At 57.3% G+C, this 51,741-nt stretch carries 38 protein-coding genes and 2 pseudogenes (1 of these 40 running past the window's edge); 23 read left to right on the forward strand and 17 right to left on the reverse strand.

Features of this window, described 5'->3' with window-relative positions:
* The 11 genes from QRN50_RS10490 to QRN50_RS10540 form a co-directional block, all read left to right on the forward strand.
* A protein-coding gene (locus QRN50_RS10490; protein WP_011267317.1) for an alpha/beta fold hydrolase crosses the window boundary here: on the forward strand, positions 1 to 1,068 show its 3' portion. 42 nt of this gene lie to the left of the window's left edge; only the last 1,068 of its 1,110 coding nucleotides appear in the window; the start codon falls outside the window, past its left edge; it ends in the stop codon at positions 1,066 to 1,068.
* 15 nt (positions 1,069 to 1,083) lie between these two features.
* Positions 1,084 to 2,013 (forward strand): ThiF family adenylyltransferase, encoded by a 930-nt coding sequence (locus tag QRN50_RS10495; RefSeq protein ID WP_024640595.1) that lies wholly within the window; start codon positions 1,084 to 1,086, stop codon positions 2,011 to 2,013.
* 43 nt (positions 2,014 to 2,056) lie between these two features.
* On the forward strand, positions 2,057 to 3,280 hold the full coding sequence (locus tag QRN50_RS10500) for an MFS transporter (RefSeq protein ID WP_011267319.1): 1,224 nt from the start codon (positions 2,057 to 2,059) through the stop codon (positions 3,278 to 3,280).
* Complete coding sequence (locus tag QRN50_RS10505) at positions 3,255 to 3,914, forward strand: N-acyl amino acid synthase FeeM domain-containing protein (RefSeq protein ID WP_003406999.1); 660 nt, start codon at positions 3,255 to 3,257, stop codon at positions 3,912 to 3,914. The genes QRN50_RS10500 and QRN50_RS10505 overlap by 26 nt, the downstream gene beginning before the upstream one ends.
* 41 nt (positions 3,915 to 3,955) lie before the next feature.
* A complete protein-coding gene (ectB, locus tag QRN50_RS10510) occupies positions 3,956 to 5,224 on the forward strand; it encodes a diaminobutyrate--2-oxoglutarate transaminase (RefSeq protein ID WP_069704343.1) in 1,269 nt (422 codons plus the stop codon).
* Entirely contained in the window at positions 5,224 to 5,934 is a 711-nt protein-coding gene (locus QRN50_RS10515; protein WP_003406996.1) for an iron-containing redox enzyme family protein, read from the forward strand. Before ectB ends, QRN50_RS10515 begins: the two co-directional genes overlap by 1 nt.
* A 7-nt stretch (positions 5,935 to 5,941) precedes the next feature.
* Complete coding sequence (locus tag QRN50_RS10520) at positions 5,942 to 6,388, forward strand: cupin domain-containing protein (protein ID WP_011267323.1); 447 nt, start codon at positions 5,942 to 5,944, stop codon at positions 6,386 to 6,388.
* Between the two features lie 283 nt (positions 6,389 to 6,671).
* Positions 6,672 to 7,595 (forward strand): LysR family transcriptional regulator, encoded by a 924-nt coding sequence (locus QRN50_RS10525; RefSeq protein WP_060400632.1) that lies wholly within the window; start codon positions 6,672 to 6,674, stop codon positions 7,593 to 7,595.
* A gap of 664 nt (positions 7,596 to 8,259) precedes the next feature.
* The gene (locus tag QRN50_RS10530) at positions 8,260 to 9,579 is read left to right on the forward strand and encodes an AAA family ATPase (protein ID WP_158227020.1); all 1,320 of its coding nucleotides are present in this window, start codon (positions 8,260 to 8,262) and stop codon (positions 9,577 to 9,579) included.
* A gap of 23 nt (positions 9,580 to 9,602) precedes the next feature.
* Positions 9,603 to 10,442 carry a DUF4435 domain-containing protein gene (locus QRN50_RS10535; RefSeq protein ID WP_158227019.1) on the forward strand — a complete coding sequence of 280 codons (840 nt, stop codon included), beginning with the start codon at positions 9,603 to 9,605 and terminating at the stop codon, positions 10,440 to 10,442.
* Between the two features lie 98 nt (positions 10,443 to 10,540).
* Positions 10,541 to 11,347 carry a hypothetical protein gene (locus QRN50_RS10540; RefSeq protein ID WP_096127141.1) on the forward strand — a complete coding sequence of 269 codons (807 nt, stop codon included), beginning with the start codon at positions 10,541 to 10,543 and terminating at the stop codon, positions 11,345 to 11,347.
* A gap of 95 nt (positions 11,348 to 11,442) precedes the next feature.
* Here the strand turns inward: QRN50_RS10540 and QRN50_RS10545 are convergent.
* A pseudogene (locus QRN50_RS10545) lies at positions 11,443 to 11,586 on the reverse strand (pyocin activator PrtN family protein); the annotation flags it as partial.
* 84 nt (positions 11,587 to 11,670) lie between these two features.
* Here QRN50_RS10545 and tnpB point away from each other — a divergent pair.
* The 3 genes from tnpB (at position 11,671) to QRN50_RS10560 (ending at position 15,589) form a co-directional block, all read left to right on the forward strand.
* Positions 11,671 to 12,030: an IS66 family insertion sequence element accessory protein TnpB gene (gene tnpB, locus QRN50_RS10550; RefSeq protein ID WP_239986846.1), complete on the forward strand. Its 360-nt coding sequence runs from the start codon at positions 11,671 to 11,673 to the stop codon at positions 12,028 to 12,030.
* An 18-nt stretch (positions 12,031 to 12,048) separates the two neighbouring features.
* Positions 12,049 to 13,560 carry an IS66 family transposase gene (tnpC, locus tag QRN50_RS10555; protein ID WP_096127140.1) on the forward strand — a complete coding sequence of 504 codons (1,512 nt, stop codon included), beginning with the start codon at positions 12,049 to 12,051 and terminating at the stop codon, positions 13,558 to 13,560.
* Positions 13,561 to 13,777: 217 nt separating this feature from the next.
* The gene (locus QRN50_RS10560) at positions 13,778 to 15,589 is read left to right on the forward strand and encodes an NACHT domain-containing protein (protein WP_096127139.1); all 1,812 of its coding nucleotides are present in this window, start codon (positions 13,778 to 13,780) and stop codon (positions 15,587 to 15,589) included.
* 114 nt (positions 15,590 to 15,703) lie between these two features.
* Here QRN50_RS10560 and QRN50_RS10565 read toward each other — a convergent pair.
* Both QRN50_RS10565 and folC read right to left on the reverse strand, forming a co-directional pair.
* Positions 15,704 to 16,102 (reverse strand): annotated as a pseudogene (locus QRN50_RS10565) (DNA adenine methylase); the annotation flags it as partial.
* Between the two features lie 140 nt (positions 16,103 to 16,242).
* Complete coding sequence (folC, locus tag QRN50_RS10570; protein ID WP_096127138.1) at positions 16,243 to 17,502, reverse strand: bifunctional tetrahydrofolate synthase/dihydrofolate synthase; 1,260 nt, start codon at positions 17,500 to 17,502, stop codon at positions 16,243 to 16,245.
* Positions 17,503 to 17,892: 390 nt separating this feature from the next.
* Here folC and QRN50_RS10575 point away from each other — a divergent pair, with 390 nt between their 5' ends.
* Positions 17,893 to 18,426, forward strand: coding sequence for a DUF2165 family protein (locus tag QRN50_RS10575; RefSeq protein WP_096127137.1), 534 nt, complete (start codon positions 17,893 to 17,895; stop codon positions 18,424 to 18,426).
* 596 nt (positions 18,427 to 19,022) lie between these two features.
* On the opposite strand, the gene QRN50_RS10580 is transcribed toward QRN50_RS10575, so the two are convergent.
* The gene (locus QRN50_RS10580; protein ID WP_096127154.1) at positions 19,023 to 20,150 is read right to left on the reverse strand and encodes a site-specific integrase; all 1,128 of its coding nucleotides are present in this window, start codon (positions 20,148 to 20,150) and stop codon (positions 19,023 to 19,025) included.
* A gap of 102 nt (positions 20,151 to 20,252) precedes the next feature.
* Here QRN50_RS10580 and dusA point away from each other — a divergent pair, with 102 nt between their 5' ends.
* Together dusA and QRN50_RS10590 are read left to right on the forward strand one after the other, a co-directional pair.
* Positions 20,253 to 21,272 carry a tRNA dihydrouridine(20/20a) synthase DusA gene (gene dusA / locus QRN50_RS10585; protein ID WP_024642137.1) on the forward strand — a complete coding sequence of 340 codons (1,020 nt, stop codon included), beginning with the start codon at positions 20,253 to 20,255 and terminating at the stop codon, positions 21,270 to 21,272.
* 113 nt (positions 21,273 to 21,385) lie between these two features.
* Positions 21,386 to 21,817, forward strand: coding sequence for a universal stress protein (locus tag QRN50_RS10590; RefSeq protein WP_011267332.1), 432 nt, complete (start codon positions 21,386 to 21,388; stop codon positions 21,815 to 21,817).
* Here the strand turns inward: QRN50_RS10590 and QRN50_RS10595 are convergent, their stop codons facing one another.
* Genes QRN50_RS10595 through QRN50_RS10610 form a run of 4 tightly spaced genes read right to left on the reverse strand, consistent with a single transcriptional unit; the run spans position 21,818 to position 26,464 of the window.
* Positions 21,818 to 22,282 (reverse strand): response regulator, encoded by a 465-nt coding sequence (locus tag QRN50_RS10595; protein WP_003346434.1) that lies wholly within the window; start codon positions 22,280 to 22,282, stop codon positions 21,818 to 21,820. It lies immediately after the preceding gene.
* Positions 22,279 to 24,618: an ATP-binding protein gene (locus QRN50_RS10600; RefSeq protein WP_096127136.1), complete on the reverse strand. Its 2,340-nt coding sequence runs from the start codon at positions 24,616 to 24,618 to the stop codon at positions 22,279 to 22,281. Before QRN50_RS10600 ends, QRN50_RS10595 begins: the two co-directional genes overlap by 4 nt.
* Positions 24,615 to 25,283, reverse strand: a complete 669-nt coding sequence (locus QRN50_RS10605; protein ID WP_011267334.1) for a response regulator — start codon at positions 25,281 to 25,283, stop codon at positions 24,615 to 24,617. The genes QRN50_RS10600 and QRN50_RS10605 overlap by 4 nt, the downstream gene beginning before the upstream one ends.
* Complete coding sequence (locus QRN50_RS10610; protein WP_024650977.1) at positions 25,280 to 26,464, reverse strand: sensor histidine kinase; 1,185 nt, start codon at positions 26,462 to 26,464, stop codon at positions 25,280 to 25,282. The genes QRN50_RS10605 and QRN50_RS10610 overlap by 4 nt, the downstream gene beginning before the upstream one ends.
* 192 nt (positions 26,465 to 26,656) lie before the next feature.
* Between QRN50_RS10610 and QRN50_RS10615 the strand changes: the two genes are divergently transcribed.
* Entirely contained in the window at positions 26,657 to 27,181 is a 525-nt protein-coding gene (locus QRN50_RS10615) for an SgcJ/EcaC family oxidoreductase (protein WP_003406965.1), read from the forward strand.
* A gap of 78 nt (positions 27,182 to 27,259) precedes the next feature.
* Here the strand turns inward: QRN50_RS10615 and QRN50_RS10620 are convergent, their stop codons facing one another.
* Positions 27,260 to 27,796: an RNA polymerase factor sigma-70 gene (locus QRN50_RS10620; protein WP_003319375.1), complete on the reverse strand. Its 537-nt coding sequence runs from the start codon at positions 27,794 to 27,796 to the stop codon at positions 27,260 to 27,262.
* 316 nt (positions 27,797 to 28,112) lie between these two features.
* On the opposite strand from QRN50_RS10620, the gene QRN50_RS10625 reads away from it, so the two are divergent.
* The 4 genes from QRN50_RS10625 (at position 28,113) to QRN50_RS10640 (ending at position 43,854) form a co-directional block, all read left to right on the forward strand.
* On the forward strand, positions 28,113 to 28,871 hold the full coding sequence (locus QRN50_RS10625; RefSeq protein WP_011267336.1) for a thioesterase II family protein: 759 nt from the start codon (positions 28,113 to 28,115) through the stop codon (positions 28,869 to 28,871).
* Positions 28,872 to 28,966: 95 nt separating this feature from the next.
* The gene (locus QRN50_RS10630; protein WP_096127135.1) at positions 28,967 to 41,977 is read left to right on the forward strand and encodes a non-ribosomal peptide synthetase; all 13,011 of its coding nucleotides are present in this window, start codon (positions 28,967 to 28,969) and stop codon (positions 41,975 to 41,977) included.
* A 164-nt stretch (positions 41,978 to 42,141) separates the two neighbouring features.
* Entirely contained in the window at positions 42,142 to 43,554 is a 1,413-nt protein-coding gene (locus QRN50_RS10635) for an aspartate aminotransferase family protein (RefSeq protein WP_024640585.1), read from the forward strand.
* Positions 43,555 to 43,635: 81 nt separating this feature from the next.
* The gene (locus tag QRN50_RS10640; RefSeq protein WP_003304661.1) at positions 43,636 to 43,854 is read left to right on the forward strand and encodes an MbtH family protein; all 219 of its coding nucleotides are present in this window, start codon (positions 43,636 to 43,638) and stop codon (positions 43,852 to 43,854) included.
* Between the two features lie 327 nt (positions 43,855 to 44,181).
* Here QRN50_RS10640 and QRN50_RS10645 read toward each other — a convergent pair whose 3' ends face one another.
* From QRN50_RS10645 to QRN50_RS10680, 8 genes are read right to left on the reverse strand one after another with little or no spacing between them, the layout of a single operon-like run.
* Complete coding sequence (locus tag QRN50_RS10645) at positions 44,182 to 45,099, reverse strand: metal ABC transporter substrate-binding protein (RefSeq protein WP_060405868.1); 918 nt, start codon at positions 45,097 to 45,099, stop codon at positions 44,182 to 44,184.
* Positions 45,100 to 45,999 carry a metal ABC transporter permease gene (locus tag QRN50_RS10650; RefSeq protein ID WP_003406943.1) on the reverse strand — a complete coding sequence of 300 codons (900 nt, stop codon included), beginning with the start codon at positions 45,997 to 45,999 and terminating at the stop codon, positions 45,100 to 45,102.
* Positions 45,999 to 46,763, reverse strand: coding sequence for a metal ABC transporter ATP-binding protein (locus tag QRN50_RS10655; protein WP_096127133.1), 765 nt, complete (start codon positions 46,761 to 46,763; stop codon positions 45,999 to 46,001). The genes QRN50_RS10650 and QRN50_RS10655 overlap by 1 nt, the downstream gene beginning before the upstream one ends.
* Complete coding sequence (locus QRN50_RS10660; RefSeq protein ID WP_096127132.1) at positions 46,760 to 47,692, reverse strand: metal ABC transporter substrate-binding protein; 933 nt, start codon at positions 47,690 to 47,692, stop codon at positions 46,760 to 46,762. Before QRN50_RS10660 ends, QRN50_RS10655 begins: the two co-directional genes overlap by 4 nt.
* Positions 47,693 to 47,727: 35 nt before the next feature.
* Positions 47,728 to 48,294, reverse strand: a complete 567-nt coding sequence (locus QRN50_RS10665) for a DUF6162 family protein (protein WP_054092877.1) — start codon at positions 48,292 to 48,294, stop codon at positions 47,728 to 47,730.
* The gene (locus tag QRN50_RS10670; protein ID WP_003406932.1) at positions 48,291 to 48,623 is read right to left on the reverse strand and encodes a hypothetical protein; all 333 of its coding nucleotides are present in this window, start codon (positions 48,621 to 48,623) and stop codon (positions 48,291 to 48,293) included. The genes QRN50_RS10665 and QRN50_RS10670 overlap by 4 nt, the downstream gene beginning before the upstream one ends.
* A complete protein-coding gene (locus QRN50_RS10675) occupies positions 48,620 to 49,165 on the reverse strand; it encodes a PA2404 family protein (RefSeq protein WP_003348822.1) in 546 nt (181 codons plus the stop codon). Before QRN50_RS10675 ends, QRN50_RS10670 begins: the two co-directional genes overlap by 4 nt.
* On the reverse strand, positions 49,162 to 50,385 hold the full coding sequence (locus QRN50_RS10680; RefSeq protein ID WP_003406927.1) for a PepSY-associated TM helix domain-containing protein: 1,224 nt from the start codon (positions 50,383 to 50,385) through the stop codon (positions 49,162 to 49,164). The genes QRN50_RS10675 and QRN50_RS10680 overlap by 4 nt, the downstream gene beginning before the upstream one ends.
* Before the next feature lie 296 nt (positions 50,386 to 50,681).
* Here QRN50_RS10680 and QRN50_RS10685 point away from each other — a divergent pair, with 296 nt between their 5' ends.
* On the forward strand, positions 50,682 to 51,659 hold the full coding sequence (locus QRN50_RS10685) for a TauD/TfdA family dioxygenase (protein ID WP_024650819.1): 978 nt from the start codon (positions 50,682 to 50,684) through the stop codon (positions 51,657 to 51,659).
* The last annotated feature ends 82 nt before the right edge of the window (positions 51,660 to 51,741 follow it).

Below are 51,741 nucleotides of genomic sequence, written 5' to 3' on the forward strand. Positions count from 1 at the left end.
ACCACCGCTTTAATGGTGAGCGCGGCGCCACTGCCTGCCAGTTCAGCCGCAAATATAGACGGTGTGGAAATTCATACCGTCACGCTAAAAACTGACGCGATGAAAATGGCCCTCTGGCGTGATTCGCCGAAAGGGACCCACACTCAAACAATGAAAGAGTCACAAGTTGTTCTGTTTATTCATGGCGCAACCATTTCAGGTAATCTCTCGGCCGGGTACGCCATTGACGGTTATTCCTGGGCCCAAGACGTCGCCAATTCAGGACGCGAGGCCTGGGTGGTGGACCTGCCGGGGTATGGTCGTTCTGATGATTATTCGGAAATGCGCGAGGCCAGTCCACACGCCAACGGTGAATCGGTGGGCAATGCCAAAAGCCTGGTGCCCGTGATTGATGCCGCCGTCGACTATGTATTGAAGTTTACCGGTGCTAAAAAGCTGACGATTATCGCCACGTCCAGGGGCGCGATACCGGTGGGGTATTACCTGAGCGCGCACGGCGAAAAAGTAGACAAGGTCGTGTTCAACTCGCCCATCGTCCGGCGTGATACCACAAGCCCGGAGATTGTCCGAGGCTTGTTCGGCAGTGCCGAAAGACCCGACAAGAGCTTTTATGAGATTCCGGTCGACAAGCGATTGTCCATGATAGAAGAAGACCGTCCGGCGGGCACCGAGACGCAGCTTGAACAAGGGTTTATAAAAAACTGGCCCGGTGATGCAGCGCTGGAAAGAGCGCATCAAAAGAACATGATTAAAGTACCCGGAGGCTTTGCCCAGGATATCTACGATGCCTGGCATGGCGTGTATTGGGACCCTGCCACAATCACGGTGCCTGTGTTAATCACACGCGGTGATTATGATCATGTGCTGACCACCGCGGCGGATATCGACTGGCTGTACACACACCTGAGCAATGCTTCCAGTAAACGGTACGTGCTGATCGATAAAGGCACCCACGCCATGTTATTTGAAAAAAAGCGTTTCGAACTCTATCGCGAAGTACGGGTTTTTCTGGAAGGCTCATATAACCGATTGTCACTGGCCTGTAGTTTTTGCGGTGGCCGCAACTAAAGCAAGGAGCAGATCATGTTGAAGAAAGCACGCATTGTTAAATTTCCAGGCGTTTTCGACGAGCGGGTATACAACGAGCGGGTTTCACGCAGCGGTTGTTTTCTCGGCAACTCGAAACTGGAGCAGATGGCCAATCAGGGTAAGCTTTCCAATGCTGTTGTCGGCGTCGCAGGCGCAGGGGGTATTGGCGGTGCCGTGGCCCTCGGGCTGGCACGGTTGGGTGTAAGGCATATCAAAATTGCCGATCCCGATTCTTTCGAAATCAGCAATATCAACCGACAGTTTGGTGCTTCAGTGGAAACCGTCGGTCGTAACAAGGCGTTGGTGGTTGCCGAGCTGGTTCACCGTTTGGCGGGGGACGTGAGCGTTGATGTGTTTCCGGAGGGTATACAGAAGCACACCGCTGAAGCGTTTGTGGAGGACTGTGATCTGGTGCTGGATCAAATGGACTTCTACAGCATTGGCGAGCGCTATGCACTGCACAGGGCGTACCGTAACTCAGCCAGGTGCAAAGGCTTGCTGGCATCCTCGGTGGTCGGTTGGGGCGCCAACATCTACAAGTTCGACAAGGCAGGCCTGACGCTGGAGGATTTTTACGATATTCCGGAAGAGGCGCAGATGACACCTGAACTGGTCGAAAGGCTGGTCATGCTCCAGGCCTCTTATCAGCCTCGTTTTCCGAGCATTCCCGATATTTTCAGCTGGATGAAAGACACAGGAAACGTGCCTATTCTTTCCGTGGCACCGACGGCCTCGCATTACCTGATTCTCTGTCGCTCAGCGCTGATGCTTTGCGACCTGGAGGGCGCACCGTACAGCACCGAACTTCCCCCCATGCCCAAGTATTACTGGTTCGACGGCTCTACGTTCGACAACGGTATTTATGAGTTCGACGGCACGTGGGCAAACCCCGAGGAGCATCGCAAGCACTTCAATGTCAATTGAACCAGCTGGCCCCGATCGGGGCCAGCCCTTTGAGGAAGGCGCCGTGAACGAAGTGCTCGATACTCAGGAACGGCACAATATTTCCAGGTTCCTCCTGGCCTCCAGTCTGTGGTTCATTTGTGTGGGAATACAAAGCGTATTTCTGCCCTGGGTACTGATCAGCGTCGTTCATGCATCGGCCTTTCAATTTGGCATCGCCCAGATGTGCCTGATGTTGCCGGTGCTGCTGCTGGTGATCTATGGCGGTTATGTTGCCGATCGCAAGCCGGTGCGCAGGTTATTGGTCTGCGTGTACCTGGGTGGCGCGCTGACGGCATTGGTCTTCGCCGTCTGGAGCTACCAGTCCGCAATAACCTACGCCAACGTGCTGGTGTATGCGTTGGCCTTTGGCGTGCTGTCGGCCTTTTGTGCGCCTGCCAGAGAACTTTACTTGAATGTACTGGGCAAGAAACAGTTGCAAAAGATCGTCACTATAAACATCGGGATTGAGTTCGGGATTCAGACGGTGGGTTTCGCCATTGGAGGTTTTGCACCGCAGGTGGGCGTCGGTCTGATGTTCTTGTTGTTGTCGCTTCTGTTCGGGATGTCGTCCCTGGCCGCCTCTTATATTTCGGTGACCACGCCCAGCAAGCCTCATTCCGGCCTGATCGCTGAAACCAGTACCGCGCTGCGGTTTTCCATTCAGCACCCGGTCATCTTCCCGGTACTGTTATTGAACGGCCTGATCGGTGTGTTCTTTCTGGGCTCGTTTTTCGTCATGCTGCCCCTACATATTTCCCGGTTGCCGGGGTACGACGCCTCGTTGTTGGCGCTGTTCAATATCGTGTTTATGGTCGGGTTGATCGCTTCCGTCATTGTCTTGACCGTCAAGGGCGGGATAGAAAATAAATTACGGGCACTGATCAGTTCCTGCCTGCTCGCGTCGTTACTGCTGGCGGTTATCCCGTCCGTGCTCACAGAGTGGATTCTGTTTTTAGGGGTATTGAGTTGGGGGTTTCTGGGCGGTATTGCCCTCAGCATGGGGCAGACGCTGATTCAGGAAAATGCCCCTTCAGGCAATAAAGCTCAGGTGTTAGCGTTACTGATGTTGTTTTTCATGGGGGGCAGTCCGATAGGTTCTTTCCTGCTGGGAACACTTCTCGAGTTCGTTGAAGCGCCCGTCGTAGGTGTCATCAGTGCAGTCGCAATGATTGTTTCAATAATGGCAGTTTCCTATACCTACACGCTATGGAATGCACAACATGAACGGATCGACACTGTCCTTTGACGAAGCCACGTCGAAGGATTTCAAAGGTAACGTGTTACTTGCAAACTCTGATATCGAACTCGCCCTGGTCAAGGCTGTTTGGCAGGAAGTGTACAGCGAGGAGTTAGGTTGGCTGGACGGGGATGACACCGATCCTCGCAATGATCGCTACCATGCCAACTCGGTCTACCTGCTCGCCACTGACGACGAGGGAGCCGCCGTGGGGGTCATGCGCATGATTATCGACGGGGACCAAGGTCTGCCCATCGACAATTTTGCCGACATTTCCGGGATACGGGCAACTGCGCAAGGCGCGCTGATCGAATGTGCGCGACTCATGGTTCCGGCCAGGCACCGTGATCAGATATTTTCGGCTTACCCCTACGGTATTTTTGCTGCCTTGGTAAAAGCGGCTTTGCAGTATTGCCTGAAAGAAAAAAACTACGACGTCCTTGCCAATTGTTTTATCGATACACCTCACACACCGATAAAAGCACTGGCCCACATGGGGTTCCGTGACTTGAACATTCGCTTTCGAGACGAGTTGCATGAAACGTCAGAGTGTACGGTTCTGCATTTGGACATCAAGGACATGCTGTCGATATTTTACGGGCCCGAGAAAAGCCTGGGGCATTACATCATGGCGCGAGCGTAGTTTAATTTTTCCGGGCAAGGGAAGCAGGCATGAACCCATCAATGGCTATCTACGAGCGTGAGTCGAATGTGCGTTCTTATTGTCGCGACTGTGACGTTGTGTTTGCGACGGCGCAAGGGGCAGTGATCGAAGACGTCGAGGGGCGGCAGTTCATCGATTTTTTTGCGGGGGCCGGATCACTGAACTATGGCCACAATAACCCGCGTTTGAAAAAAGAGCTGTTGGACTATATTCAGCAGGACGGCATCACGACCACCCTGGACTTTCACAGCGCTGCGAAGTCTCGGTTTATCGAACAGTTCGAGCGGATTATCCTCACGCCGCGGGGGATGAACTACAAACTGCAGTTCACCGGGCCCACGGGGACCAATGCAATCGAGGCCGCCTTGAAGCTGGCCCGCAAGATCACCGGACGCACTTGCATCGCTGCGTTTACCCATGCATTTCACGGCGTCACGCTGGGCTCGCTGGCGCTGACCGCCAACGCCGATAAAAGAGCCGTCTCTGGCGTAGAGCTGTCAAACGTCGTTCGGCTACCTTATGACGGATTTCTGGGGCGTGACATTGACAGCGCGCATATCATTGAAACGATGTTCTCCTCAGCAGGCGCAGGTTTCGAGCCGCCGGCGGCCATTATTCTGGAAGTTGTGCAGGGCGAGGGCGGTTTGAATTGCGCGCGGCCGCAATGGTTACAGAGAATTCAACAGCTGTGCCGGGCCTCAGGTGCGCTACTGATCATTGACGATATTCAAGCAGGTTGCGGTCGTACGGGCACGTTTTTCAGCTTCGAATCTGCCGATATATCCCCCGACATCATTTGCCTTTCAAAGTCCATCAGCGGTTATGGTCTGCCGATGTCACTGGTGCTGATAAAACCGGAGCACGATCAGTGGGCGCCCGGTGAACACAATGGCACCTTCCGTGGAAACAACACTGCATTCGTGACGGCTGCGGCGGCACTGAGCTATTGGCAAGACAATGCGTTCGAGCGCTCGATAGCGCAACGTTCCGCCGTCCTGCGCCTTGCACTGGAAAAAATAATTGCTCATTCACCCCCCGAGGCTGTCCGCATTGTCGGGAGAGGGCTGTTCATGGGATTGAGATTTGGCGACTCACGGCGCGCGAGCAGACTGTCTGCAGAATGCCTGTCCCAAGGTCTGCTTGTGGAAACCTGTGGCCCCTTGAATGAAGTGCTCAAGCTGATGCCGCCGCTGACCATCGATCTGCCTGTACTAGAGCGCGGACTGGACATCTTGAAACGTGCCTACCTATCGACCTTACACAACGAATCATCGCGAGGGATTGCCTGATGGATTTAATGGTTGGAGATACCCGTACATTGTCTGCCCGTGCGTTGGGCAATGAGTTCATCCTGCAAGAGCTTGCACAATTAAGAGACGAACTGATCCAGCAGGTTTTCGATCATCCTTTTCTGGTTCAGTGCCGTGCGGCAAGCATGCCGATAGACCGGCTGAAGAACTTTCTCGTGCAACAAGGGAAATACAGCCGTTATTTCACGCGGTACATCTGCCAGTTAATGAGTCATCTTGAGGGTGATGAAGATATTCTGGCAGTGTTCGAAAATCTTTTCGAAGAACTGGGTTTTGGTGAAGTCGCCGAACCCACTCATTCGGCTATCTACCGTGAGATGTTGTGCTCCTTCGACCTGAACCTGGAGGCGCACGCCACGCTTCCTTCCACGCAGCACCTCATCGATACAATGATGAACTTTTGCAAACAGCCCAATGGTATTTATGGACTCTCGGCGTTGTGCCTGGGGGCCGAGGCCATTGTTCCTCATCTGTACAGTGACATTGTCACTGGCTTCTCGGGTCAGGGCGTTGCTGCAGAGAGGCTCAGGTTTTTCACGTTGCATATCGAATGTGACGATGGTCACGCGGACACCCTGTTGGCGATTCTGTCGCGTCTGGTGATGGAAAAACCGACTCGTTTTGAAATAGTCCGGCACGCCGCCGTCATGATGATCAAGGCGCGACTTGAGTTTCTCGATAAACTTTGAGGTGAGCATGAATAACCATACTTTTTCTTCCGGTGATTTCGTGCATGTTCCCGCCAGTCTGGCCGTTGGCGAGGACGTGGGCACGCTGTTACATGAAGGGGTCAGAACAACCACGCTGGACGCGTTCAGCAAAACAAGAAAGCACGAAGTTCATGTTGTCGACCTGCCGTCCAGGTCGATAAGTATGACCTTCGGTGCGCTGCAGCCGCTGCAAGGGTCGGGCCTGCATCGGCATAACTATGAAACCATCATCTATATCATTTCAGGCACCGGTTTTTCGATGGTAGGAGAGACGCTCGTTGCCTGGACAGCTGGAGACGCCGTTTATATTCCCGTCTGGCGTTGGCACAAACACGTCAATACATCAGAGGACGCAGAGGTCACGTACATCGCCTGTGAAAATACACCTCTGCTGCAGGCGCTTGGCGTCGCGTTGCGGGAGGAAGCTTCCTGAACGAAGCTCGGTATCCGTGCCGCGGAGGGGAGTCTGGACGTACCGAAGTTTTCATCTGTAAATGAACGGTCAGAAAGATGATCGGGGCGCAGAAAATCGATTCAGCCCGCCGTTTTTTAACCCTATGTCCTCTGATGCTCAGGAATACTTTGCGAATACCCGCCAAATGGCCTAACTATAGAGGGAAGGAAAGCCGGGGTGCAGTGGGAAAACCCCGGAGCGGGAAAACACCCGGTCAGCAAAGTCGACCATCCGCTTTGCACCGGGTAAACAGGGAAAACGGATGTCTCGAATCTTTGATGTTGATACGCACCTTTGGCGCACGTTCAAATCGGTGAGCGAAACTCGAAGTATCACGCGGTCTGCGGTTGCGCTGTGCAAAACTCCACCAGCCATCAGCATGCAGATAAAAAAGCTGGAAGCACTTCTGGAACTGAAGTTGTTCGTCAGAGGCGACGACGGATTTCGGCTGACGGTCATTGGCGAAGAAGTATTGGCGGCCGCTGAAAAGATTCTCGCCATGCATGACAATCTGTTCCGCCTGAAGAACAAGAACCCTGATAGCGAATTGCGTCTGGGCATGCCGGATGATTACGCACTCTTTTTCCTGCAAGGGATTGTAAAAGCCCTGGCTCGATCAAACCCCGATCTCAAGATAAAGCTGGTCTGCAAGACGTCGTCGTTCTTGATAGACGACGTCGACCAGGGTCGACTGGACATGGCCGTTGTCGCAGTGCCGGAATCTCGGGTCATGGAGCATTCTGAATACATCAGGCGTGAAGAACTGCACTGGATCGGCGATGCCAGGCTGATCAGGGCAGGGCATCCGATACCGTTGGTGCATTTTCCCGATGGTTGCATATGCCGAGAGGTCTCTGTCCAATCCTTGCAGTTTGCCGGGATGGCGTCCGAGATACGATTCACCTCAGAGTCCAATTTTGCCGTTTTCAATGCCATCAGTGCCGGTGTAGGTATCGGCGTGGGCGAGTTATCACTCATTCCGGGCGATACGCCTATTATCACAAGCTCGCTGCTTCCCGCATTGCCCGCGATACGGATGTCTGTACTCTCTAACGACGATCGCATTTCCAGAGCTGTCCTTTCCAGAATAAGCACCAGCGTTGTGAGGAGCATCAATGCTGTATGCGAGCAGAATATCCTCGGAAAAAAACGCCCGGAAAATGCCTTTGCCGTTGGCGCTTTTTGACACGTTCAGCTCCCGTGCCTGAAATCCGGCTGCGAATCAGCACGTCATCAGGGCTATCGCTTTCCTGATAAACTATCGGCCTTTCCCGATTGATCGCGTCTCTGCGTGCGGGCCACTGTGTGGTCCCACGTATCGCTCGATTCAATTGAGCCATTTTCTCGCTGACCGCCTCTCAATGATGCATGTTGTTGAGGCCAGCCAAGGGATGGCGATAACTCGCCGCGTAAAAGACCAATCCACATGAACATCGAAAACAACGAAGCCTCAGCAAACATTGGCGATCCGCTTGCAACAGTGTCCCGCCGCTTCTCCGTCGCCCCGATGATGGATTGGATAGACTGAGCACGGGAGCCCCGTTTCTACGGAGTTGGGAAAGCGCAAGAGAATGAAATGTAGCAAATTTTTAGCAGCGGCTCCGCTTGTAGATCGCTCAATCCCTAATGGGCCATCTCATAGGATGGCACGCTTGCGTTTGATTTGAGCTTTCGAGCTTGCGCCGGAGGTTGAATCGTCATGCATAGACTGTGCCGTATAACTGTGACTGCTAAGTCGCAAAAGCACCCAGCTTAGAGCGCCTGGAAATTAATGATTTAAAGGGCTGGCGCCTATGTGTGATGCTAATATACCATCACACATAGTATTGTATTTTAGGGAGGGATCTCGAGTGCACATCGTCAAGTCATTCACAATTGAAAAGCTCTGGGGCTCTGCCCCTGCAATCCAAATAGATCTAGATGATCAATTTAACTTTCTCATCGGCCAAAACGGCTCCGGGAAAACTACAGTAATTAACCTTCTCGCTGCTGTGCTTACCGCTGACTTCGAACGTTTAGATCGCATTGATTTTCAGCGAGTTGTCGTAGTGTTCAAAGAGTTGTCAGGCCGTAAAAAAAACCCTTCTATTGAAGTGACTAAAACTAGAAAAGAAGGCCTTCCGTACTTTGATATAAACTATATTTTTCGTGACTCTGTACGGGGTAAGCCTCAGCTATTTGATTTGGATGCTTTAGAGCAAGAGCGTTTCTATCGAGGCTCGCCTTCAAGATTGTACCGCGATCGTATGCTAAAAGAAAAGTTTGCTGATCTTAAAGAAAGTCTGCAGTCTCTTGTGCAAATATCATGGTTGTCCGTGCATCGGAATATAGAGGACGTTAGAGGTGCTGAGGAACGTAAATTTGTTCCGGCTATCGATCAGAAACTCAAAGATTTGAATAACAGCCTAGTGCGCTACTTCTCAAGCTTGGCTAAGGAGTACGACAATCAGACCATCGAATTTCAAAGGAAAATATTTTTGTCGGTGTTGACTCCAGAAAAAGAAGAGTCGATCTTTAGTTTTGCTAAAGATGTAGATTTGGAGGATGAAAAAAATACTCTCGCTGAAATATTTCAAGTTCTAGGCGTTGATCCTAAACATTATAATCATAAGTTTAAAAATCATTTCGATAAACTTAATAGTGCGATTGAAAATACTCGAGCTAATGACAAAACTGTTCGGGCTGAAGACTATACTACGTTGTACGGTGCATGGAAGGTTCATGCTCTAGTGGCAGAGTACGAAAAGTTGCAGTTGGAAAGAATGAGGATATTTAAGCTTAGGGATTCGTTCCTGAGAATTCTTAACAACCTGTTTGAAGGCAAGAAAACAATATCTATTTCTGAAAAAAATGAGATAACTTTTTTGCAGGAGTACCGATATTCTGTATCTGAGGAGTTTAAAAGAAGAGTTATTCTTCCTGAGGAGCTCTCTTCTGGTGAAAAACAGTTGCTCATTATACTTGGTGAAGCGCTTCTTCAGCAGTCGGCTCCTTATGTATATATAGCAGATGAGCCTGAGCTTTCTTTACATGTTTCTTGGCAAGAGCAGCTAACCGGTGCTATATCTCAGCTCAACCGTAATGCTCAAATTATTTTTGCTACGCATTCTCCAGATATCGTTGGAGTGCACTCAGAGAGCATCATTGACATGGAACGTCTTTTATCATGAGCTTTACAAGGACTCGAAGCGGATTGAAGAACTTCAGACGTTTCTTCAATGCTGACTTGACCGTCTACGTAGAAGGGCGGGTTGAAACAAATGTTGCGCTTGAGGATCTGAGCAGGCCTGATAGCAAGTTTTATTCTTCTTTATGCTCATTGTACCTTGATGGTATGACGATCAAAATCAAACTCACCGGAAGTAAAAAGAATGCCTTGGATTATCATTCCAAGATTATCGAGCAAGAGATACCAAATTCCCTAGTGATAGTTGATAGGGACTATGATGGTCTTTTATACCACAGGTTTGCAGTTCCACGTTTGATCCTGACGCGAGGGTATAGTTGGGAGAACGATTTTTGGACTTATAACCTAATAGTGGAGACTTTAGAAACTGCAACTGCTACTACAAACGTAGCTGGTGTAGCACAGATCATGCGAAGACTAAGTAGAGGTCTTGCAAGAATCAGTTGTGTCAATGCTGCAGCACACTGCAATGGGAAGTCTTTTTTTGACTCTAAAGGGAACTCGAAAGGCATACGCATTGATCCCTATTCCAAATTTCCGGTATCAAGGTCTGAGTTTTCAAGATTAGTGGAAAAGTTTATGGCCCATGAGTTTTGTGAGTCGATGGCGAATGTTTATAAGTCTGCCAAAATGCTGCCTGCAATGAATGTCACTCAAGGCCATCTGTGGGAGTACGCGGCTCTTTTGGTGATTTCAAAGCTATATAACTCTATAACATCTACTGCACTAAAAAATAATCAGATTTTAATGAATATTGCATTAACCGCTTTTGCGCGTAATCCGCGTGATTTTCTGGATGAAGCTACGATTAGCTACTATCGTGATGAGTTTCGTCGCGCCGTCTAGTAGTTTGAAGTAATCTGATAAGGGTTGTTGTTGCGGATTCTGCGCTTTCGACTAATCTACGTACTCCTTATCCCATCCATATCTTAAGGTATTTACTAATGGTCATAAGTAATTTGAAAAAATATTCTACAGATTTGGATGAGCTTTTAGCTAAGTCTGGGATGGTGAATATATCTTTAAACTATGAGGCTTTTGGGCATGCAAAATTCCACAAAGCCTATGCAGATAAATTTTCTGCGGAAAAAGCAGATGATTTGATCAAAGAGATCAAACCATTTCGCGAGGTTTATCAGCACTGGTACTCTGAGGCGTTGCCATTAGTTAGACAATTATTACCTGATCGATTCAGTGATTTTGTTAGGCTATACGAAAAGCCTAAGTCGCGTAAGCAAATCGATTTTGAAAGTTATCGTTTGGAGGATGCTTGTCAAGGTCTTCGCACATCTCAAGGTGGGACCGTCAAGGCGGATGCGTCATCGGCGATCCCTCTTCTAGCTCAGCAGATAGCAATCGTTGAAGCAATAAAACGTAGGTTTGTCAGCTCTTTATTTGACATTAAACAGCTGGTGCAGGCAGATTTATTCGATTCTGAGCTGGCCGGTGCTAAGGAGCTTCTGAAGAATAAATTCTCCCGTGCGGCTGGGGCGATAGCAGGAGTAGTACTTGAAGGGCATTTAAAAGTAGTTTGCGATAACCACCAGTTGCCCAAGAAATCAGGAACTATATCTGTACTTAATGACGCGCTCAAAGCTGCAGGTGTCATTGAGTTGGTGCAGTATCGGCATATACAGTTTTTGGGAGATGTCAGAAACAAATGTAGTCATAAAAATCTAGATGAGCCAAGTTTTGGTGATGTTGAAGATCTAATCCAAGGTGTTGACAAAGTCATCAAGACAATTTTTTAATGATTGTGTATTGCCGTTTCCACTGTTTACTGGAAAGCTGAAGAATTGCTCTTTAGAGGGTTGAGTGCCTGCCATAAAATCGGCGGGCACTCATTTTAAGCCGCTCTTCCCATCAACTGGTCTTGTTCTCTAGTTGCTTTATCGCGTTGACGATCAATGTAATCCGCTAGTTCTTTAAGATGCACGCCAAGTGCGGCTTTTTGGCTATTCGCTCCAAGACGCACAACGGGAATATCGATTGTAAGCGCTCCATGAACCCCACATTCCAAGTGCTTACATGATGCTCGATGCTGTGCTCCCGATTTCTCAGGAGCCCGTTCGCCATGATGCGACCCGATGCAAAAGTCGAAAAAGTCTATCTCTACCCCAAGCCCGTCGACTTCCGAAAATCCATCGACGGCCTCGCTGCCCTGGTCGAGTTGGACATCAAGGTCGCCGTCTTCGACCCCGTGCTTTTTGTTTTCCTCAACAAGCCGCGCAACCGCGTGAAGATCCTGTACTGGGAGCGCAACGGCTTCTGCCTTTGGCTCAAGCGCCTGGAGTCTGAGCGTTTCAAAACATTGCCCGATGTGACCGACGAAGCGATTGTCCTGACTGTCCAGGAACTCAACTGGTTGCTCGACGGTTTTGACCTCTGGCGTAACCGTCCCCATCAAGTTTTGACGCCGCGATTCGTGGCTTGATTCGGTATAATCCAGGGCATAAATTCCGTGCCCGAAAACCTTCCCGACGATCTTCAACTTCTCAAGCAAATGCTTGCGAAGGTGCAGTCGCGGGTCGGTTTTCTTGAAGAGGAAAACGCGCTGCTGCGTCAGCGCTTGTTCGGACGCAAGTCCGAGCAGACGGCTGATCCTGCCACGCCTCAGCTAGCCCTTTTCAATGAAGCAGAAAGCATCGCCGACGTTGCCGACGAATACACGGAAGAAGAGGTCGCCGCACCCGCCAAGCGCCGTGGCAAACGCAAGCCGCTACCTGCTGATCTGCCGCGTATCGAGGTCATCCACGAACTGCCAGAGCACGAACTGACCTGTGTCTGCGGTTGCCGCAAGCATGTTATCAGCGAAGAAACCAGCGAGCAGCTTGAAATCGTGCCGATGCAGATCCGCGTGATCAAACACATCCGCAAAGTCTACGGTTGCCGCGACTGTGAGACCGCACCGGTCACTGCGGACAAACCCGCTCAGCTGACTGAAAAAAGCATGGCCAGTCCGAGCGTTCTGGCGATGCTGCTGACCACCAAATATGTAGACGGTTTGCCGCTTCACCGCTTTGAAAAAGTACTGAGCCGCCACGGTATCGATATCCCTCACCAGACCTTGGCACGCTGGGTTATCCAGTGCGGCGAGCACTTCCAGCCGCTGCTGAATTTAATGCGCGACAGCCTGCTATCCAGTCGCGTCATCCACTGCGATGAAACGCGGGTGCAGGTGCTAAAAGAACCTGACCGCCAGCCAAGTAGCCAGTCGTGGATGTGGGTGCAAACCGGCGGCCCGCCGGACAGACCAGTAATCCTTTTTGACTACTCCACCAGCCGAGTGCAGGAAGTGCCTACACGCCTGCTCGATGGCTATCGTGGCTACGTCATGACCGATGATTATGCCGGTTACAATGCACTGGGCGCCCAAGCTGGAGTTGAGCGTTTAGGGTGCTGGGCCCATGCGCGTCGCAAGTTCGTTGAAGCACAGAAAGTGCAGCCCAAAGGTAAAACGGGGCGCGCGGATATCGCGCTGAATCTGATCAACAAGCTTTACGGCATCGAACGCGACCTAAAGGCTTGCGGCGACGCTGAACGTAAGATCGGTCGTCACGAACAAAGCCTGCCAATACTGGCTCAGTTGAAAAGTTGGATCGAAAAGACGCTGCCACAGGTCACGGCTCAGAACGCCTTGGGCAAAGCCATCAGTTACCTCGCCAGTAACTGGAGCAAGCTGGAGCGATACGTCGAGGAAGGCTACCTGCCAATAGACAACAATGCCGCTGAACGCGCGATCCGCCCCTTCGTGATCGGGAGAAAAAACTGGCTGTTTAGCGACACGCCCAAGGGCGCGAAGGCCAGTGCACAACTTTACAGCCTGGTCGAAACTGCCAAAGCCAACGGCCAAGAGCCCTATGCGTGGCTGCGCCACGCACTGGAAGGCCTGCCAACGGCGACATCGGTTGAAGATTACGAAGCCTTGCTGCCGTGGAACTGCTTCCCCGTATCGCCTAGCTGAGCGCGCCAGCCATATTAAGACCGGTGGGGTTTATGGAGCGCTTACGATAAATTTGAGTGGTACAAGGTTGAAAGAGCAGTGGGCAATAGTCGGAATCAAGGTCCCGACCTCCTACTGCCTATGGGATCCAAGCTAGACTGATCAGTAAAAACGTCTAGAATCATTAAACACTAAAGATAAAAATCGATCTTTACATATCAATCAAAAGGAGCCAAAAATGGCAAGCGCAGCATTTACCGCACTGCCGCTAAGCAAGCTATTGACACCAGTTATAAGTGATCTTTATAAAGAAGCCAAAGGAAAGGTTAAAGAAGAGCTATCCAAATGGAACACCAGCAAAAACATAAAAGATATAGCGACAACACTAATAAAAATTGACAACGTTAAAACCATATGGGCACCAGAAGCAGACACACCTCTTGAAAAATTCTACTACCCTTCAAAAATAACCTTACCCAACAAAACGCTAACCATCAACAGTTACGAGGATTTACCAAGCGGAAACATAGTTATTGAAGGAATAGTCGGCCAAGGCAAATCAATATTTATGCGACATCTAGCCGCATCTTTTATAAAACCGAACCTGCCAACCATAATCCCTATATTTATAGAATTAAGACATATCACCTCAAAAAGAACACTCACCGAACTAATAAATATATTTTTAAACTCAATCAATGTAAAGTACTCTCCTGAAACACTTTACTATTTAACTTCATCGGGAAAAGTCTCACTAATTTTGGATGGGTTCGATGAAATACCCAGTGAATGTATCTCTGACACTATCCTAGAGCTACAAACCCTGCAAACATGCCACCCCAACATGAAGATAATAGTATCGAGCAGACCCAAAAGCCACATCCAGAACGCAATAGGCTTTAAAGTAATTCCACTGGCACCGCTCACTTCCGCAGACTACCACCCTTTTATTTCCAAGTTAATTTCACACGAAATTAGACGTCAAGAAATCCTGACAGCCATTCGGGAGTGTCCGACCAATATAAAAGGACTTATAACAACTCCACTTATGCTAACACTAGTACTCATAGTATATGAAACAGAACAAGTAATACCTTCTACGCTTTCGGATTTTTTCGACCGGCTTTTTGGAATCGTATTTGCTAGACATGACAGGTTGAAAGCTGGATTTAATCGCCAACATCATAGTGGCCTGCCGGAGTCAAAGCTAAAGAAATTGTTTGACACATTCTGCTTTATGGTTATTCAAAGCGGGCAAGGTAGAACGATAAGTCAGTCGGCGTTCAATCGAGCCTTTGAAGACGCTGTGGAATACGACCCGCAATACAAATGCGAAAGTGAAGACTTCAAAAAAGATATAATTAATGTCGCTTGCCTTATGATAGAAGAAGGCTTCAACAAGATAACATTCCTACACAAAAGCATTCTAGATTATCACGCAGCAGCATTCATTAGAGACCAGCCCGACAACTTAGCCCAAAAATTCTATGAGGCAGCTTATACACATGCAAATCGATGGGAGCATGTGATAGATTTCTTGAAATCCATAGACTCGTATCGCCACGCAAAAGATTACGTTCTGGGAAACTTTCCAGAAGATCTTCGTGAACTACAATACATAATTGAAAGCGATGAAGAAAAACCGTTACTAGCATATCTAGATAAAATAGCACCTAACGCAGTAATGCGAATCTTAACCGATAGCAGGACAGAGTTCACGAGCACAGGAACAATATTGTCAGGAGCAATTGCAGCTAGCGCAGAGCATCTCCCAAGTGCTTTCTTCAGGCTGATAAGAAGTGCATCGCCCGATGAGATAAAAAGAATAGTTATCCTTAGCGGCTCAGATGACACAGATGAACCACCTCTACTAACAACAAAAGCAGTCATAAGCGTTTTAGGAAGTGACGCAATAAAACAGTACCTTAAAGAGAGAGAGTTTTCGTTGAAAACCGAGTACGAACGTTCACAAGCTCATGTAGAGCAAGATAAAGTAAGGAGCGACCGATTTATCGGAATACTATCCAGGAACCGCAACGCCCTAGACTAACGAATATCAAGACGAAAAACGGCCTGTAGCTTAACTATGCTATAGCACACGCAACAGGCCAAAATCACAAAAAACAAGAGCGCTCAAGTTGCGGCACGTCTAGAATCACAGCACTTAAAACATTCTATTAAGATCTTGCGGCTCCCAGTTCATTACGACCATCTCACTAGAGACAGTACCTTTGCCTTGCTTTTTGTTAGAAATACTGTAGCAAACATTTAGCACCTCGAAGTAAAAACCATTGAAAACTTGCCGAATGTCTGGATGGTCATTAATACTGACCATTACCTTTCCTTTGCACCGCCGCATGAAGTCGGCCATCCGTTCATAATTCTCAAACGGAAAATCCACCCCGTACCCAGCCGTCTGCCAATAAGGCGGGTCCATGTAGTGGAAGGTGTGGGGCCGGTCGTAGCGCTCGGCACAATCCAGCCACGGCAGGTTCTCCACATACGTACCGGACAAACGCTGCCAGGCCGCAGAAAGATTTTTTGATTTTCGGCCGCAGTTTAGTCAAATAATAGAACGCATGTTTAACTGGCTGAATGAGAATCGTCGCATCGTCATGCTTCGACAAGCTCGCAACATATTACGACGATGGTCTCATTGGCCTGCGTTATGCGGTACTTGCGACACTACTTTTTGTATAGAGCCTAGCTTTCCAAATGAAGGGTCAGCTCTTTCAATATAGGTGCAACAGACATAAATGAACCGCAAATAACAATAACATCCTCCTCCTCTGCATCTTCGCGAGCAGCATTCCATCCAGCCGTGATATTTGAGTATACGCCAGCGACATCAAGATATTTTGAAATGTCGTTAGCTGAGGAGCTTCTTGGGCCGGCAGAAGTACCACAGCAAAACCATTTGCTGGCTACCGATTTTAATTCGCGAATAATACCGGCGATGTCTTTGTCAATAAGCACGCCAATCACAATAAGAAATCTTCCTTTGACTTTAAGGCCTTTTAGACGTTGGGCCAAGTACGCAGCTGCATGAGGATTATGCGCTGCATCAAGAATTACAACGGGCTTACCTTGAATAATCTGAAACCTTCCTGGCAGATTATCCGTCGCTAGCATTTTTTTCACAGCATCCGGATCAAAATGTAATCCGGATGCGCGCAGCGCTGACAGTGCTGTAGCCATATTTGAAATAGGCATTAGCGGCAATGGGAGCTCGTTTATTACGCCCTGTTCGTCTTGGTAAGACCATGTGTTTTCAAATGCCTGCCAATCCCAGTCCACACCTAGCTTTAGTGGGATCGAGCCGATCTGGGTAGCCCATTTTTTTAAGGTTTCAGGTGGGTAAAGCTCTCCAATGATGGCAGGTTTGTCGGATCGGAATATACCCGCCTTAATCAATCCGATACTTTCCTTATCTTTTCCAAGCCACATCTCGTGATCGAGCGCCACATTTGTTACAACGGAAATGTCAGCATCGACGATGTTAGTAGCGTCATCCCGTCCTCCCATGCCAACTTCGATTATCGCTACGTCGACTTTTTCGCATTTCATTATATGAAGCGCGGCAAGCGTATTGAATTCAAAAGGCGTTAAAGTTGTCTCCAGTCTGGCTTTATTTATCGTATGGAAGGCACTGGCGAAGCTACTTTCAGGAACGCTATTTCCTTGTATTCTGACCGTTTCCTTGTAGTCATGCAGATGAGGTGAGCTGAATGTGCCAACTGTGTAGCCGGAGTAAATAAGGATTTTTTCAATGGCATGACACGTCGTGCCTTTGCCGTTGGTCCCACCTATCAAAAACGTGAATTTGGCCGGCTTTTTAATATGCATTTTATCGGCTACTGATTCAACTCTACTGAGGCTCATATCAATAACTTGTGAGTGTAGACTGTCTATATAAGAAAGCCAGTCAGCCAAACTAGACGATTCAGTGCAGATTTGGGTCATGATAGGTCCTGTGATGTCAAGATCGCATGAGTACATGGTGCATGTGGCGAAGAGATAACAAAGCTTCGCACCGCTGGCAAATATCGGGATTTTTAAATTATAGTATTTAAAGTGACATCCAATAGTGCGGGCAGGAAGTGCACTGGTGGCATAATGGTACCTAGCCGTTGTCTAGGTTTTTCCTAGCCTTGGGGCGCATTAGGTGCTAGACAACAACGACCTGTCTGGTGAATACTAAATCACACATGAACGCTCGGCGTGACTGGAGCTGGGGGAGGGCGCAGAAAATGAATATCATAAGGTATAGTGCCTACACTCTAGAGGCTAGCATCGCTGCGATCTTGGCTAAAGGTCGCTTGATTGAATTTTATTTATACTCTGGATGATGCAATGACTGCTTTACGATTCTCGCAGGCTACTCTCGTGGTGTTTATATTTTTTTACTTGCTATTGGTTGGCTATAATAACATGGTTGACTATGGGTCGAATTTTGCTTTCGTACAGCATGTCTTGTTGATGGACATCATTTTCCCCAGCAACCCACTTGCCTCTCGATCAATAACGAATTCAACTCTCCATCATGTAGTCTACTGGATTATTATATCTGGAGAGATAGCATCGGGCGTATTGTGTTTTTTGGGTGGGTTGAGACTTTTTCGAAATATTCGCAGCGAAAACTCAATTTTTACAAAGAAGAAAAACTTGGCTATAGCTGGTTTAACTATAGGTATTGTTCTTTGGTTTTTTGGGTTCATGACAATTGCTGGAGAATGGTTTCTAATGTGGCAGTCTCAAAAATGGAATGGGCAGCAGGCTGCGTTTAGGCTTATTGTTTGCATGGGTGTTGTTTTGATTTACCTGATACAAAATGAACCCGGCTCCGTCAATTCATGTGGTTCAGAACCAAAAGAACCACGTTCGTGAGAAATCGACACGCGCCGACTCCTCATCTGGCGTATTCAACCAACAGAGATCCTTTAAGTAGCGAGCTGTGAACTTCGGATTTGATTTAGAACCGACATCAGTTTATGTCATGGATGAAGCCCGTAAAACCTAGCTTCGCATTAAGGTGAGTGCATGAGTGACTGATCTGCTATGTCTATAGGCTAGTCTATCAGACACTGGCTGCATACAACAAAATCTACTATGAGTCACCATCGCCCATCCCAACCAATTTGTTGCTCATTCAGAAGGCTACTCCTGTTCACTGTTATGCGGCGTTCACTCGTTCTCTGGTTCATAAACTATCCTTATCAAACAGTGGCGGCGTCAATGCGCCAGATATCAGGGTAGTCGAGAGACGTGCGCGCTATGCGAAAATGGGAGCAAAACGTACCGAGAGAGATGTTTTTGTTGTGGCATCCACCCTTGATAGCAGGCCCTATACCGCATTCGTCTGAGTTCCATGCTTTTCTCGGTTATGCAAAAAATATGCTAGGCGAAAAAAGACTATTAGATTCGGGGGCTTTCTTAGAGTCTGTGTCGCTCCGGATAAGCACAGTGTGAAGTTAATTGTTGCATCATCGTTGGGTCGTGCGTGCGCCAAGGTCAACCTTCGCGTCCAAAATTCGCTTGAGCCATCCCCAGCCCTGATATGGGTCACCACGCCCTCGCAGGTGTGTGTAACGTCGCAAAGAATTCCAGTCACGGTGCCCCGACACGCTCGATACCCTGGGGATGTCCCTGTCCATCTCGAAAAGTCTGCTTATGCCGTCGTGTCGCATGTCATGAAAGCGCAGATCTTTCAGCTCTAGATACTTACAAGCTCGTGTGAATGCGGCAGAGATCGAATCTGAGTTATAGGGAAAAATCTCTGCGCATCCTTTAGGCATGCTCTGCAGGATCGCCCAAGCTTCGTCAGGAAGGTGGCACCAGACGTCATTCCCGATCTTCTGTCCGGGATTTTTCATGTCTCTCACCAAGACTGCCTGGCGTTTTTCATCCAGATCGTCCCAGCGAATGCGGGTGATTTCTTCCTGCCTACGCGTGGAAAATATTGCGAACCCCAGCACTTTGGGCATATTGGTCGAAGTCGGCTTACGTATTTGCATCTCAAAAAAGTGGGCAAAAAGGGCATCGAGCTCATCGTTAGTGGGTCTCCGAGTTCGCTCCTTGCTTTTGCTGACCATGCCTAACTTACGCAGGACGATCCGCGCATCCGACGTTGCGTGAGGGGCGACGTCATATCCCCATGCTGGCTTTGCTACGGACAGCACCGCTCCGAGATGCGACAGATCATTGCCTACGGTTTGCGCCTGGACTCCGCCGCCTTCCTTGCCCATTCGCCATTGCGCGTACTCAACCAGTTTCTGACTGGTCAATGCTGAATCTGCCACCTCTCCCAGCCAGCTTTCACTGATTGCATTGAGGGTTGCCCGCTTTGTCTTGCCCAGAGGGCGAACCTTCTCGTACTCATCAAGGTATCGATCAATCATCTGTTTGACGCTGACAGTCTTGCGGTTCATGCGCTCAATCGCACCTGGTACGGCCAGCTCGGCCTCACGTCGTTTCATCCACGCGTGAGCCACCCACTTGCGGTCGAAGGTTCGGGTTTCCTGATAAACTGGCTGGCCGTTTCGATTGATCCGTATCTGCGCGTAGTCAGCAGTCATGTCGTCTTCGCGCTTGAAGGGTCTGATCGTTCCTATTTTGAGTGGGTACATTTTTGATTTGGGTTGGTACACATTACCAACGCGTTACAAAATCCAAGCAAAGATGCCCATAAACCGCTGTATAAAAGATCAGTATCGATGAGCATCGAAGAAGTAAAACAACCCGTAAACGCTGGTGAATCGGCCCCAGTACTATCCCGCCGCTTCTCCGTCGCCCCGATGATGGACTGGACCGACCACCACTGCCGCTACTTCATGCGCAAGCTCTCAAAGCATGCCTTGCTCTACACCGAGATGGTCACTACCGGTGCCTTGTTGCATGGCGACCGTGAGCGGTTCCTGCGCCATGATGAAACCGAGCATCCGCTGGCATTGCAGTTGGGTGGCAGTACGGCGGCGGATCTGGCTGCGTGTTCGCGTCTGGCGCAAGAGGCGGGGTATGACGAGGTCAATCTGAACGTCGGTTGCCCGAGTGACCGGGTGCAGAACAACATGATCGGTGCGTGCCTGATGGCGCATCCTGAGTTGGTGGCCGATTGCGTGAAGGCGATGCGCGATGCGGTCGGTATTCCGGTCACGGTCAAGCACCGCATCGGTATCAACGGCCGTGACAGCTACGCCGAGTTGTGTGATTTCGTCGGCAAGGTTCAGGAGGCGGGTTGCCAGAGTTTCACAGTTCATGCGCGTATCGCGATTCTCGAAGGGCTGTCTCCCAAGGAAAATCGCGATATTCCGCCACTGCGTTATGACGTGGTCGCGCAGTTGAAGTCTGACTTTCCCGGCCTGGAGATTGTGCTCAATGGCGGCATCAAGACGCTGGAGCAGTGCAGTGAGCATTTGCAGACGTTCGATGGCGTGATGTTGGGGCGTGAGGCTTATCACAACCCGTATCTGTTAGCGCATGTCGATCAGCAGTTGTTCGGCAGCACGGCGCCGGTCATCAGCCGTTATGAAGCGTTGGAGTCGATGCGGCCGTACATCGCGGCGCACATTGCCAGCGGCGGCAACATGCACCACGTCACCCGGCATATGCTCGGTCTGGGCCTGGGTTTTCCTGGCGCGCGGCGTTTCCGGCAGTTGCTGTCGGTCGACATACACAAGGCCGAAAACCCCATGCTGTTGCTGGATCAGGCCGCGGCGTTTCTTGAAGGGCATTGATCGCGTGTGCGGTGCGTTAATCTGAGCTGAATCAAAGGAACCGCTTATTCCAGTAGCGGCGGTATCGGGCTGCGGTTATGTTGAGCGCACAACCCAACAAGGAAAAAACGCCCATGCACAAAGTCCTGGTTCCTTTCGACGGCTCCAAGCACGCCATGCGTGCCCTGGGCTATGTCATCGAGCTGTCTGGCGAGCTCAACAAGCCGCTTGAAGTGCATGTGCTCAACGTGCAGGCCAGCCCCATCGACTACAGCCTTTATCTGGCGCCCGACATGATTGATGGCGTCAAGGCCGGCCTGACCAATGAAGGCAAGCGGGTGCTGGCTGATGCGGTTGCGTTGTTGACTGCTGCTGGTGTGCCGTTTCTGGCCCACGTCGATCTGGGTAATGTGGCCGAACAGGTCGAGGCCGCAGTTCAGCGACTCGACTGCGACGCCGTGGTCATGGGCACCCGCGGGCTGGGCAACATTGGTGGCCTGCTGCTGGGCTCGGTGGCCACGGGGGTGATCCACGAAGCATCGGTGCCGGTGACGCTGATCAAATAATCACTGCTGCGCCAGCGTGCGCGGCTGGCGCAGCAGTTCGATATTTTCCGCAGGCACCAGCTCGCGCAGCGATTTATACAGTGCGCGGGTTTCCAGCAGGTTCCAGATGCGCAGCATGGTTTCCAGGGCATCCAGCGGCTTGCTGATGAAATCCCGTGCGCCCAGTGCCAGCGCGCGCAGGCGGGTATCGCGCGTCGCGTCGGCGGTCAGCACCATGATCGGCAGGTAGTCATTGGTCGGGATGCGCCGGTTGAGCTGCTCCAGCACTGCAAAGCCATCGAATTCGGGCATGTGCAGATCGAGCACCACAAGGTCGGGCTCGAAGCTGTTGAACAGGTCCAGCGTGCGCAACGGCTCGGTGCTGCTCAGGACATTGGTCAGCCCCTCGCGGGCAAGCAGTTGCTCCATCAGATCAAGGTTGGGCCGCTGGTCGTCGATGATCAGAATGCGAAAGTCGCCGGTCATGTGGGCTCCGGTAAATACTGGTCCAGGAGGGCAAGAAACACCGGCACCTGGATGGGTTTGATCACAATGGCCGTAGCTCCGGCCTGTTTCAGTTCGCGATGGGCTTTATCACTGGTATCGGCAGTGATCATCAGCACGGGCGTCTGAGCGGTAGCCGGCAGTTGGCGCAGACGTTGCAGCACTTCAAGCCCCTTGATGTCCGGCAGGTTGAGGTCGAGAAGAATCAGCTGTGGCGCATGCTGGCGCGCCAGGTCGAGCCCCAGTTGGCCCTGCATGCTCGACAGCAACTGGATACCCGGTCTGCGTTGCAGCAGCGTTTCAATCAAGGCCATGCTCGACAGGTTGTCTTCGATGCACAGCAGCTTGCCGTGATAGGCCGGTCGGGCAGGCGAGCGGGCATCAGGCGTTATCTCGAGGCGAGTGTCAGCTTGACGCGGCAGAGTGGCGGCAGGCGGCTGCACCCGCACAAGCGGCAGCGCCAGTATGAACCGGCAGCCTTCGTCTGGCGTGTTCTGTACGGACAGTGTGCCGTGCATCATCTCCAGCATGCTTTTGCTCAGCGCCAGTCCCAGCCCGGTCCCTTCGACGCTCGGGTTGGCATCCAGGCGTTCGAACGGCTTGAACAGCTGTCCGATACGCTCCGGCGCAATCCCGTAGCCGGTGTCCACTACGCTGATCGTCACCTGCTCGGCGGTCTGCTCGATTTCAATCCGTACCTGACCAGCGGGCCGGTTGTATTTGATGGCGTTGGACAGCAGGTTCAGCAACACCTGAATCAAGCGCTGGCGATCAGCGACCACACCGATATCGTCAGGCAGGCTCGGCAAGGGCTTCAATTCGATATTGGCGTCGGCGGCCATTGGCGAGACCAGCACCAGGGCTTCTTCAAGCACGTTCGACAGGGATACCGGCTCGAGGATCAGGGAAACATGCCCGGCTTCGATTCTGGCGATGTCGAGCACTTCATTGATCAGCTTCAGCAGATGCTGGCCCGCCCGCAGAATATGACCGATTTGCGGGCGCTGGCTGGCGGGGGAGTCCATGTCCAGCAACTGGGCAAAGCCCAGAATCGAGTTCAGCGGCGTGCGCAGTTCATGGCTCATGCGCGACAGGAATTCACTTTTGGCCCGGCTGGCGCGTTCGGCTTCCTCGCGCGCAGTGCCCAGGGCAATTTCGGCAACGCGACGATCACTGATGTCACGGGTGATCTTGGAGAAACCGCGCAGTTCGTCATTGCTGTCGTACTGTGCGGTGATCACCACACTGGCCCAGAAACGGCTGCCATCCTTGCGTTGGCGCCAGCCTTCCTCGGTATACCGGCCGTTGACGGTGGCCTCATGCAGCGCCATGTCGGGGTGTTGCGGACACTCCTGTTGCAGATAGAACACCGAAAAGTGCTGGCCGATGATCTCCTGCTCCGTGTACCCCTTGATACGTTCGGCCCCTGCGTTCCAGGTGGTGATGTAGCCGTTGCGGTCCAGCGCGAAGATGCCGTAGTCCTTGACGCCTTCGATGATCAGCCGCAAACGCTCTTCGTTGTCGCGCAGTGCGCGTTCGCGTTCGGCCAGCAACTGGCCGGCTTCGACCAGCCGGGTGCCGAGCTGGCCGATTTCGTCCTTTTCAGGCGGCTGGGGCAGCAGCGGATGCCCGAGCGCCAGACGCTGGGCGTTGCGTTGCACCTGATGCACCCTGGCGACGATGCCTTTGGACAGCATCAGCACGGCAAGAATGGCCCCGAAGATTCCGCAGGCCGCTGCCAGCAGGGTCGACAGCAGCAGGCGCTCGCGGGTGGCTGCGGCAGCCTCGGTGCGTTCGGCAAGCAGCGCGTCTTCACGTTCGCGCATGATGCCGATGCGTTCGCGCAACTGGTCGAGTACGTACTTGTTTTCGATCAGGATACGGGCGACGGTTTCCCGGTCCTCCCGATTCATCGAGCGCAGTTTTTGCAGGCCTTCGACCTTGGTGCTGATCAGCGGCTCGATGGCTTTCAGGTGTTCGCGCATCTGCTCGTCACGCACATTGGTGTTGAGCCGGGCCAGCGCCGCCTCGATCAGCGGTTGCGCGTTGAGGTAGCCGGGCAGGAAGTCTTCCTGGTGGGTCAGCAGGTAGCCACGCACGCTGGCCGCACCTTCTGCGATCTGGGTGTGAAGGGTCTGGATATCGCCTTGCACAAGCAGCACACGCCGTACGTCTTCCTCTGCCCGAGCGGTCTGGCGCTCGGCGATATAAATCAGCACCAGCGAGAACATCAGAATCGCCAGTGGCAGCGAAATGGCCACCAGTGCCTTGCCGCGTAGCGGAAGGTCTTCCCAGCGACTGCTGGCGTGTGCCGTCATTGCCAGTCGCTCGTCGATTGGCTCACCAGCCCCAGTGCCACACCGCGTACCGCCGCCTGAGTGCGGTCCGAGGCGCCGAGTTTGCCGATGACCTTTTCCACATGGGCCTTGGCCGTGCCGGTGGTGATGCCGAGTTTTTCGCCGATTTCCCGGTTGCTGAAGCCGCCCGCCACCAGCCCGAGTACCTGGCGTTCGCGCGGGGTGAGGGTTTCCGGCAGGGCTGCACCACTGGTGTTGCGTTCGGTCATGCGCCGCAGCAGGCGCGCGCTGACGGCGCTGTTCAGTGCTTCTTCACCACGCGCCACGCGTTGCAGGCCGTCGATCACTTCGTCGCGGCTGGCATCCTTGAGCAGGTAGCCCACCGCACCGGCGCTCATGGCGGCCTCCAGGTGATCGGTGCTGTCGTCCATGGTGAAAATCACCACTTTCAGCCCCGGCATGCGCTGTTGGAGAATTCGTGCAGCGCCCAGCCCGTTGAGCACCGGCATGCGAATGTCGAGGATGGCGATGTCCGGTTGCAGTTCCTGGCACAGATCGATGGCTTGCTGGCCGTCGGCTGCCTGACCGACCACTTCGAACTCCGGATGCCCCGCCAATAGCGAGACGAACCCGGTACGCGTCACTTCATGATCGTCCGCCAAAACCAGTCGCACAGTGTCAGTCATGTCATTGCCTTGTCTGCGGTAAAAGGAACGATGGCGCGCAGTCGGGTGCCGTGCCCGGGCCGACTGACGCAGGTCAGGCGGCCGCCGAGCAGGCTGGCGCGCTCTTGCATGGCCACCAGGCCCAGTTTCTGGACGCCTTTGCCATTAAACGGTTTCTGGGTGATGAAACCACTGCCGTTGTCTTCCAGCAGCAGTGAAATGTGCTCTTCACTCAGTTCCAGGGCCAATTCTACGCGGCCTGCACTGGCGTGTTTGAGCACATTGTTGATGCCTTCCTGGGCAATACGGAACAGGGCGATTTCCAGATGGCTGGGCAGGCGGGTCAGGGAGCGCGAGCGCCAGTGCACCGCGACTCCGGCTTCGCGCAACCGGTCGGCGTCCTTGTCGACTGCCTGCAGCAGGCCGAAATCGTCGAGCACGCTAGGACGCAGGCCACTGATCAACTGTCGACCTTCACCCACGCAGTGCTGCGCCAGCTTGAGAATGGCCTGCAGATCGGCGTCCAGCGGCTCGGGCAGGTCCGGACAGCGACCGGCAAAGCCCTGCAATCGCTGGTGCAGACCGGCCAGTGTCTGAGCCAGACCATCATGCAGGTCGTAGGCCATGCGCTTGCGTTCGTCTTCCTGAGCGGTGAACAACTGGCGGACCAGTTCGGACATGGTCTGCTCTCTGACCACCAGCGCGTCAAGCAGCCGATTGTTTTCCAGGTGTGCCGCCAGCAACGTCGCCAGCAATTGCAGCGACTCGATGTCCTCGTTATCCGGAGCATTGATGCCCACGCTGTTGGCCAGCAGCAGGGTGCCAAAAGAGCCTTCATCGGCGCCACGTAACGGTAACAGCAGCATGCACGGCAGATCGGCAGCGGGCCGCTCCAGCCATTGCGGGCCGATGGCCAGCGGGTCGGCAGCGGTTTCAAGCGTGGCGAGGCGTTCTGCACTGCCATGGCTGGCGGTGGTCTGCACACCGTTGTCGGCGCTCCATTCCAGCAGCAGGCCATGGTCCATCGCCACGAATGCGCACGCGCGTTGCAGCACGCGCTGGCGCATGGCTTGAGGTGGCAGATGGGTCAGCTCCTGACCGGTATCGACCAGCAGACGAAGACGTGCGGCGCGGCTTTGCGACTGGCGATACTGGTTGCGGATGGCCAGTGCGCTTGCCGGGTCATGGGGAGGACTTTGCATGGGGTGCTCCAGCGAGGGTTGATGCCCGCGCGGGCATAACAGAAGTAAGGCTATTAGAACTGTATCAGGAGGTGAAGCCCATCTGCCGATCGGCATACACAGATAACCCCGGTTGGCCGATGGCGAGCCGTGGCGGGGAGGGCAAAGTGGCACTCACTGAATCCCTGAACAGATCCCCGTAGGAGAGTAGCGATGAAAACGAAATTGACCGCCCTGGCCCTGTTGCTGGCTGTAAGTGCACCGATGGTTCACGCTGCTGCCGAGCCGTCCGGCTATACCTACCGCATGGTGGCCGAGACGCCAAGCAATGTGAACGACAAGGAGATCGCCGGTCTGTTTGATCGCTGGAACAAGGCCCTGCAAACCGGAAACTCCACTACCGTCGCATCGTTGTACGCGCCGGACGCTGTCCTGCAGCCTACGGTCTCCAACAAAGTGCGTGCCACTCCGGCAGAGATCAAGGACTACTTCGACAAGTTCCTGGCACTCAAGCCGATTGGCGAGATCAACTACCGGGAGATTCGTCGCCTGGGGCCTGATGCCGCAGCGGACAACGGTGTCTACACCTTCACGTTGACGGCGCCGGACGGCAAGAAGACCAAGGTGCAGGCACGTTATTCGTTCCTCTACCACCGCGTCGGCAACGAGTGGAAGATTCTCAACCACCACTCCTCGGCGATGCCGGAAGTGCAGCCCGAGTATCAGGTCAGCCGCTGATCTGTCGCCTGCCAGGCTGAAAACAAAAATCCGGAGCCAGTGCTCCGGATTTTTTTTGCCTGTCTGAACCGCCCGCAATCAGGCTTCGGCCTGGGCGCCATTGACCTTGCGGCAATGAATCAGCGCATCGCGGATCATGAAGTTGACCAGCGTTGGCGACACACCCAGTTCCTTGGCGATGTCCTTTTGCGGCACACCGTGCAGGCGGTACATCTCGAACGCATAACGGGTGCGGGGCGGCAGCTCGGTCAGGGCGTCGGCAATTTTCTCCAGGCTGGAGAAATTGATATGCGAGATTTCCGGCGATGCACCCTGAATCACCACATTCAGACCCTCGGCCTCCGGGCCGGTGTATTTCTGTTCCAGCGCCTGTTTGCGGTAATGATCGATGGCCAGGTTGCGCACGATCTGAAACAGGTAACTGAGCTGTGCCTTGAAGGTCAACGTGGCCTGCGGTGCCGAGCGCAGTCTGAAAAAGGCATCCTGCACGACGTCTTCGGCGCGCGAGCGGCAACCCACGATGCGGGCCGCGATCTTGACCAGCAGCAAGTAGTTATCGACGAATGCCTGGAGTAAGGGTGAGTCGCACTTACTTGTGATTACGTGTTCCGTCATGGAATTCACCTTGCTGCTTTAACAATGGAGGGGAGGGCCGCATGGAAGGAGCAGCGCCATCACATGGGGCGACAAATTAGCCTTAATGATAATTATTGTCAAATGCGAAAGCCAATCAGCGCACTTTAAAAGGGCGCTTTTGTCGTGCATGTTCTCGCCGCGTGCATCCGCCTAATTATTTGCAGACGCCATCCGTTCTCATTGGTGACAGGCCCGACCACGGTTGCGGCCAGGGAATACCTCAGGAGAACCCCATGCGTTCCGATCACGCGCATCGCCGCTTTTACATCCGCGCCCACAGCCGGACGCTTTCGATATGAGCACGCCGGTGAGCCTGACGCTGTTCTGTCTGCCTTATTCCGGGGCCAGCGCGATGTTCTACAGCCCCTGGCGGCGCAAATTGCCGGAGTGGCTGAACGTGCGCCCGCTGGAGCTTCCCGGCCGTGGCATGCGCATGGACGAGCCCTTGCAGACCGACATCGTGCAGCTGGCCAGTCATCTGGCCGACGAGATCAGTGCCGAACTGGACAAGCCCTATGCGCTGTTTGGCCACAGTCTGGGCGGGCTGCTGGCCTTTGAGCTGGCGCACGTCTTGCGCGAGCGCGGTCTGCCTGCGCCGCTGGCACTGTTCGCATCGGCGACTGCCGGCCCGGTGCGTCGCGATGTCAGCGAATACGCCACTGCGAAGACTGATGCGCAACTGCTCGACCGATTGCGCACGTTAAAAGGCACCAGCGAAAACGTCATCGCCAACCAAGAGCTCATGCAGTTGATGCTACCGATCCTGCGCGCCGATTTCCTGCTCTGCGGCAGCTTTGTGTATGGCAAGCGCGAGCCGCTCAGCGTGCCGATCCATGTATTTGGCGGCAAGCAGGACAGCATCAGCGTCGAGCAACTGCTCGACTGGCAGGAAGAGACCTGCACCGGCTTCTCTCTAGACATGTTCGAGGGCCATCACTTTTATCTGGTCGACGAGCAAACGCAGCTGCTCCGTCTGCTGCGACGCTATTGCGAACAGCACCTGACCCGCTGGCGCAACAGCGCATCACGGCAAATGAACCGGGCCGCCGGTTGACCCTGTTTGCCCCACGCGCGGCCTCCTTGCAGGGCGCGCGTCTTTTTTGAAATTCAGATTTTATCTGGCACGCCGAATCTAGCAGGAACCCCATCATGGATGCGTTTGAACTCCCCGACACTCTGGCTCAGGCTCTTCAGCGTCGCGCCTTGCATACGCCGGATCGGCTGGCGCTGCGTTTTCTCACCGATGAGAACGACCAGGGCCTGGTGTTGACCTACCGTGACCTGGACCTGCGCGCGCGGACCATCGCTGCTGCGCTGCAACGTCAGGCTGTGCCGGGGGATCGGGCGATTCTGCTGTTCCATAGCGGGCCGGACTATGTCGCGGCGTTCTTCGGCTGCCTGTATGCCGGGGTCATTGCCGTGCCGGCTTATCCGCCGGAATCCAACCGTCGCCATCACCAGGAGCGCCTGCTGTCGATCATCGCCGATGCCGAGCCGCGTCTGCTGCTGACCGGCGCCGATTTGCAGCCTGCCTTGCTGCAGATGGACGAGCTGGCCGCTGCCGATGCGCCGCCACTGCTCTGTGTCGACACGTTGCCTGCTGCCCCGGCACAAGAGTGGCAGGGCCCGCAGCTGCAGGCCGACGACATCGCGTTCCTGCAATACACCTCGGGCTCGACCGCACTGCCCAAGGGCGTGCAGGTCACGCATGGCAATCTGGTCGCCAACGAGTCATTGATCCGCCACGGCTTCGGCATCGACGCCAACCCGGACGACGTGATTGTCAGCTGGCTGCCGCTGTACCACGACATGGGCCTGATCGGCGGCTTGTTGCAGCCGATTTTCAGCGGCGTCCCGTGCATCCTGATGGCCCCCGCGTACTTCCTCGCCCGGCCATTGCGCTGGCTGGAAGCCATCAGTGAATACGGCGGCACCATCAGCGGCGGGCCTGACTTTGCCTACCAGCTGTGCAGCGCACGGGTCAGCGATTCGGCGCTGGAGCGTCTGGACCTGAGTCGCTGGCGCGTGGCGTATTCGGGCTCCGAGCCGATTCGCGAAGACAGCCTGAGAGCATTTGCCGATAAATTCGCCAGTTGCGGCTTCACGCCTGACAGCTTCATGGCGTCCTATGGCCTGGCCGAAGCGACGCTGTATGTGGCCGGTGGCAAGCGCGGCAAGGGTATTCCATCGCTGCGCCTGAATGCGCAGGCGCTGGCGCGCAATGTCGTAGAACCGGGCGACGGTCAGCCAGTCATGAGCTGCGGCACGGGCCAGCCAGGGCATGGCGTGCTGATCGCCGACCCGGTCAGCCTGCAGGTGCTTGGCGAAAATCAGGTTGGCGAAGTCTGGGCCAGCGGGCCGAGCATCGCCCACGGTTACTGGCGCAACCCTGAAGCCACCGCCAGGGCGTTCGTGCAGCATGCCGGGCAGACCTGGCTGCGCACCGGCGACCTGGGTTTTCAGCGTCACGGCGAGCTGTACATCACCGGCCGCCTGAAGGACATGCTGATTGTCCGTGGCCACAACCTGTATCCGCAGGACATCGAAAAGCTCATCGAGAGTGAAGTGGATGTCGTGCGCAAAGGCCGGGTGGCGGCGTTTGCCGTCACTCAGGACGGTAGCGAAGGCATCGGCATCGCTGCTGAAATCAGTCGCAGCGTGCAGAAAATCCTCACGCCCGACGCGTTGATTAAAATCATCCGGCAGACCGTGGCCGAGGCGTTTCAGGAGGCGCCGAGTGTCGTGGTGCTGCTCAATCCCGGCGCGTTGCCCAAGACCTCCAGTGGCAAATTGCAGCGCTCGGCCTGTCGCACGCGTCTGGCCGACGGCAGCCTGGACAGTTACGCGGTGTTTCCCGCGAGCGATACCACTCTTTCAGCCCATACCCCAGGCAGCGGCTCGGAGCTGCAAGCGCAGATCGCCACGGTCTGGTGCGAGCAGTTGCAGTGCGAGCAGGTCAGTGCCGACGACCATTTCTTCCTGCTGGGCGGCAACTCGATCATCGCGACCCAGGTCGTGGCCCGCCTGCGCGAAACGCTGGGGATCGACCTGAACCTGCGGCTGCTCTTTGAGGCGCCGACGCTGGCGGCCTTTGCGGCACAGGTCGGAACGCTGCAGACCGCCGCATCGCAAGGCGACAGCCAGACGCAGAGCGCCATCGCCCGACTGCCCGGCAACGAGCATCTGCCACAGTCCATGGCCCAGAACCGCCTGTGGTTCCTCTGGCAGCTCGACCCGCATAGCAGCGCCTACAACGTTCCCGGCGGGCTCCACCTGCGTGGCGAACTGGACAGCACTGCGTTGCGCTCCAGCTTCCAACGCCTGATCGAGCGCCATGAATCGTTGCGCACGCGCTTCTACGAGCATGACGGCGTGGCCTTGCAACGTATCGATGCGCCGAGTGAATTCCACCTCGATACCCTTGATATCAGCGACCTGCCCGGCGCCGAGCGTCAGGCACGTGCCGTGGCGATTCGCGAACAGCAGGCGCGCCTGCCGTTCGATCTGCAACACGGCCCGTTGCTGCGCGTGACCCTGCTGCGACTGGACGAAGAAGAGCATCAACTGCTGGTCACGCTGCACCACATCATTGCCGATGGCTGGTCGCTGAATGTGCTGATCGACGAGTTCTCGCGCCTCTATGCCTCCGCTGTTCAGGGCCAGACTCTGGAACTGGCACCGTTGCCGCTGCGTTACGCCGATTACGGCCAATGGCAGCGCGAATGGCTGACGAACGGCGAGGCCGAGCGCCAGTTGACTTACTGGCAGCAGCAACTGGGTGGCGAGCAGCCGGTCCTGACGCTGAACACCGACCATCCGCGTTCGGCCCGCCAGCAGCACAGTGCCTCACGCTACAGCCTGCGCCTGAGTGCAGAGCTGAGCGCCGCCGTACGCAACACCGCGCAAGCCTGGCAATCGACGTCGTTCATGTTCCTGCTGGCGGGGTTCCAGACCTTGTTGCATCGTTACAGCGGGCAAGCCGACATTCGCGTCGGTGTGCCCGGCGCCAATCGGCCACGCCATGAAACCCAGGGCCTGATCGGCTTCTTCATCAATACGCTGGTGCTGCGCGCACAGTTGGACCCGCGTCTGCCATTCTCGACGCTGCTGGCCCAGACCCGGCAGGCGGCGCTTGAAGCCCAGGCCCATCAGGACGTGCCGTTCGAGCAACTGGTCGAAGCGTTTCCGCAGGCGCGCGAGCACGGTCTGTTCCAGGTCATGTTCAACCACCAGCAACGCGACCTTGGCGCCTTGCGTCGTCTGCCGGGGTTGCTGGCCGAAGAACTGCCGTGGCACAGCCGCGAGGCCAAGTTCGATCTGCAACTGCACAGCGAGGAGGACCGCAATGGGCGCCTGACGCTGTGCTTCGATTACGCCGACGAACTGTTCGAGCACCACACCATCGTGGCCATGGCTCAGCACTATGTACGCCTGCTGACGCAGGTCAGTCAGCAGGCCCAGCTCGCGCTGGGTGACGTGCAACTGCTCAGCGCCGAGGAGCAGGAGCAACAGGCGCAATGGAGCGCCGCGCCTTGCGCACCGGCCACGTTGTGGTTGCCGGAACTGCTGAATCACCAGGCGCGGCAGACCCCGGAACGTATCGCGCTGGTGTGGGAGGGCGGCAGCCTCGACTTCGCCAGCCTGCACACGCAGGCCAACCGCCTGGCGCATTACCTGCGCGACAAGGGCGTTGGTCCGGACATCAAGGTGGCGATCGCCGCCGAGCGCTCGCCGCAGCTGTTGATCGGGCTGCTGGCGATCCTCAAGGCGGGCGGGGCTTACGTGCCGCTGGACCCGGACTATCCAATGGATCGACTCGCCTACATGCTGCAGGACAGCGGGGTCGAACTGCTGTTGACCCAGAGCCATCTGCTGGGCGACCTGCCGAGCGCCGAAGGCGTGTGCACGGTCGCCATGGACACGCTGCACCTGGACAACTGGCCGGTCAGTGCGCCGCGCCTGAACCTGCACGGCGACAACCTGGCGTACGTGATTTACACCTCCGGCTCGACCGGTCAGCCCAAAGGCGTCGGCAATACCCACGCGGCCCTGGCCGAGCGCCTGCAATGGATGCAGGACACCTACGCACTGGATGAAAGCGACGTGCTGATGCAGAAGGCTCCGATCAGCTTCGACGTCTCGGTGTGGGAGTGCTTCTGGCCGCTGATCACTGGCTGCCGCCTGCTGCTGGCAGGCCTTGGCGAACACCGCGATCCACAGCGCATCGCGCAGCTGATCAACGCGTATTCGGTGACCACGCTGCACTTCGTGCCGCCGCTGCTGCAACTGTTCATCGATGAGCCGCTGGCGCAGCAGTGCAATAGCCTGCGTCGCCTGTTCTCTGGCGGCGAAGCGTTGCCCGGCGAGCTGCGCAACCGGGTGCTCGAGCAACTGCCCGGTGTACAACTGCACAACCGTTATGGTCCGACCGAAACCGCGATCAACGTTACCCACTGGCAGTGCCGGATCAGCGATGGCCTGCGCTCGCCGATCGGCCGCCCGCTGGGCAACGTGCTGTGCCGGGTGCTGGACAGCGAACTGAATCCGCTGCCACGCGGGGTGGCCGGGGAGCTGTGCATCGGCGGTATTGGTCTGGCGCGTGGCTATCTGCGGCGTCCCGGGTTGACTGCCGAGCGCTTTGTCGCCGATCCGCTGGGGCAAGCGGGTGAGCGCCTGTATCGCACCGGGGACCTGGTGCGCTGGGCCGCAGATGGCGCGCTGGAATACCTCGGTCGTCTGGATCAGCAGGTCAAACTGCGCGGTTTCCGCGTCGAACCACAAGAGATCGAAGCACGCCTGCTGGCCCAGCCAGGCGTAGGCCAGGCAGCCGTGCTGCTGCGTGAAACCGTTGCCGGGCCGCAACTGATCGGTTACTACACCGCCGAAGCCGGGCAGAACGTCGAGGCTGAGCGGATCAAGTCGGCGCTGGCTCTTGAGCTGCCGGATTATATGGTCCCGGCGCAGCTGGTGCGCCTCGACAGCATGCCCCTGAGCCCGAGCGGCAAGCTGGATCGTCGCGCCTTGCCCGAGCCGCAATGGCAGACCCGCGAGCACGTCGAGCCGCAGACGGATCTGCAAAAACAGATCGCCGCTGTCTGGCGACAGGTGCTGGGCGTGCCGCGTGTCGGCCTGCGTGATGATTTCTTTGAGCTGGGCGGACATTCGTTGCTGGCCACGCAAATCATTTCCCGCGTGCGTCAGGCGTGCGACATCGACCTGCCGTTACGGACGCTGTTCGAAGCCAGCGAACTGGGCGCGTTTGCCGCACAGGTTGAGGCCATTCAGCAGTCCGGCGCACGCAGCAGCCTGCAACCGATTGCCCGTGTCGACCGCAGCCAGCCAGTGCCGTTGTCCTATTCCCAGCAGCGCATGTGGTTCCTCTGGCAGATGGAACCGGACAGCCCGGCCTACAACGTCGGCGGCATGGCGCGCCTGAAAGGCGTGTTGAACATCGAGTGCTTCGAGGCAGCGCTGCAAGCCTTGATCCTGCGCCACGAAACCCTGCGCACCACGTTCCCGAGCATCAACGGCGTAGCGTGCCAGAAGGTCAGCGAGCAGTCCGACCTGCGCGTGCAGTGGCAGGATTATTCTGCGTTGCCCGTCGAGGCTCGTCAGCAACGCACTCAGGCGCTGGCCGACAGCGAGGCGCACCAGCCCTTCGATCTGGAAACCGGGCCGTTGTTGCGCGCCTGTCTGGTCAAGGCGAGCGACCTTGAGCATTACTTCGTCCTGACCCTGCACCACATCGTCACTGAAGGCTGGGCGATGGACATTTTCGCCCGCGAACTGGGGCAGCTTTACGAAGCCTTCCTTGAAGGACGACCATCGCCGCTGGAGCCGCTGGCGGTGCACTACCTGGATTACAGCGTCTGGCAGCGGCAGTGGATGGAAGCCGGCGAGCGCCAGCGCCAGCTCGATTACTGGACCGCGCAGCTGGGCAACGAGCATCCATTGCTGGAGCTGCCTGCGGACCGGCCGCGTCCGCCGGTGCAAAGCCATAAAGGCGAGCTGTACCGCTTCGACCTGAACGCCGACCTGGCCGCCAAAGTGCGCACCTTCAATGCCCGCAACGGCCTGACCCTGTTCATGACCATGACCGCCACCCTGGCGGTATTGCTGTACCGCTACAGCGGCCAGAACGACCTGCGCATTGGCGCACCGGTGGCCAACCGCATTCGTCCGGAAAGCGAAGGGCTGATCGGCGCGTTCCTCAATACCCAGGTGCTGCGCGTGCAGCTTGACGGGCAGATGAGCGTCGCCCAACTGTTCGAACAGGTTCGCCACACGGTGATCGAAGGCCAGTCGCATCAGGACCTGCCGTTCGATCATCTGGTCGAAGCCCTGCAACCGCCACGCAGCGCAGCCTACAACCCGCTGTTTCAGGTGATGTGCAACGTGCAGCGCTGGGAATTCCAGCAAAGCCGCGAACTGGCGGGCATGACCGTCGAGTACCTGGTCAACGATGCGCGAGCCACCAAGTTCGACCTCAATCTGGAAGTCACCGAACTGGACCACCGTCTGGGTTGCTGCCTGACCTACAGCACCGATCTGTTCGACGAACCGCGCATCGCACAGATGGCCGAACACTGGCTGAACCTGTTGCAGGCGCTGCTCGCTGATCCACAACAACGCCTGAGTGAATTGCCGCTGTTGCAGGAGACAGAGCGCCAGCAACTGCTCGACAGCCTCGGCGTCGAAGCAGGTGAGCAGCGGCTCGACCAATGCATTCACAGCCTGTTCGCCGAACAGGCACACCGGCGTGCAGACGCGCCGGCGCTGACGTTCGCCGGGCAAACCCTCAGCTATGCCGAGCTGGACGCCAAGGCCAACCAACTGGCCTGGATGCTCCGCGAGCGCGGCGTCGGCCCGCAGATTCGCGTCGGTCTGGCGTTGCCGCGTTCGCTGGACATGGTCGTCGGCCTGCTGGCGATCCTCAAGGCCGGTGGTGCGTATGTGCCACTGGACCCGGAATATCCGCTGGAACGCCTGCACTACATGATCGAAGACAGCGGCGTTGGCCTGCTGTTGAGCGACCGTGCGCTGTTTGCCGCACTGGGCGAGTTGCCTGCCGGTGTTGCCCGTTGGTGCCTGGAAGACGATCAGCCGTCGCTGGCGTCTTTCTCGTCCGATGAGCTGCCGTTCATCAGCTTGCCGCAGCATCAGGCGTACCTGATCTACACCTCCGGTTCGACCGGCAAACCCAAGGGCGTGGTGGTGTCCCATGGTGAAATCGCCATGCATTGCCAGGCGGTGATCCGGCGCTTCGACATGCGCCCTGACGATTGCGAGCTGCATTTCTATTCGATCAATTTCGATGCCGCCACCGAGCGCCTGCTGGTGCCCTTGCTCAGCGGCGCCCGTGTGGTGCTGCGTGCTCAGGGGCAGTGGGACGCCGAAGAAATCTGCACGCTGATTCGCCAGCAGCAGGTCAATATTCTCGGTTTCACGCCCAGCTACGGCAGCCAGTTGGCGCAGTGGCTGGCGACCCAGGGCCAGACCCTGCCGGTGCGCATGTGCATCACCGGCGGCGAAGCGCTGACCGGCGAACACCTGCAACGCATCCGTGCGGTGTTCCAGCCCGAGCTGTTATTCAATGCCTATGGCCCGACCGAAACTGTGGTCATGCCGCTGGCCAGCCTGGCCCCGCAACAATTGGAGGAGGGCGAAGCCAGCGTGCCGATCGGGCGCGTGGTCGGCGCACGGGTGGCGTACATTCTTGACGCCGATCTGGCGCTGGTGCCCCAGGGCGCGAGCGGCGAGCTGTACATTGGCGGAGCGGGTCTGGCGCAGGGCTATCACCAGCGCCCCGGCATGACTGCCGAACGCTTCGTGGCCGATCCATTTGCCAGCAATGGCGGGCGTCTGTACCGCACCGGCGATCTGGTGCGCCAGCGCGCCGACGGCTTGGTGGAATACCTGGGGCGTATCGACCATCAGGTGAAGATTCGCGGCTTCCGCATCGAACTGGGTGAAATCGAAACCCGCTTGCTGGAGCACGCAACCGTTCGCGAAGCCATCGTGCTGGCGCTGGACACGCCATCAGGCAAGCAACTGGCGGGCTATCTGGTCAGCGATGTAGCCGGGCAGGGCGACGAGCAGCAGGCGCAATGGCGTGAATCGCTCAAGTCGCACCTCAAGGCGCAACTGCCGGACTACATGGTGCCGACCCACCTGATCCTGCTCGACAGCATGCCGCTGACCGCCAACGGCAAACTCGACCGCCGTGCCTTGCCTGCACCGGACCCGGAACTCAATCGTCAACACTACGTAGCGCCCGCCAGTGAGCTGGAGCAGCAGCTGGCGGCAATCTGGTGTGCGGTGCTGAACGTGGAAAAAGTCGGCCTCAACGATAATTTCTTCGAACTGGGCGGCGACTCGATCCTGTCGATTCAGGTGGTCAGCCGGGCGCGTCAGCTAGGTATACATTTCAGCCCGCGTGATTTGTTCCAGCACCAGACCGTGCAGACCCTGGCCGCCGTGGCGACCACCCGCGAACTGATTCAGGCCGAGCAGGGCCAGCTCGACGGTGCTTCCGGCCTGACGCCGATTCAGCACTGGTTTTTCGACACGCCGATCCCCGAGCGTCAGCACTGGAATCAGTCGTTGCTGCTGGAGCCGCTCAGCGCGCTGCACCCGAACCTGCTGGCGCAGGCGTTGCGTGCGCTACTCGAACAACACGACGCGCTGCGCCTGAGTTTCATCGAGCATGAGGGTACGTGGCAGGCAGAACACCGCGCAGTGACAGCCGACACCCTGTTGATTCAGGCGCAGGTCAGCGACATGGCTGAATGCGCAGCCCTGTACGCCGACACCCAGCGCAGCCTCGACCTGCACAACGGTCCGCTGCTGCGCGCCTTGTTGGTCGACGGTCCGCAGGGCCAGCAACGGTTGCTGATGGTCATTCATCACCTGGTGGTCGACGGCGTGTCGTGGCGTGTGCTGCTCGACGATCTGCAAAACGCTTATCGTCAACTGCGCGACGCGACGCCGGTGCGCTTTGCGGCGAAGACCAGCGCTTTCCGCGACTGGGCCGCGCGTCTGCAGGCCTACGCCGGCAATGAGTCGTTACGTGAAGAACTGCATGTGTGGCAGCGCCAGCTGGGCGGTTCTGCGACGACTCTGCCGTGCCATAACCCGCAGGGCGGTCGGCAAAATCGTCATGCGCAGACGGTCAGCGTGCGCCTCGATGCCGAACGTGCCCGGCAATTGCTGCAACAGGCGCCAAGTGCCTACCGAACCCAAGTCAACGACCTGCTGCTGACCGCGCTGGCCCAGGTGGTCTGCCGTTGGAGCGGGCAGCCGTCGACACTGATTCAGCTTGAAGGTCACGGCCGTGAAAATCTGTTCGACGACATCGACCTGACCCGCACGGTGGGCTGGTTCACCAGCGCCTATCCGCTGCGACTGACGCCAGCGCCGGCTGCCGATTCGGCACCGGGCGACTCGATCAAGGCGATCAAGGAGCAACTGCGGCAGGTGCCGCACAAGGGGCTGGGCTATGGCGTGCTGCGTTATCTGGCCGATAGCGCCAGCCAGGCCGCCATGCAGGCACTGCCGGTGGCGCCGATCACCTTCAACTACCTTGGCCAGTTCGATCAGAGCTTCGCTGACGATGCGCTGTTCCGTCCGCTGCAAGAGTCGCCAGGCGCGGCCCACGATCCGCAGGCGCCGCTGCCCAACGAACTGAGCATCGACAGTCAGGTGTATGGCGGCGAGTTGTTGCTGCGCTGGACCTTCAGTGCCGAGCGCTACGAACCCGCTGCCATCGAAGCGCTGGCGCAGGATTACCTGAGTCAGTTGCAGGCGCTGATTGCCCATTGCCTGGCCGATGGCAGCGGCGGCCTGACGCCGTCGGACTTCCCGCTGGCTGCCCTGGATCAGGCGCAGCTCGACGCGCTGCCGGTTCCGCCAAGCCAGATCGAAGACGTCTATCCACTGACCCCGATGCAGGAGGGCATGCTGCTGCACACCCTGCTGGAGCCGGGCACCGGGCTGTATTACATGCAGGACCGCTACCGCATCGACAGCGCGCTGGACCCGCAGCGTTTCGCCCAGGCCTGGCAAGCGGTCATCGCCCGTCACGAAGCGCTGCGTGCCTCGTTCTGCTGGAACATCGGCGAGACCATGCTGCAGGTCATTCATAAACCGGGCAGCACGCCGATTGATTATCTGGACTGGCGTGACGTGCCGGCGGAGAAGCAGGAGCCGCACTTGCAGGCCCTGCTCAAGTCCGAGCGCGAGGCCGGTTTCGCGCTGCTCGATCAACCGCCGTTCCACCTGCGCCTGATCCGCGTCGACGAGGCGCGCTACTGGTTCATGATGAGCAACCACCACATCCTGATCGATGCCTGGTGCCGCTCGCTGCTGATGAACGACTTCTTCGACATTTACACCGCGCTGGGCGAAGGCCGCGATGCGCAACTGGCCCCCGCACCGCGCTATCGCGACTACATCGGCTGGTTGCAACGCCGTGGTCTGACGCAGGCACGTGACTGGTGGCGAGATAACCTGCGCGGCTTCGAGCGGCCCACGCCGATCCCCAGCGACCGGCCGTTCCTGCGTGAACATGCGGGCGACAGCGGTGGCATGGTGGTGGGCGACTGCTACACCCGTCTCGATGAACGCGACGGCGCACAGCTGCGCGAACTGGCGCAGCAGCATAAACTGACCGTCAACACCTTCGCCCAGGCGGCGTGGGCGCTGACCCTGCGGCGCATGAGCGGTGATCGCGACGTGGTGTTCGGCGTTACCGTCGCCGGGCGGCCGGTGGAACTGCCGCAGATGCAGCGCACGGTCGGCTTGTTCATCAACACCATCGCCCTGCGTGTCGGCATGCCGGCTGACGACCAGCGTTGCAGCGTTCGCCAGTGGCTCGGCCAGTTGCTGGACAGCAACATGCAACTGCGCGAGTACGAATACCTGCCGCTGGTGACCATTCAGGAAAACAGCGAGCTGCCCAAGGGGCAGCCACTGTTCGACAGCCTGTTCGTGTTCGAGAACGCGCCGGTCGAGGTCTCTGTGCTGGACCGTGCGCAAAGCCTCAATGCCACCTCGGATTCCGGTCGCACCCACACCAACTACCCGCTGACCGCGGTCTGCTATCCGGGCGATGATCTGGGCCTGCACCTGTCCTACGACCAGCGCTATTTCGACGAATCCACCGTGCAGGGCATGCTCGGTGAGTTCAAGCGCCTGCTGCTGGCGCTGGTCGAAGGCTTTCATGGCGACATGGCCGAGCTGGCGCTGGTCAGTGAGCAGGAACGCGCTTTCCTGACCGAGGGTTGCAACCAGAGCGACCACGCTTACCCGCTGGATAAAAGCTATGTCGAACTGTTCGAAGCACAGGTCGCGGCGCATCCGGAGCGCATTGCGGTCAGTTGCCTGGATCGTCAGCTCAGCTATGCCGAACTGAATATCGCCAGCAACCGTCTGGGCCATGCCCTGATCGAGGCCGGTGTCGGTTTCGATCAGCCGGTTGCCGTGCTCGCCGAGCGTGGCGTTGAACTGCCGGGCATGATCATCGGCAGCTTCAAGGCCGGTGCCGGCTACCTGCCGCTGGACCCGGCGCTGCCGAACTCCCGCCTGAGCGGCATCATCGGCCAGAGCGCCACGCCGCTGCTGGTGTGCAGCGCTGAGTGTCTGGAACAGGGCAGGGCGCTGCTTGATGCGCTGCCCGAAGCGAGTCGACCGCAGTTGCGGGTCTGGGAAGACCTGCAGCAGAGCGATTCCGCGCAGCACAACCCTGGTCGCCACAGCGCGCCGGACAACCTCGCTTATGTGATCTTCACCTCAGGCTCCACCGGGCTGCCGAAGGGTGTGATGGTCGAGCAGCGCGGCATGCTCAATAACCAGTTGAGCAAAGTGCCTTACCTGAGCCTGAGCGACCGCGATGTGATCGCCCAGACCGCCTCGCAGAGTTTCGACATTTCGGTCTGGCAGTTCCTTGCCGCGCCGCTGTTTGGCGCTCGGGTGGATATCGTGCCGAACGACATCGCCCGTGATCCGCAGGCGCTGTTGGCGCATATTCAGGCGCAGCGCATCAGCGTGCTGGAAAGCGTGCCGTCGCTGATCACCGGCCTGCTCGCCGAACCCCAGGCAGCGCTCGACAGCCTGCGCTGGATGCTGCCGACCGGTGAAGCCATGCCGCCGGAACTGGCCAGCCAGTGGCTGCAACGTTACCCGCAGATCGGCCTGGTGAATGCCTATGGTCCGGCCGAGTGCTCCGACGATGTGGCGTTTTTCCGGGTCGATGCGCAGTCCACTCGCAGCGCTTATCTGCCGATCGGATCGCCGACCGACAACAATCGCCTGTACCTGCTCGACGATGCGCTGGACCTCGTGCCGCTGGGTGCCGTCGGTGAGCTGTGCGTGGCAGGGGCCGGCGTCGGTCGCGGTTATGTCGCTGATCCGCGGCGCACCGTGCCGGTGTTCGTGCCGCATCCGTTCGGTGCGCCGGGCGAGCGTCTGTACCGCACCGGTGACCTGGCGCGGCGGCGCAAGGACGGCGTGCTGGAGTACGTCGGCCGGGTCGATCATCAGGTAAAGATTCGTGGCTATCGCATCGAGCTGGGCGAAATCGAAACCCGTCTGCTGGAGCATCCGGCCATCCGCGAGTCGGTGGTGCTGGACGTCGCTGGCCCATTGGGCAAGGTGCTGGCGGCCTACCTGGTGCCGCGCTCCACGACGCAGGATCACGAGGCCTTGCGTGACGAGGTGAGAAACCACCTCAAGGCCAGCCTGCCGGACTACATGGTGCCGACGCATCTGGTGCTGCTGGAAGCCATGCCGCTGACCCCGAACGGCAAGCTGCACCGCAAGGCCCTGCCGGCGCCGGACGTCAGCCTGGTGCAGCAGGATTATCAGGCACCACAGACGGAAATGGAGCAGCAGCTGGCGACGATCTGGGCCGATGTGCTCAAGGTCGAGCGCGTGGGCATTACCGACAACTTCTTCGAGCTGGGCGGGCACTCGCTGCTCGCGACCCAAGTGGTGACCCGTGCGCAGAAGCGCTTGCAACGTAACGTGCCGTTGCGGGCAATGTTCGAGTTCAACACCGTTCAGGCGTTGGCGCAGCACCTGGAAAGCCTTGGTGGAGCACAGGTCGACGAGCAGAAATTCGATCGTCTGGCGGACTTGATGGCGGAGCTGGAAGGGCTCTGATCAGCCTCTCGTCGGGACGCCGGGGCTGCGGATAAAAAACTCGTTACTGAGTGTAAATCCGCAGCTCGCTGGCGCGTTTTCCAAGGACCGAACACACACCTGAAGCGGCATGCGCCAACGCTTATGTTTCAGGTCATTCAAGCCGCGTATTGAGGGTTGCACAGATGTCAGTCGCTACCAGGTTTATCGATGATCAGCCGACACGGGTTGCCCCGGCTGCGGCTGAGATGCTCTACCAGTTCGACGAATCGCCACTGCTGGCCCGACAGAGTCGCCAGGAGTCCAACGCACGCAGCTACCCGCGGCGCATACCGCTGGCGCTCAAACGCGCCAAGGGGATTCACGTCGAGGACGTCGAAGGGCGGCGCTTCATCGATTGCCTGGCAGGCGCGGGCACCCTGGCGTTGGGGCATAACCATGCGGTGATTATCGAAGCGATCCAGCAAGTGATCGCCGACGAGTTGCCGCTGCATACGCTGGACCTCACCACGCCGGTCAAGGACCAGTTCGTTCAGGACCTGTTCGGCCTGCTGCCGCCAGCGCTGGCCGATGACGCGAAGATTCAGTTTTGCGGCCCGACCGGCACCGATGCAGTGGAAGCCGCGTTGAAGCTGGTACGCACCGCTACCGGGCGCAGCACGGTCCTGTCATTTCAGGGCGGTTATCACGGCATGAGCCAGGGCGCATTGAGCCTGATGGGCAGCCTGGGGCCGAAAAAGCCGCTGGGTGCGTTGCTCGGCACCGGCGTGCAGTTTCTGCCGTACCCCTATGATTACCGCTGCCCGTTCGGGCTTGGCGGCGAACAGGGCGTGCGCGCCAACCTGCATTATCTGGAAAACCTGCTCAACGACCCGGAAGCCGGCGTGCAATTGCCCGCAGCGGTCATTCTTGAAGTGGTGCAGGGCGAGGGTGGAGTGATCCCCGCTGATCTGGACTGGCTGCGCGGCGTGCGACGCATCACCGAAAAGGCCGGCGTGGCGCTGATCGTCGATGAAATCCAGAGCGGTTTCGCACGCACCGGCAAGATGTTTGCCTTCGAGCATGCCGGGATCATCCCGGACGTGGTGGTCATGTCCAAAGCCATTGGCGGCAGCTTGCCACTGGCGGTGGTGGTCTATCGTTCCTGGCTGGACACCTGGCTGCCGGGCGCACACGCCGGGACGTTTCGCGGCAATCAGATGGCCATGGCTACCGGTTCTGCCGTAATGCGCTATCTTCAGGAACACTCTATTTGCGAACACGCGACAGCCATGGGCGCGCGTCTGTCCGGCCATTTGCGTGCCTTGCAACGTGACTTCCCGCAGCTGGGCGATATTCGCGGGCGCGGGCTGATGCTCGGTGTCGAGCTGGTCGACCCGTCCGGTGCACGCGATGCACAGGGTCATCCGCCGCTATTTGCGCGTCTGGCCCCGCTGATCCAGCGTGAATGCCTCAAGCGCGGGCTGATTCTGGAACTGGGCGGTCGACATGCCAGCGTGGTACGTTTTCTGCCGCCGCTGATCATCACTGCCGAACAGATCGACGAAGTGGCAGAGATCTTCGGCCGTGCGCTGAACGCCGCTGTCGCCCAGGTTTAATTTTTCGACGTAGTGATACGTTCAATCCCTATAGCTGCCATGAATTGGCGCGGCAGCCCTGAACACACATGGAGAGCAGCAATGACTTCAGTATTCGATCGGGAAGACATCGTCTTTCAAGTTGTAGTCAACCACGAAGAACAGTATTCCATCTGGCCCGACTACAAGGCGATCCCCAATGGCTGGCGCACCGTGGGCAAGAGCGGCTTCAAGAAAGAATGCCTGGCCTACATCGAAGAAGTCTGGACCGACATGCGCCCCCTGAGCCTGCGCCAGAAAATGGAAGCGCAGACGGCCTGATTGACGGTCTGCACGGATACTTCGATTATCGTGCGACGCTCCGCGTCGGTCTGCACGGACAATCCGATTATCGTGCGACGCTCTGCGTCGTCATGCCGTTCCGGACGCTCCGCGTCCTCTTTGCGACGCAGAGCGTCGAGAACTGTATTCCCACGCTGGAGCGTGCGGAACGATAATCTGAACTTCGTGCTGAAGCTCTGCGTCAGGCAACTCAACTATCGTGCGACGCTCCGCGTCGTCATGCCGTTCCGGACGCTCCGCGTCCTCTTTGCGACGCAGAGCATCGCGAAATGCAATTTCCACGCTGGAGCGTAGGGAACGATAATCTCACTCCTTGCCAGCCAGCACCCCGATAATCCCCTGAATATCACCCTGCAACTCCGCCAGCGGGTCAGCGCCGTCAATCCCCAGCACCAACAGCTTGCTGCCAGCCGCCTCGATGGCGGCCTTGACCGGCGCGGGTGGCTGGCGGTGATCGAGCACCAAGGCCACGTCGTTATCCTTCAGGGTCGCGCTCAGTTTGCTCAAGGCTTCTGGCGTCCATTGCTCGTCCGTCAGTGCCTGAGTGTCGATCAGCTCCAGATTCAGCCCGCTGATCAAATAGCCGAAGCGATCCGACAAACTCACCACACTCAAATTATCGGCACCGGCCAGCGCGGCTTCGCTGCTGGCGCTGAGCTTGAGTAGCTGCTGTTTGAACGCCGCCAGATTGGCCTCGATTTTCGGTTTGGCGGCCGGTGCCAGGCGCACCAGGTCCGCTGCCAGCACATCCGCCATACGCCCCATGTTATTGCTCGCCAGCCACGGCTGACTGTTCAAACCGTCGGTGCCCTGACCCGACTGTACGGCGATGCCCGGCAGACTGCCGTCCACCGGACGTGCGGCATCGATCTCGACGATACGAATATTGCTGCGCCGTGCATTGGGGTAGAGCGGGTCATCGGCCCAGATCGAGCGTAAGCCGATTACCGCGTCGGCGTTGTTCGCCAGCCCGCGCAAGGCATCGGCACCACGCCCGGTGAAATACGCGGTCTGACGCGAGCCCGGCAGGTTGGCCGCGGCAGCGCGTTCCAGCACCACACCGCTGTCCTTGAGCAGTATTTCGCCCAGGCCATAAGTGATCGGCAGGCTGGCCAGCACTCGCACCGGTTGCGGTTTATCGGTTTTGCTGTCGGCCGCCTGCAGGCTGTTGCTGAACAGGCCGGTGATGAGCAGCGCCAGACTCAAGGTACGTAACGTGGGCATTTATCCAATATTCCCTTTCAGGCTCGGCAGCGTGCCGCGAGCGATGGCGGCCAGGGCGAAAGCAATGCCCGCCACCAGAATGATTGCCGCGCCGGACGGCACCGGCAGGTCGAAGACGATGGGCAGCAGGATGCCGCACAGGGTGCTGATGGTCGCAATGGCCACTGAAATCCAGAAAAAGCCCTTGAGCGACTGACTCAACAAGCGTGCCGCCGCCGCTGGAATCACCAGCAACGCACCGACCAGGATTGCGCCGATGACTTTCACCGCCGCGACCGTGATCAGCGTCACCAGAATCACGAACAGGTAATCCAGCGTCTTTACCGCCACGCCGCGCACCGCAGCCAGCTGCGGATTGAAGCTGGCCAGCATGATGCGGTTGTACAGCGGCAGGCTCAGGCCCATGACCAGCGAACCGACGATCAGCAGCACCAGCAGGTCGTTGCCGTTGACGGTCAGCACCGAGCCGAACAGCACGTTTTCCAGAATGTGCACGTTGATCTTGCCGGCCAGCACCAGCAACAGGCTCGCGCCCAGTGCCAGGGAGACCGACAGGAACACGCCGATCAACGTGTCCGGTGCCAGCCCGGTGCGGTTGCGCAGGTAATTGAGGACGATGCCGAACAGCAGGCAATAGCCGAACAGGGCACCATAGGGGCCGGTGTAGGGTTCGCCGAGCAGAATGCCAATCGCCACCCCGGTCAGTGCCGCATGGCCCACTGCTTCGGAGAAAAACGCAAAGCGCTTGACCACCACCAGCGTGCCCAGACCGCCCAGCACCGGGCCGATCAACAGCCCGGCGAGCAGGGCGTTGACCACAAAACCGTAGGCCAGCGCCTCGGGCAGGTAACCGGAAGAGGCGAGGCCCTGAATGAACAGGCGAAAGGTTTCGTAATCCATTACGCGATCCTCCCGGCACTGCTATCCATCGTGCGCGGGTGCGCGGAAAACAGGGTCAGCAGCCGTTCCGGGGTCAGCGCGGTGGCGGCCGGTTCATCGAACAGGATGCGTCGGTTGAGCCCCGTGACCTGATCGGCCAGACGCCTGACGGCATCCAGATCATGCTCGATCCACAGGACCGTGACCCCGCTTCGGCGCCAGTCACCCAACAACCGCTCAAACACCTGAATACCCGCCTCATCCAGCGCCGACATCGGCTCATCCAGCACCAGCAATTGCGGCGCAGGAATCAGCCCCTGCGCGAGCAGCACGCGCTGCCGCTCGCCACCGGACAGCGCGCCCATGCGCCGTTTGCGCTTGTCCTGCATGCCTACCCGTTCCAGTGCCTCGCCAATCGCTGCTGCGTAGTGCTTCGACAAGCCCAGAAACGCCGGGCGTCGCTGACACATGGCCGCCATGAAATCGTCCACGGTCATCGGCAGGCCACGGTCGAACTCCAGCGCCTGCGGAACATAGCCGATCAGCCCCGGAGCGGCAGGCCACAGCAGGCTCAACTGGCCTTGATGCGGTGTCTGCCCGAGCAGGGTCTTGATCAGCGAGCTTTTGCCACCGCCGTTCGGTCCGACCAGTGCGTGTACGCTGCCGGCGCGCACATTGAAGTGAACCTGATCGAGAATCGTGGTGCGCCCGAGGGTCAGGCTGACCTGACTGAATTCGATGCCCGGCCCCTGGCTAATGATGTCGAGGTGCTGTGCAGCCGTCATGCGCCCGACTCCTGAATGGCCCGTACCACCGTGTCGAGGTTGCCGGCCATTTCCTTTTCGTACTTGTCGGCGGTGTACTCGCCATAGGAAATGTGCGACAGCGGGTACAGCCGAACTCCGGATTCACGCTGAATGGTCTCGACGTAGGTGGACGGGAAGTCCATCTCCGAGAAGATCACTTTCACATCCAGCTCACGCAGTTGGTCGATGGTTTTTTTCAACTGACTCGGGCTGGGCTCGATGCCATGCGCCGGTTCAACCACGGCGGTGACTTCCAGGCCGAATTCGCGCAGCAGGTAGTCGTAGGCGGCATGCACCGTGGCCACGCGCAGGTCGGCATTGGGTGCCTTGGTCAGTTTGGCGAGCGCGTCGGCGCGCATCTGGCGCAGGCGCTTGCCGTAGGCGCGGGCTTTGGCGGTGTAGGTTTTGGCATTGTCCGGGTCCAGCTTGCCCAGCTCGCGGGCGATATTGTTGACCTGCGCAATGGACGCACTGATCGACAGGAAGGTGTGCGGGTTGACCACTTTGCCGGCACCTCGCGCCGCCACCCCGGTGGCCGCCAGCAACGGCACATCGGCGTTGGCCTCGATGGTCTTGATGTTCGGCGTTTCACTGGTGGCGATCATGCGGTCGGCAAAGTCGTCATGGCCGACGCCGTTGAGCACGATCACATCCAGCGAACCGATGCGCTTGATGTCCTCGGCGCGCGGCTCATAGGCATGCGGGTTGAAGCCCGCCGGGATCAGCGGCACGACGTCGGCCTTGTCGCCGACGATATTGCTCACGTAGCTATAGTAAGGGTGCAGGGTAATGCCGATGCGCAGGCGTTTGGCCGGTTCGGCGGCGAAGCTGGACGGCGCCAGCAGGGCGACCATCAGCCCCGTCAGCAGGACGCGCAGCAAGGGACGGCGTTTGAGTGAAATAGGCATGGGCAAGCGGTCTTCTTTCAAAGGAATGCGGAGTTTCAGTGCGGGTGCTGACGGGTCACGCCAGCATCGAATTGCGCGACGACCTGTTTCCAGCCTGAATCGATCAGGGCCTGGTCACCGAGGTCGCTGACCGCCGCCGGCGAGGCGTTGCGGTTGATCCAGATGTCCGGCTGCTCGCCGGAATCGACACGCATCAGAAACGAACCGGCCACGCTCGGCGTCCGGCTCAGCCCCAGATAGGACTGCTCGATCATCTGCCAGGCGTGATCGCCACGGCTTGCCGAACTGGCATCCCTGGCGAACGGCGCAAAGCCTTCATCGGCCAGTTGCTCTGGGGTGATCGGTGTCTGCTGCTCGGTGGCCAGCAGGCGGATTTCATCGAGGGTCACGCGCAGGTCGGCGTAAATGCCTTGTTCCGCAGCGCTCAGGTCGCGTCGTGCGTCCAGTTGATGGCTGGAGACGCTGTGCGTTTCCTGAGTATCACGGTGCAGGCTGATCACGCCGGCAGCGCTGCCAAGGATCAGCAGGCACAGCAACAGGACGTACAGGGTTTCATGCCCGGCGCCTGCCGGACGGACGATATGTCGGGTCGGTGCGCTCATGGGGCCTGGATATCCGCCTGATCGATTTCCACCACGTGACCGGGGCCGGCGTCGAACAGCACGTAGAACTCGGAGGCGGGGCGTTTGAAGGTCACGGTCGAGTCTTCGCCGAGCTTGCCGGGCACCAGAATGGTTTCGTCGTAGCCGATCACGTCCAGGGTCACACCCGGTGCACCACTGCCGTCGGAAAAACCGCCGGTGCAGCGGATCTGCTCGGTGTCGATCTGTTTGCATTCGCACATCGGGTTATGCGCCAGGGCGTTGCTGCTCAGGCCAAGCAGGCACAGGGCACTGGCCGTCAGCCAGCGCAGGGAAGGGCGGGCACTCATGGTTGGGCTCCTTGTTTTTTCAGCCACGCCACGGTGCTGGGCGAAGCCTGTTGCAGGGGGATGGAGGTCTGATGCACGGCGCCGTCCCAGCCTTCCATGGTGATCCACAGCTCGGCGTCGGGATCGGTGTTTTGCGCAATCTGCATGAAGGCGCTCATGCGGTAGCCACCACCGAAGAAAATCACCCCGGCGGTGCGCAGGCTGCGCGGTTTGCCGATGCGCAGATAAGTGGCCTTGACCCGGTCGATGCAGGCGTTGCACAGCGCCGCATTGAAACTTTTCATGTAGCCCGATGGGCCGGAAAGGCGCGGCGCTTCGTTGCGGTCCTCTGCCAGACGCAGGCTCCACGGGCCGACCTGAATCTCGCCGACCTCGCGCTGACCAAGGCCCTGATCGCCACGATCCAGTGAAACATCGGAGAAGTACTTGGGCATGAAACCCAGCGGGATCAGCACCAGCAGCACGTTGATATGGAAGCGCCATTTGTGCCAGAAACGGCTCAGTGACGATGCAGGTTGTGCAACAGTGGCGGCCTTGCTCACAGGCTGTTCTCCGGGGTGCGGGTCGCCAGCGGCGAGGGCGAGGTGTTTCGTGGGGTTGCAGCGGCCGTTGCCGGGCGGGCTCGGGTTTCACGCTTGAGGGCGTTGAGCGTCGCCAGTGCAGTACGCTTGCTCCAGATCAACAGGCCGCTGAGCACCATCATGCTTAGCAGCAGACCGAAGAACGCCCAGATCAGCTTGATCCAGATGCCGCCGAAATCGCCGGTGTGCAGCGGACGCATGGACTCGGTGACGAACTCCAGTTTGTTGCGGTCCGACAGCAGGTGCGAGGCGGCAATCTCGCCGCTGTACGGGTTGATTTCGGCAGTCTGGAACATCAATGGATACCAGCTGCGCCCACCCACCTGCAGGTTGCTGTAGGCATTGAACGGCGGCGTGATGAAGCTGGCTTCCAGGCCCGGAATCCGCTCCCTGGCGATTTCCACGGCGCGCTCCAGGCTGATGGTCGGCGCGGGTCTGCCGTCGGCAGTCAGTGGTACGGCGCTGTGCGGGATGATCGACGCGACCTGGGATTTGCTGGAAATACTGATCTGGTTGTCGCCCAGAATCGCCTGGATCAGAAACCACGTGCCGGTAATGGAAATCACCGCAATGAACCAGATCGACCAGACGCCGCTGAGGCGATGCAGGTCGCCCCAGAAAATCCGCGGGCCCTGGCTGAAACGCACGGGCTTGAAAAAGCCGCGCCAGAATTTCTTGTAGACCACCAGCCCGGTCACCAGCGACGCCAGCAACGGCAGGCCGAGAATCGACACCAGATACCAGCCCCACGAATAACCGTTGGTAAACGGCACCAGCCACCAGCCGTGCAGCGCGCGGGTGAAGCGGCGGAAGTCGAACGACGGGGTAATGCCCTGAATCACCCCGGTGTAAGGGTTGACGTAAGCCGGCACCGAACGCCCGTCGGGGTAGGTGATGAACACGCTCAAGGCGAAGTAGTCGCCGTCCGGCTGCATGATGGTGCCGACGATCAGGTCCGGTTGGTTGCGTTCGATGGTGGCGCGAATCTGTTCGAAGTTCAGGCGCCGGGCATCATCGGAAGGGCGGTTGTCACGCATCTCCGGGTTGGCCAGCCACATGATTTCCTTGCTGACCACGGCCAGCGTGCCGGTCACACAGACGATCAGCACGAAGAACCAGATCGGCAGGGCCAGCCAGCTGTGGACGAGAAACCAGATTTTTGAACGGGACTTCTTCGACATGGATAAACAATCTCGATTCACGATGTGGAGCGGCCGCAGGGCGGTCCCCTCTGTCTGTACGCGCGGGCGATATAAAAGCGTCACATTAAGTCAAAGACGAATGAGAACTGAATTCCTATAGGAATTTTTTGCGTTTAAATGCAAAAAATTGTTTCAGGACGGCCGAACACCTCCGCATGCCGCATGAATAGGGCGGTACGGTTAATTTTTCAGCGGCGCAGTACGTTCAATCTGGACATTGGTGTTGCGCCAGGCCGCAGGGGCTCGGGCGCTTTTGCCATCAAGGGAGAAACATCATGAGTCATGCGTTGAGTTTGGATATCCGGCCGTTGCTGGCAGGGGCGGGCAGCTTGCCGATGCTGGTGCAGGCACCCGAGCCCGGTCTGGACTTGATGGAAGCGCTGGGCGAACTCAAGCCGCTGGTCGCCGGGCACCTGTACAGCGCCGGCGGGATTCTGTTTCGCGGCTTCGAGGTCGGTGGCGCAGAAGCGTTTCGCGAGTTCGCCGCCGGTTTCGGCGATCCGCTGCTTAACTACGAGTTCGGTTCTACGCCGCGGAGCAACGTTACCAAAGGCGTGTACACCTCGACCGAGTACCCGGCGCACCAGAGCATACCGCTGCACAACGAGCAGGCGTACACGCTGGAATGGCCGATGAAGATCTGGTTCTACAGCATGATCGCGGCGCAGACGGGTGGCGAAACACCGATCGCCGACAGCCGCGAAATCTACCGACGCATCCCGGCGCGCATTCGCGAACGCTTTGTCGAAAAGAAACTGATGTACGTGCGTAACTACGGCAACGGGCTCGATGTGGAATGGAGCCAGGTATTCAACACCGAAGATGAGTCTGTGGTCGAAGCCTACTGCCGGGCGCACAACATCGAATGCGAATGGAAAGACGACGGCGAACTGCGCACCCGGCAGATTTGCCAGGCAGTATCGCGCCACCCGGTGACCCACGACAGCGTCTGGTTCAACCAGGCGCACCTGTTCCACATCTCCAACCTGCAGCCGGAAGTGCGCGAAACCCTGCTCGACGTAGTGGACGAAGAAGACCTGCCGCGCAACGTCTACTACGGCGACGGCTCGCCACTCGAAGAAACCCTGCTGGACGAAATCCGCGGCGTACTCGACGAATGCACCGTCAGCTTCCCATGGCTGGAAAACGACGTCCTGATGCTCGACAACATGCTCACCGCCCACTCCCGCGCACCCTTCACCGGCAAGCGCAAAGTCGTGGTCGCCATGGCGCAGGGACATTCGGATAAGTAACCGCCTATAGATCATCGTGCCCGACTTTTGATTATCGTGCCGACGCTCCGCGTCGGTACGCCGTTCTGGACGCTCCGCGTCC

The organism is Pseudomonas sp. MEJ108, assembly GCF_030208985.1.
Lineage (GTDB): Bacteria > Pseudomonadota > Gammaproteobacteria > Pseudomonadales > Pseudomonadaceae > Aquipseudomonas > Aquipseudomonas fragariae.

Coding starts and splice junctions, on each gene's coding strand:
- QRN50_RS10495 (WP_024640595.1), top strand. CDS start 1,084: ATGTTGAAGAAAGCACGCATTGTTAAATTTCCAGGCGTTTTCGACGAG.
- QRN50_RS10505 (WP_003406999.1), top strand. CDS start 3,255: ATGAACGGATCGACACTGTCCTTTGACGAAGCCACGTCGAAGGATTTC.
- ectB (WP_069704343.1), top strand. CDS start 3,956: ATGGCTATCTACGAGCGTGAGTCGAATGTGCGTTCTTATTGTCGCGAC.
- QRN50_RS10515 (WP_003406996.1), top strand. CDS start 5,224: ATGGATTTAATGGTTGGAGATACCCGTACATTGTCTGCCCGTGCGTTG.
- QRN50_RS10520 (WP_011267323.1), top strand. CDS start 5,942: ATGAATAACCATACTTTTTCTTCCGGTGATTTCGTGCATGTTCCCGCC.
- QRN50_RS10525 (WP_060400632.1), top strand. CDS start 6,672: ATGTCTCGAATCTTTGATGTTGATACGCACCTTTGGCGCACGTTCAAA.
- QRN50_RS10540 (WP_096127141.1), top strand. CDS start 10,541: ATGGTCATAAGTAATTTGAAAAAATATTCTACAGATTTGGATGAGCTT.
- tnpB (WP_239986846.1), top strand. CDS start 11,671: ATGATGCGACCCGATGCAAAAGTCGAAAAAGTCTATCTCTACCCCAAG.
- QRN50_RS10560 (WP_096127139.1), top strand. CDS start 13,778: ATGGCAAGCGCAGCATTTACCGCACTGCCGCTAAGCAAGCTATTGACA.
- folC (WP_096127138.1), bottom strand. CDS start 17,502: ATGACCCAAATCTGCACTGAATCGTCTAGTTTGGCTGACTGGCTTTCT.
- QRN50_RS10575 (WP_096127137.1), top strand. CDS start 17,893: ATGACTGCTTTACGATTCTCGCAGGCTACTCTCGTGGTGTTTATATTT.
- dusA (WP_024642137.1), top strand. CDS start 20,253: ATGAGCATCGAAGAAGTAAAACAACCCGTAAACGCTGGTGAATCGGCC.
- QRN50_RS10590 (WP_011267332.1), top strand. CDS start 21,386: ATGCACAAAGTCCTGGTTCCTTTCGACGGCTCCAAGCACGCCATGCGT.
- QRN50_RS10595 (WP_003346434.1), bottom strand. CDS start 22,282: ATGACCGGCGACTTTCGCATTCTGATCATCGACGACCAGCGGCCCAAC.
- QRN50_RS10600 (WP_096127136.1), bottom strand. CDS start 24,618: ATGACGGCACACGCCAGCAGTCGCTGGGAAGACCTTCCGCTACGCGGC.
- QRN50_RS10605 (WP_011267334.1), bottom strand. CDS start 25,283: ATGACTGACACTGTGCGACTGGTTTTGGCGGACGATCATGAAGTGACG.
- QRN50_RS10610 (WP_024650977.1), bottom strand. CDS start 26,464: ATGCAAAGTCCTCCCCATGACCCGGCAAGCGCACTGGCCATCCGCAAC.
- QRN50_RS10615 (WP_003406965.1), top strand. CDS start 26,657: ATGAAAACGAAATTGACCGCCCTGGCCCTGTTGCTGGCTGTAAGTGCA.
- QRN50_RS10620 (WP_003319375.1), bottom strand. CDS start 27,796: ATGACGGAACACGTAATCACAAGTAAGTGCGACTCACCCTTACTCCAG.
- QRN50_RS10625 (WP_011267336.1), top strand. CDS start 28,113: ATGAGCACGCCGGTGAGCCTGACGCTGTTCTGTCTGCCTTATTCCGGG.
- QRN50_RS10630 (WP_096127135.1), top strand. CDS start 28,967: ATGGATGCGTTTGAACTCCCCGACACTCTGGCTCAGGCTCTTCAGCGT.
- QRN50_RS10635 (WP_024640585.1), top strand. CDS start 42,142: ATGTCAGTCGCTACCAGGTTTATCGATGATCAGCCGACACGGGTTGCC.
- QRN50_RS10640 (WP_003304661.1), top strand. CDS start 43,636: ATGACTTCAGTATTCGATCGGGAAGACATCGTCTTTCAAGTTGTAGTC.
- QRN50_RS10645 (WP_060405868.1), bottom strand. CDS start 45,099: ATGCCCACGTTACGTACCTTGAGTCTGGCGCTGCTCATCACCGGCCTG.
- QRN50_RS10650 (WP_003406943.1), bottom strand. CDS start 45,999: ATGGATTACGAAACCTTTCGCCTGTTCATTCAGGGCCTCGCCTCTTCC.
- QRN50_RS10655 (WP_096127133.1), bottom strand. CDS start 46,763: ATGACGGCTGCACAGCACCTCGACATCATTAGCCAGGGGCCGGGCATC.
- QRN50_RS10660 (WP_096127132.1), bottom strand. CDS start 47,692: ATGCCTATTTCACTCAAACGCCGTCCCTTGCTGCGCGTCCTGCTGACG.
- QRN50_RS10665 (WP_054092877.1), bottom strand. CDS start 48,294: ATGAGCGCACCGACCCGACATATCGTCCGTCCGGCAGGCGCCGGGCAT.
- QRN50_RS10670 (WP_003406932.1), bottom strand. CDS start 48,623: ATGAGTGCCCGCCCTTCCCTGCGCTGGCTGACGGCCAGTGCCCTGTGC.
- QRN50_RS10680 (WP_003406927.1), bottom strand. CDS start 50,385: ATGTCGAAGAAGTCCCGTTCAAAAATCTGGTTTCTCGTCCACAGCTGG.
- QRN50_RS10685 (WP_024650819.1), top strand. CDS start 50,682: ATGAGTCATGCGTTGAGTTTGGATATCCGGCCGTTGCTGGCAGGGGCG.